We start from the raw sequence: 57,074 nt of genomic DNA, 5'->3' as shown, positions 1-57,074 counted from the left end.
GATCGCTTCAGCCTGACCCTGCGGGGCGATTATGGCGACAACAAGCCGATGCAATACTTCGGGACGCCGCTGATCGACGGCCGCCTGGACCCACGCACCAAGCGCCGCAACTACAACGTCCGCGATGCACAGATGCATTATCGCGACGATCGCCTGACGCTGACGGCACAATGGGCGATCAGCGACGCGGTGTCCTTCACCAACACCGCTTATCGGCTGAGCAGCAAACGCCGCTGGTACAATCTTGAGAACTACTGCTGGATCGGCGCCACGGGAGAATGCCCCAGTGGCAACGGTTCCGGCATACCCGGCCTGATCCGTCGCCTCGACAACCTGGGCATCGTCCATGATAACAGGCAGTTGGGCGATCAGGCCAACCTTACCATCCGCTCGCAACTGGGCAGCGGGCTGGCCAACGATCTGGTGCTGGGCTTCGATGTCAACGCGATCAAGCTGACCTATTCGAACAACTTCGCGTTTGCGGATCAGTCGGACGAAGTCGACCCCTTCCGCTTCGATCCCGGCACGTTCGACGGCAAGGCCAACCGCATCCCCCGCTATCTGACACGCACCAGCGAATGGAGCGTCTTTGCCGAAGACCGGTTGAAGATCGGCCAGCAAATCTCGCTCATCGGCGGCTTCCGCTATGAAGAAGACCGGGTGAAGCGGCGCAACTTCATCTATGACGCGGGCGGCAACATCACCGGGCAAGTCAACGCGTTCCCCAATGGCGCGCGGCAGCGCAAGTTCGAAAACTTCACCTGGCGGGTGGGCGCCGTCTATCAGCCGACACCGAACCTGTCGTTCTACGGCCAATACTCCACCGGCGTCGATCCGCTGGGGACATTGACCACTTTCACTACCAACGCCACGCAGTTCAGCTTCACCAATGCCAAGGGCGATCAGGTGGAAGCGGGAGTCAAGGCCAGCTTCTTGGACGGCAAAGGCTCTGCCACGCTGGCAGCCTATCGCATCGTCAAGAAAGGGCTCGTGGCGCAGCGGACGCCGACCAGCCCGATCGAGCAGATCGGCCAGCAATCCTCCAAGGGCATAGAGGCCGCCCTCGCCTTCTCGCTTCCCGGCGGCTTTGCGCTGGATGCGAACGGCACGATCCTGAAGGCGCGCTTTGACGACTATATCACGGGCGGTAAGGACTTTGCGGGCAATACGCCGTCCGACGTGCCGGAGACGGCCGCAAACCTCTGGCTGACCTGGCAAGGCTTGGGCGGGCTGCGCGCGCAAGCCGGACTTCGCTATGTCGGCCGGCGCTTTTCGGATAACGGCAACCGGTTCCGCGTGCCCGGTTACGCCGTGGTCGACGCCGGGCTGTCCTATGCCTTCACGCCTGATCTGGCGGTCGACTTGCGGGTCTACAACCTCCTCGACAAGGACTACGCGGCCACCACGTATTCGGATCAGCAATGGCTGCTGGGCCGCCCGCGCTCCGTCGACGTTGCGCTCAGAGCCCAGATCTGATGAAGACGGCGCCCGGGCTGCTGCATAAAGGCAAGCGATGGCTCTATCTGGTCCATCGCTGGATCGGCATTGCCACATGCCTGCTGCTGGCGATGTGGTTCGTTTCGGGCGCGGTCATGATGTACGTGCCGTTCCCCTCGCTCACCGAGGAGGAACGGCTGGCAGGGTTGCGGCCGGTCGACTGGGCCAATGTCCATGGCCCTGCTGCGCCCGGTACTTGGCTGCAACAGGGCCCCGACGGGCCGCTGTGGCTGGGCGAACAAACGCGATCGGCCACGCAAGGGCTGCCCCTCCCCCCCACCGATGCCGCCGCAGCCAAGCGCGAGGCGGCGGCTTTCGGACACGCAAACGTCCGGTCAGCCAGTCTGATAGAGCGGGATCAGTGGACCGTCGCAGGCAGCTACGATCGCTATCGCCCCTTGTGGAAGGTCACGCTCGATCGGCCCGACGGGCTCGTCCTCTATGTCAGTGGCAAAACCGGCGGCGTGGTGCTCGACACCCATCGGACAGAGCGCTTCTGGAACTGGCTGGGCGCGGTCCCGCACTGGATTTACCTGACGGTGCTGCGACAGGACCAGCCCCTGTGGCGGCAGGTCATCCTGTGGACTTCGGGCGCGGGTATCGTCGGCGTGGTCAGCGGCATGTGGATCGGCGTGCTACGCGTCCGCCTGCGCCGCCGCCGCTACAAGGGCGGCCGCGTCTCACCGTATCGGGGCTGGCAGTGGTGGCACCACGTCTTCGGGCTGCTCGGTGGTACGGCCATGACGCTATGGATCGTCAGCGGGTGGCTTTCGGTCGATCCCAACCGATGGTTCGCCGACAAAGGCCCGGGCGACGCCGCCCTCGCCCGCTACGCCGCCCAAGGTTCTGCCCCACCGATCGACTGGCGCGCGATCGGTCAGCTTCCCGAGGCTGACACCGTAAAACGCGCGCGCTTGATCTGGACGGACGGCATGCCGCTGCTGGTCCTGGCCCGGACGAGTAGGACGGCGTCGGTCCTGAACGCGCGAACGCTGCAAACGATAGCACTCGATCCCGCCCATCTCGTGCAGGCGGCGCGCCGAATATTGCCTCACGCCGGCGTCATCCGCACGGACTGGCTGACACAGCCCGACACCTATTGGTACAAAGCCAAAGGCACGGTGGAACTGCCGGTCCTGCGCATCCACTTCGACGATCCGGCGCAAACATGGATCACGATCAGCCCCCGCACCGGGGAGATACTAGAGACGCCAAGCGCACGTCGCCGATTATACCGCTGGCTGTTCGACGGCATCCACCGGTGGGACTTCGACGGCCTGATCACCCGCCGCCCCTTGTGGGACGCCTGGATGGCCTTGTGGCTGGCAATGGGCACGATCGGCGCGATCAGCGGCATCGTCATCGGGGTCCGGCGCCTGCGGAAGTAGGGCCAGGCGTCCAACATTATAATACAGCGCGAAGCATTTGCAGAACGCGGCCTGCTTATCCTCGTCCGCCTCCGGCACGGCGGATATTCATGGAACGATTGGGTCTACTCTATACAAAAAAGCAGGTCCGAAACTCAGGATCATTTCCGAGTTTCAGACCTACCTTCATCAGATCAATTATATGTCAGAACTTGATCGAGGCACTGCCACCAAAGGTGCGGGGCGCTCCATAAACGGCAGTCGCATACCCGAAGGCCTGGAACTGAGCCTGCCGCGCGGTGATGTAGTTTTTGTCAAACAGGTTCCGGACCCAGAATTGAGCACTGATCGGCGATCCTGCAACGTTCTCCCAATTCAAAGAGGCGCTGGCGGTGAAGTAACTATTGATTTCATTGTATTGAGGGCCAAAGCTGGCGTTGTAACCCACGAACAGATTGTTTTGCTTGATCTTGCTCGAGTAATATCCAGAAATAGTCGTTGTGATCTTACCGGAGCTCGGATCGATCGGCAATTCGTACGTGGCGGCCACGTTGAATTGATGCTTCGGCGTCTGCGCCGGCACCGCGCCGCTCAAGTCGCTCCTGGGAACGAGTGTTGCGCCAGTCAGGCCATCCGCGTTGCCGCCAAGACCAGGAATGATGAAGCTCTTGAACTCGGAATGGATGTAATTGTAGCTGCCGTCGAAGGTCAGACCTTGAACGGGTGAGTACCGCATCTCAAAGTCCGCGCCATAGACCTCTTGCTTGGCGGCATTGATAACGCCGAAGCCGGAGAACTGATCGTCATAATTAACATTGACGAAGATCTGCTTGTTGCTGGTTTTGCCACGATACAACGCCACGTTGGTACGAAGTGGACGCCCACCGAGCGACCAGTCCGCCTTTACGCCGGCCTCGATCATCGTGGTCTTCTCAGGCTCGTAGAAGGGAACTTCGCGAATTGTAAAGTTGGCGCCCCCAGCAAGATAGCCATGGCTGATCTTGGCGTAACCCAGAACGCGCGAGCTGAACTTGTTGGAAAGCGCGACGGTCCAGCTTGGAGCGCGGAAGCTCTTGCTACGTCGGCCGACGCAAGCATTCAGATCCCGGTCCGTGTAAGCCAGGAACGCGGCGGTGTTGCACGGCGTCCGCGCATCGGGTCGGAAAAATTTGCCGAACCGCGGCAGCACACCGTCCGCCTGAGCGACCGTACCTTCTGACTTCACATGATCCCAGTTGTAACGGACACCGCCCGAAATATTCAGGGTATCGGTAATGTCGAACTCAGAGTTGAAATAAGCTGCCTTCGATGTGAATTGCTTCTTCTCAAAGTTCAGCGCATTGCTCACCAATGGTGCGTTGAAGAACGTCAGATAGATGCTTTGCGCCACGGTGGCATTTTGGCCCTGCCTTTTGTCGTTCAGGAGGAAATATCCACCCAGGCTCGTCCGCAGGCGCCCATCGAGGGCTTTGTGCCGCAGCGTGATGTCGTCGGTCCACTGCGAGGTCTTCACGTCGTTCAGGACATTCACCAGAGCGAAGGACGTGCCGGAGCTCTCTTCCGATGTTTCCGTTTTGTCATGGCGATAGCCCAGAACGTTGCGGATGGAAAAGGCATCGGAAAGCTCGATCGTCGCGCGATGCTCCAGCCCGAACAGCTTCGCCTTGCCGTAAAGGTCCTTCGCCACGCCTGAAGGATCGGCACCAACGAAGATGGATTTGCGCGAGCCCGTTAGCGCACCCAAGTTGGCAAGATTGATACCCTGGCCGGCATTCGGTCGGAATGCGACGGGGATGAACGCGGTGGGGGATTCATCGCGCTGGAAATAGTCCAGGATCAGCGCCGTTTCGATCGGTCCGCTGTTGAGCGACATCGTTCCACGCAGCGAGTAACGGTTCTCGTCCGAGAAATCCTTTGGGGCACCACCCGCCGCGATCCGGTTCTTCACGTATCCATCACGCTTGATGTAGTTTCCGGCAAAACGAAAAGCTAAAACGTCGTTGACGGGCAAGTTGATCATGCCCTCGAAATCACGGCGATTGTAGTTGCCGTAGCCCGCCTTCGCGAAGGCCTCGACCTTGTCGGTTGGAAGATTGGTACGGACCGTGATCGTACCACCCGTTGTATTGGTGCCGAACTGCGTACCCTGCGGGCCCTTGAGCACTTCAACGGTGCTGATATCGTAGAACTGCGTCGTGATACCGACCGCTGACATCAACGGCACGTCATTCAGATAAAGAGCGACGCCGCCATCAATGCCCAGCTCGGTTGCCGTGCCGCGGATGGCGAATACCGGGACGCCACCGGTCGCGTTGTTCGAAATCGTCAGACCGGGAGTAATCGTCTGAAGATCCTGAACGGTAAGGATCGCACGGTCTTGAATTTCCTTGCCGCCGAATGCAGCCACGGTGATCGGAAGCGACTGCGCGGCTTCACCGGTCTTGCGGGCGGTGACGATGATGTCGCCAAAACCTGTGCCATCGGCCGGCTGCTGATCCTCCGCCGCGATTACCGGGCTCGCCATCAGGGCCACGGCCGTAGCGAAAACAGAAGCGCCGATTACGCGGCACGATGAAACTTTCATGTAATTCCTCCCAAGTCAGGCAACTACCAGAGCCCGCTTTCGCAGCGCTCATATCGGCAAGTTCAGCCGGACTGCATGGGATTTTGCCCGTCTCCAAAAGCAATCAGACATAGGATTGAAAGTGTAGTTGGTGGCAGTCCCGATAGATTTTATGACACCTGTTGCCCAATTCACACGGCACTGACACAACGAATGATCGTTTGGTCTGACGCTTATCAGAATAACCCGCGCTCCCCTTCGGGGGCTCTACGCACCCGCAGTCGAGAATTGGCGGATACTAGGGAAGGCGGTGCCGACTACACCTTTCACACCAATTGGCGGCTCGCGAAGCGGGACATCAACTGCATCGCTGCGATGCTGTCCGCATGCAAAACGGCAAGAGTTTGAAACGGATGGATCAGCCCATCCATCCGCAGCGCCTCGACCGTGTTGCCGGCCTCCAACAACTTTTGCGCGTAAAGCTCGCCCTCGTCCCGCAGCGGATCATACTGCGCGGTGATGATCAACGCAGGGGGCAATCCACCCAAGTCTCTGGCGCGCAAGGGGCTGAGATATTGTTGGTCACGATCGGCGTCATCGGCGTACTGATCCCAGAACCATTGCATCAGTTCGCGTGTGAGTAACTTCCCCTGAGCGTTTTCGATATACGAAGGGCGATCGAAATCGTGATCGCAGATGGGGTAAAGCAAGACTTGGCACGACAAGGCCGGCCCACCCTCATCGCGGGCTTTCAAAGCCACAGCTGCGGCAAGATTGCCGCCCGCACTGTCGCCCATCACGCCCATTCGCGCGGCATCGAAACCCAGTACCTGAGCTTGGTCAGCCACCCACTCGGTCACATCATAGCAATCCTCGAGCGCCGCCGGATATCGATGATCGGGAGCAAGCCGATAGTCCACCGACACCACGGCGCACCCGGCTTCGTGCGCAATGAAGTGTGATCGAAATTCGTCACCATCCAACGAACCACGCACCCAACCGCCACCATGCATGCTGATGAGCACGGGATGCGGCTGCTCTGTCTTTGGTCGATAGATGCGGATCGGGATCAGATGGCCGCCCCCTCCCTTGACCTTGCGAACCTCTACCGAAACCGGGTTGGGAAGCGGCGGGATGTTGACCGGGGCTGCGCGCATTTCCGCCGCAAGCTCGGCAGGCGGGCGCGAGAAGTCAGTTGGCGGCAAGGCATTCACCCGGTCGAGGATGGCCTGAAAATCCGGGTTCACAGCCATACGGTCATCCTCTTATATCTTGATGCGCCCGGTCGATAGACGCCGGCTGCGCAGTAATCGGTGCTAGCTCAATCCACATCGATAGTTGCTGGATCCACACCGACGGCCGCCGCCTGGCGCTTCGCCCAGTCCGCTTTCAACATGAACGTAGGATCGGCGCGGACAAGGGCCTCGGTCTGCGCCATCAAAACCTCTTCCGATTCGTCCAGATCGAGCGGTTCTGCGCAGGGCTGCGCGATATACCAGGGAGAACCGGCGTAGAGCTCAAGCCGGTTCTCCTCGGGATCGTAGCAATAGATGCTCCAGGCGTTGCCATGGTTCATCGTGCGATCGACGCGGACACCTTCAGTTTTGAAGATCTCGTTAAAAGTTTGGAGATCTTTCAAAGACGACAATCGGAAGGATAGCTGATTGATCAGGCCGACGCCCATGGCATCGTCACGACCCTCTACCAGCACCAGCTGATGATGCTCCAGAGGGCTGCGGCTGAGAAAGACGATCCGCCCACCACGCTGCGTCGGACCCTGATCGGTCACGACCATGCCCAGCACGCTCTTATAGAACGCGACCATGGCATCAAGGTCACGGACATAGAGCCCAACATGGCGAAACTGTGCGTCGGGAGGTGAGATCGTCATCGGGACAGTCTTTCTCAGTTCGTCGGGTATCGTGCTGTCATTCGCACCTGCAGGCTCGGCGGTCTTACGAGGCGCGGACCAAGCCGCCATCGACATAGAAAGTCTGCGCGGTGATCAGGTCCGCATCGGAACTGACCAGGTACGACAGCGTGCCGGCCATGTCCTCGGGCGTAGGCGGGCGCGGAATGGCCTGGCGTTCCGCCAGAATGCCATACAGTTGCTCTGACGTGAGGCCACGAAAGTTTGGTTCGCGCGCAAGCGTACCCTCGGTACGGGTGAAGCCAGGCGCGATGGCGTTGACCGTGATTCCTTCAGGACCGAGCTCGCTAGCCAGGGCGCGAGTAAAGCCGATCACACCGCCCTTTGCCGCGATATAGTGGGTCAAACCCGGAGCGACTTGGCCGAAGCTGTTCGAAGCCATGTTGACGACGCGACCCCACTTGCGCTCCCGCATGCCCGGAACAAACCGCTTTGACATCAGAAACACGGAATCGAGGTTGATCGACAGCATCCGCCGCCAGTCTTCCAACTCGATATCCGCGAACGGACGGCTGGGAAAAACGCCAGCGTTGTTGATCAGCATGTCGCAGCGGCCAAATGCGGCCTCTACATCGTCACCCAGTCGCAGGATGTCGTCGGGCACAGCAACGTCGCACCGGAATGCAGCTGCCTTTGCGCCAGTAGCCTTGACCTCATTGAGGGTGTGGCCAGCGTCATTAATGTCCACGATCGCGACATCGGCCCCTTCCTTGGCGAGCCGTACCGCAAAGGCACGACCGATTCCGGCGGCAGCTCCACTGATTACCGCAACTTTTCCAGCATGGCGCTTTTCCATGACCTGCTCCTAAAACCTGAATAGACTGGGTGATGCGGCCGCACTTCAGAGGATGGCGAAATCCGGCGCTTCCTTGGCGATGCTGTTGCGCAGAATCCCGATACCCGAAATCTCCACCTCGACGGTGTCGCCCTCTTTCATCCAGAGCGGCGGTTTATGAAACGCGCCGACGCCGCCGGTCGTACCGCAGATGATCACGTCACCCGGCTGCAATGTGATGAAGGACGAGCAATAGGATACCAGTGCCGGGACGTCGAAGATCAGGTCGTCGAGGGTCGCGGCCTGAACTTCCTGACCGTTGAGGCGGGTCTTCATCGAAAGCGCCGATACATCAGCGATCTCGTCCCGCGTCACCATCCAGGGGCCGAAGGCGCCGGTTTCAACGAAGTTCTTGCCTGGCGAAAACTGCTGCGTATGCCGCTGCCAATCACGAACGCTGCCATCGTTGTAGCAGGAGTAGCCCGCCACGTAATCCAGCGCCTCGTCCTCAGGCACATAGCGGCAACGCTTCCCGATGATCACCGCAAGTTCGCCTTCATAATCGAACTGATCGGACACCTTCGGGCAAAGCATCGGCTGATTGGCGCCGACCTGACTTTCTGCAAAGCGCAGGAAGATCATCGGCTTGGCGGGCATTTCACGGCCCGTCTCCTTGACGTGACTTGCGAAATTCACGCCCACACAGAAAATCTTGCTGGGATCAGGAATGACGGGCAGCAGCCGAGCGTCGGCGAACGAGACATTGGCCTCGCCGTGTGCCTGAGAGCGTGCGAAGGCCAAGCCTTCCGGATCGGCCAGCAGTTCACGCAACGAACGAAAGCGCTCGCCAAGGTCGATGATGCCCTCGGGTTGATCGACGCTTCCCGTCACGATGCCGCAGCTCTCGCGTCCGTCCGATGCGATATAACTGGTCAGTTTCATGGGTTAGACCTTCTAGTTCGGGTGAATCTGGCGCTCATGCGCCGCCAAGGATGGTGACAGCTGTTGCCGCTTCTTCGTAGCCAAGAAAACCCCCGCCGTTCTCGGCAATCGCCCAGCGCGCCTCAGCTACTTGCCGGGACCCGGCCTCCCCGCGAAGTTGCGTCACCAATTCGTGAAGCTGAATGATCCCCGTCGCTCCGACCGGGTGCCCCTTCGAAAGCAAGCCGCCCGAAGGGTTCACGGGAATGCGCCCACCCAGAGCCGTGGCCCCGGATGTCGCCATTTCCCCACCGTCACCCCTGGCGCAAAAGCCAAGGTTTTCCACCTGCAGGATTTCCGCAAAAGCAGTGGCGTCATGCACTTCGGCTACCGACATGGCATCGGGCCCGACACCCGCCTGTTCGTACGCCTTGAGCGCGGCGCGGCGGCCGACGTGATTGTCCAGGTCATCCGGGCTGCGATCCGTGGCGGAGACGAGCGCGCAGCCCGCCACGCGCACGGCGCGATCGGCGTTGAACCGCTTTAGGGCAGCCCCCGTACACAGCACCATGGCGGCAGCTCCGTCGCTGATGGGCGCGCACATCGCACGGGTGAAAGGCCAAGACACCGGCTTATCGGCCAGGACCTGCTCAACCGACATGTCGAACTGATATTGCGCATCCGGATTCATCGTCGAGTGATGATGGTTCTTCGCAGCGACGGCGGCGATCTGGTGTGGCGTCGTGCCGTAACGCGCCATGTGATAACGCGCGAAGGCGGCGTAGATATCCATGAATACGCTGCGCTCAGCAGCTGGTTCAATGCCATCGGGGATCGGCATACCGTCCGCCAGTGAGAGCAGAGCGGCGATCTGGCTGTCAAATTCCAGCACGTCGGTACTGCCGCGAAAGGCCCGGAACATGCCGTCCCGATTGTCCGGAAAGAACATCTTTTCCGCGCCAACCACCAGTGCGACATCGCCCATGCCCGCGTTCAAGTACGCGAGTGCATTGGCAAAACCGGTGCTGCCACTGGCGCAGGCGTTCTCAACATTGGTGATCGGGATGCCCGTGATCCCGCTGTGACGCAGCGCCACTTCGCCCCGGATCCCGTTCTGCCCTTCCAGAAGAGCCTGGCGCGTGTTGCTGAACCAAGCCGCCTCTATCATGGATGGATTGTCCAGCCCGGAATCGGCCAGGGCCTTGTCAACCGCCATAGCGGTCATGGCGCGTAGCGGACGATCCGGAAACTTTCCGAGTGCCGTCATCCCCGAGCCGACAATGTAGACTTCCGAGTCCGACCGCACGTTAACACCTTAATTTGAAGCAAGGCATAACCGGGTTAAGGCGATGCCAGCCAACATCCGATCGAGCCCCGCGAGCTCCAGTGGAGCGTGGAACTACACAAGTGCCGGGCGTCGGAGCAAGGGTCGTCGCGCGCAGAAGCCACTTGTCGGGACCCCAATCAAGATGGTGATAGCGTGGCGGGCCAGCGAATAAGGCGCTTTAGAATTGTAGGCCAATGGGATTGTCGCGGCTGCTGCTTTTCAAGGCATCGCGCATCTCTTTTGGCCGCTCATCGCATCAGGCAGGGCCGGGACTTTCCTGTGGTGGCCCCACGTTTATCAGAATGCTGATGGGAATAGGCCGTCGAGCGCCTAGGGTTCCCATCGACTAGGAACAAATCTAAAATCCCGTAAGCCTTGTGGAGCACTGCTGCCGCGCCTCTAGCTTGTAAGGGTACACCGGTTGCGTCTTGTCGTTCGATTGTTCGGCATCGCTAAGCTTTGAAGGCAGCCAGTTCAATAAGCGGCCCCAGAGATGGGCCGAATGATAGGGTGAATGGATTTCCATGACGCAGGCGCAGCTTCAACATAGCGATATTCCGGCCGGGGTTCCGATGCATGATGCGGGTGAGCGATTTCATCCTTTCGAACACGAAGGCATGCATCAGCTCCTGGCTGAATTTCGCCAGGACGTACCAATCTTTTATTCGCCGCTGATCGACTACTGGGTCGTAACGCGGCGCGCGGACGTCATTTCGGTTCTGCGCGATCATGAGCGTTTCTCCGCCGTCGTCGCGACGCAGCCGGTTGTGCCATGGCCGCCAGAATTGCTGCAGTATCTGGTGGATCAAGGCTTCACGAACGAGAGTGTACAGGTGGCTTGCGATCCGCCCCGGCATACTCGCATCCGCAGCCATGTGCAGGGCTTCCTGAATCCGAAGAAGCTGCAATCGTTCGAAGCGGAAGTCCGTGCCTTGGTCCAGAGCTACGTCGCGGCCATCAACGGCAAGGACACCGTCGATCTGGTCGACGCGATCACTTACGAACTGCCGGCGCTGATCGCCTTTTTGCTGCTGGGCGTAAAGGACATCGATCCCCGCCGGATCAAATCTTGGACTGAACTGCGCGTCAAGTTGATGCATGGCCATCCCACGCGGGAAGAACAGATGGCCGCGGCGGACGACCTGCTGGATTTCTGGCGCTTTTCCTGCGACTTGGTTGAGCAGCGCAAGGTCAACCCAGGCGATGATTATCCCAGCTGGCTGCTCGCATCCCGTGGCGGCGACGATACGCGGCTGACGGAAAATGAAATCAAGAGCCTGACGTTCGCGTTGCTGCTGGCCGCCCATGAGACGACTTCGAACGCTTCTGCTAACGTTTTGCTCGAATTGCTGCGTCGCCCTGAAGACTGGCAGGCCCTGGTGGAGGACCCTTCCCTGATCCCGAACACGGTGGAGGAAGGGCTACGTTATGTTTCCTCGGTCGTGGCTTGGCGACGCATGGCGAAAGAGGACTTCGAACTTGCCGGCGTGAGCCTTCCGAAAGGCACGAAGCTGCTGCTTTCGCTGGCGTCGGCAAGTCGCGATGAAGGCACGTATGAGAACGGTGACAACTTCGACATTCGGCGCAAGAACGCGCGGTCACACGTGGCTTTCGGCAACGGCATTCATTTTTGCATGGGTGCACCGATCGCGCGGATGCAAATCCGCATGATGATCGAAGAACTGACATCGGCTTTTCCCAACATGACGCTCATCCCGGACGAAGAGATCGAGATTGCCGGCGTGTTGACGTTCCGCGGCCCGACCCGCTTGCCCGTCCGGCTGAACGGCTGAACGGCTGAAATTGCTACATTGCGGGCTGGCTTTGAAAAAGCTTGGCCCATTAAAGAGAGATCATCATGGAAAAGCAGAAAGTCCGGTTTGAATTCGTTACTTTCACCGGGGAGCGCCAGGAAGTGGAAGGCATGACGGGGGACACCGTCATGCAGGTCGCTTATGATAACGGTGTCGAAGGCGTCGCTGCCGAATGCGGCGGGTCGATGTCCTGCGGCACGTGCCATGTCTTTTTGGACGAAGCTTCGTTCGACCGGATCGACGCTCCATCAGAGGGCGAAGTTGACATGCTCGATATCGTAGCCAGCGAGCGACGCCCTACCAGCCGCCTCAGTTGCCAGATCAAGCTTGAGGAAAACTTCACTGGTGCGAAAGTCATGATACCGGAAATGCAATACTAAAAAAGCGGCGAAAAGCGCATCCGATTTGCGCGGGAGATACCCTGATGACCAACCAAAATTCCGTCGCCGAGATAGAAACCCTCCTGCGCGATTATATCGACTTGTTCAGCGCGGGCGACTTCGAGACCGCCGTGGCATCTTACCATCTGCCGTTCTCGTGGATTATCGGTCCGACGATCGCCACAGCCTTTACCGCTGACGAATTCATCGACAAGATGAACGCTATGCGCAACGGCCTGCTGGAACAGGATTTTTTGCGAAGCGAGCTTGTTTCGTGCACCGTCAGGATGCTCGGCGAGCATGCGGCACTGGCTGGCGTCGAAGTGGCGCGTCACTATGCTGGCGGACGAGAAAAAGAAATCACCGGGGGAACGTACATCGTCCATGGCGATGGAACGAACTGGCGGCTGGCTAGCATCATCGGGCATCCGCTGTCCGAGATCGTCTCTGCCTGAAAGCAGGGATAGCGGCCCCGCCTCGAGACAGCGCAATTCTGATGCACGGGATAGGCAAGGCCTATCTCGTGCATCAGTGCATCACACCCCCATTACCCCTTCGGAAATTTGATTACGTCGCGCTGTTAACGCTGCTGCTCTTTCTCCTGAGGGAGAAAAGCCCTACGCGCGTCCCTCAAATATCAAGATTTGTGTTTTCGAGTGGCGATTTCGCAATTCGATGAACGGCTGATACTCCTCCGAATTCAAAAATTGCATGATGGCATCGCACGATGGGAAATTGAACGTGCCAACGCCTGAGGGGACAGGCAGGTCACCCTCGGCTACTGTAACGGCACCAGCCGACGTGAAAGCATATTCGCCGCCGTACTTTGCAACGATTTTTGGTACATTAGCGGAATACTCAGCGATCCAGCTGAAATCATCGGTATATATCATCGCGACCATGTGTGCAGTCATCGTAACCTCCGTCTACATATCAGGCCATCGGGCCAATTATTCGGTTCCTGAGCAATGCCCGATTTGCCGCTTGGGCCCATCGTCACACGACAGTGAGGGCGAATGCGCGCACATCGTCAGCGAAAAGGTCGGGCTGCTCCATCGCGGCGAAATGGCCGCCGCGGGGCATGTCTGTCCAACGCACGATGTTATAGCTTCTTTCCGGCAGGCTGCGGGGCGGCGGCTTGAACAGAGGATCGGGAAATGATGCCATCGCCGTAGGTACAGTGATCGGATGTTCCAGCTGGAACGCCTTCTCTTTCGAATTGCCGAGATATATCCAGGCCGATGTGGTTATCGTACCGGTAGCGACATACAGCATCACATTGGTCAGCAGATGGTCGATCGAATAGCCCGCCAGGAGATCGGGCGCACCATCTTTCCAAGGCACGTCCGACCACATCGCAAACTTTTCCAGTATCCAAGCGGCCGTTCCCACCGGACTATCTTGCAACGCAAATCCCAGCGTTTGCGGGCGGGTCCTCTGGATGTGTGAATAGCCGCCGTCCGCTTCGCGCCACTTCATCTGCAGCTTTTGGTACTGCCGCTCCTCATCAGTTTCAGCAGTCACACCGGCATGGCCCATGATCATCATGTTGACATGAAGCGCCACGCAAGCATCCGGATAGTCGTGTGCCAGCCATGATGCCGTGGTGCTACCCCAATCCCCGCCCTGGGCAATGTAACGTTCATAGCCAAGCACCCGGGTCATCAAATCGTGTAAAGTTCGCGCCACCGTCCGGGTGCCGATGGGGCCTGCCGGCTTACCCGAAAACCCGAACCCTGGCAGCGAGGGGATCACCAGATCCAGTGCGTCGGCGGCATCGCCGCCAAACCGCTCAGGATAGGCCAGGCGGAGGGCCGAGTCGCGAAACTCGGCGAATGACCCAGGCCATCCATGCAGCAACAAGACCGGCGGGCGCGATGCGCCACCCGGCGTTTGGATATGGATGAAGTGCAAAGTCCCTTTGTCCATCTCGCACCGAAACTGCGGCAACTCATTCAAAACAGCCTCTTCGGCGCGCCAGTCGTAACCGCCGATCCAGCGGTCCGTGATCGTGCGCAGGGCCTGTTTGGCAATACCCGCGGACCAACCACCAGCGTCAGGGAAGCTGTCCCAATCGAAACAACGAACGCGGTCCCCGATCCAGGACAGGCGATCATCGGAGATGGCGATCTTGAATGGCGTGACGGCCGTCATCAAAAAACCTTCTTCAACAGTAGGATACGCAAAATCATAGTGTTCGGACTTATTGGGTTTAGCCTGCAATGTCAGAAAGACCGGCCCCTGAGTGCGGTCGTCCGGTTCACTGATGATAGTAAGCAAGCATCTGGTCACCCAGCCCGTCGGCTTGCCACAATCTACGCAAACAAAAGGACCTTCAGCCATCCGCACCGCGACGGCAAGCGGCCACAATCACATCTTTGATGCCTTGTGAAACGACATATCGTTCGCGATGAGCGCCTGCACGGGCCGTCGCCGCAACGAGACGCTGCGCGACATTCGATGCAAGCCTTTACTAAGTCTTTGAGTCAAACCTGAAAGCGCCTCGCCCTTGTGGCAGATCGGCACACTCGTAAACATCACCAACCGGCCGTATCCTCAGAGACAGTGCTCGTTGACACTGGGGAACAACGCACATTACCTAATGGCCGAGCGGCTCTTGCCCTTACGCAAACAGTCATCGTTGAAAGCCTGAATTATGAACATCCTGATTGTGTCGGCCCACCCCGAGCCGGCGTCGTTGACTAACGCCTTGCGCGACATCGCGATTGATCAGCTCAAGGCCGATGGTCACGAAGTGCAACTCAGCGATCTTTATGCGATGAATTTCAAGACCGTGGTCGACCGTGACGATTTTCCAGCCGTCGATCCCGCTGAACCGCTGCGCCCTACCGTCGCCTCCATGAAGGCGGCCGCTGCCAGAGAATTCTCGCAAGACGTCCTGGACGAGCAGGAAAAGGTGTTCTGGGCGGATGCGGTCATTTTCGCATTCCCGCTCTGGTGGTTCTCCGTGCCCGCCATCATGAAGGGGTGGATTGATCGCGTCTGGACGGCAGGCGTTGGTTATCAATTGACGGGCGAGCGTTATGGCGCGGGCCGGATGGCGGGCAAGCGCGCCATGTTGATGGTCATGGTGGGCGGTCAAGAGTCTTATTTTAGCGAACGGGGAGTCAATGGCCCCATCAACGACCTGCTGTTCCCGATCACTCATGGAATGCTGTATTATCCTGGGTTTGATGTACTCCCTTCGCTGCTGGTCCACGGTACCCATCATCTGGGAGAGAAATATCCTGCAGTGGTCGAGGGCGTGCGGGAACGGATGCGGACGCTCTTTACTATTCCGCCCATTCCTTTCCGACCCCAGGGTGGCGGCGACTACACGGAAAAAGCCTTTGAACTCAGAGAGGAAGTAGCGGCAAGCGCCCCAGCGGGCTTTGCTGCTCACATTCATACGGACGCCGAATAAATTTTATCTGGACGCAAGCGGACATTTTACCTTTTCTTGGGCCGTCAGCTTCATAATAGGCTGACGGCTATTGTTTTTAGCGACTGGTGCTTATCGACGCCTTGCGCCGCTGCTTTACCCGCCCGATGTGTATCTTGCCCCTTTGGGCAATGTCTTCGAGCCGAGGCGTATCTACCGGTTTTGCGCCTTGGCAGTGCGCCCGCAATTTCCGGCAAAATTGGCGGAAAACCGGGCTTTCGCGGATGAACTATCCGCCATGTAATGCAAAGCATCCGTTCGTTGACACTTAGGCCCTCCAGATTTCAAAATAGAACCATAGTCCAAGGCTTAGTCGCGTTGTCTTGATTCCATCGCGCTCCCCACCATTTCATTCGAAAGCATATGTTCGGCATGGCATTACTAGAAGATCTTTTTGGCCTGAAAGGCAAAACTGCTCTGGTCACCGGCGGCGGCAGCGGTCTTGGTCGAGTTATCGCCGAAGGATATGCGGCGGTCGGCGCTCGCGTGATTTGCGCGGACATTGATCTAAGCAGGGCTGACGAGGTGGCAAACGCCATCGTCGCTTCGGGCGGCCAAGCTGACCCTTGCCGGCTCGACGTCTGGAACGAGGACTCGGTTTCCGCTTCTGTAGAGAGCCTGGGTAACGCAAACTTGGACGTGCTGGTTAATTTTGCCGGTGTGGCTACGCCGCCGACGATGACACATGAGCTATCCACCGATGATTGGACGCGTGGCGTGGGCATCAGCCTGACTGGCACGTTTTTCATGACCCGTGCGATGCTGCCCAAGATGCGTACGAACGGTGGCTCGATCATCAATGTGGCGTCGATCCTTGGTCTGGGCGGTTATTTTCCCGATTTTCCGGCGTCCAGCGTTGATTATGCTGCAGCGAAGGCCGGCGTAATCGGCTTCACTCGCCAGGTAGCGGTCGAATATGCGGCGGAAAAAGTCCGCGCAAACGTGATCGCTCCCGGTTGGCACGGCGGCACTCGTCTGGGTGACGGCCGCCGCCGTGAGCGGACTGCCGAGGAAGAGGAGCGCTTCTACACCGAGATGAACCGTCGCATCCCGATGAAGCGGCGCGGCGATGCCAGCGAAATTCTGGGCCTGGCCTTGTATCTTGCTTCTCCTGCGTCGGCCTACCTCACCGGGCAGGTCATCACGCAGGACGGAGGCTGGACTGCGTGCTAAGACATATTCAGGTCTCTTGCAGTAATAAGGTCCATCTGTTCTCATTTTGAGGATATTCAGTTATGATCCACAATACGGACTTGCTTAGCAATCATGCGGAATGGCCGTTGTTGGTCGAAGCGAAACGTCTGGCTCCATTCTTGGCCAGCAAGGCGGAAGCGAACGAAGCCGCTGGCCAGGTTAGCCAGGAATCAATCTCGGCTATGCGCGACGCAGGCTTCTTCAGCTTGATGGTGCCCAGCGAAGTCGGCGGGATGGATTCAAACCCGGTCGAAGTGTTGTCGATCGTGGAAGCGATGTGCAACATCGATGCCGCTACCGGGTGGGTGATGATGGCCGCCAACGTCGCAACTGCATCGGCCGCCGGCTTCTTGCCGGATGAGGGTTTCCAGGCTTTGTTCGGTAATGGTCGCCCGGTGGTTGCCGGTGCCGGCGCGCCGACTGGAAAGGCCGTAGTCGAGGGTGATGGATACCGCCTTTCCGGACGTTGGTCATACGGCAGCGGCTGCCTGAACAGTGATTTCATCCACGCTGGTGCGATAGTCTATGAGGACGGCGCGCCGCGTGTGTTACCCGGAACGAATACGCCCGAAGCCCGCATCTTCATCTTTCCTACGAAGGATGCTGAAATGCTCGGCAATTGGGACGTCTTAGGCCTGCGCGCCACAGGTAGCGTCGACTACGCGGTGACCGATCTGTTCGTCCCGGGCGAGTTTACCCATTTGCCTTCGGAGATTGTCGGAAAGCGCGGTGGTGAGGGCTTCCGCATCGGTGTTGTTGGCCTCAGCGCATTGGGTCACACTGGTTTTGCCTTGGGTCACGGCCGTCACGTTCTAGACGAACTAGCCAAGCTGGCACAGTCGTCAGGTGGGCGCGATCTGGCTGGATCGGACGCTTTTAAGCAGGAGTTCGCGGCGGCCGAGGGCAAACTGCGGGCAGCTCGTGCATTTTGCTACGAAGTCTGGAACGATGTACTTGAAACCATCAGCCAGGGCGAAGCTGTCGCTCTGCGCCAGTTCACCTTGATCCGGCTCGCGCTCAGCCACGCTACGACTGTGATGATGGAGAATTCGATATTCGCCCATCGCGTCAGCGGCGGCGCGGGGCTTCGTGCCGGTTGGCTTCAGCGAGCGTTCCGCGATAGCCTCTCCGCCACGCAGCATTTGGTGGTTTCGGATAAGGCGCTCCGCGATTGTGGCCACGATCTGCTAGGCTTTGCCACGGATATGAAGTGGACGCCGCGCGGGTTGGTAAACGTCAGCTAACAGACCGGTACATCCGCGAATTAATCGCGAATGGGGAATGCGATCGAAGCAGATGCGTCACCACGGCGCTTTCTGGGACGATGGCCTGTGGGGTTTTGCGGATTTATGCTTCCGATTCATATGCTTTATCGGGGACTGCGCCTTAACCCGAATGGTGAGGCTCTCATCGATGGGCCTATCAGGATGAGTTATCGAGATCTCGTTGGCCAGATCGAAGCGGTCGCGAGTTACTTACAGGAGCAGTTGCCACAGCCGCAGTCCCGTGTCGGCGCGTGTGGGCACAATAACTGGCAGCATGTCGTCAGCATGCTGGCCATCTTCGCGTCAGGTCACACCTGGGTTCCTCTCAATCCGCGCAATTCCGCCGCCGAGTTGGCTGGAATTGCCGAGGCGTCGGATTTATCCCTGATCTTCGCGGACGATGATTTTGCGGCTCTATTTGAAAAGGCAGGTTGCCCCATCGTAACGATGGCGGGACCGTCCGACGATCGTCTTTCAATCCAGGATATCATTCAGGGTCATTTCGGCAAACGCCCGGCGGATATCGCCCGCCTGCAGGACGGGATATCCGCCATCAAGTTCACGGGCGGAACGACCGGCAACCCCAAAGGCGTCCTCCAGCCGTACCGCGCATTTATGAGCTGCATCGCCAGCATGCTGGCGACGTTTGGGTTTGACGAGCAGGAACGGATGTTGCTCGTCGCGCCACTCACGCATGGAGCCGGTACGTTCCTGTTGCCCGTGATGGCGGCGGGGGGCTGCAATATCCTAATGGACGGAGCCAAGGCCCCCGCGATCTCTGAAACCATCGTTGCGGAACGCATAACGGCCAGCTTCATGCCGCCGACCCTGATATATTCGTTGATCGATCATGCTCAGGCCACCGGAACGCGTTATTCTGGTATCAAGCACCTGATATACGGTGCGGCGCCCATGTCGCCCACGCGGATGCGGCAGGCGCACGAGGTTTTCGGCCCTCATCTTGCCGCGATTTATGGCCAGACCGAGGCACCTACCATGATCACCGCAATCACGGCATCGGAACTGGCCGATGAAGCTAACTTGCTGTCGGTCGGCCGGCCTTGCCCCTTCAATGAAGTACAAATCATGGCCCCGGACGGAACCTTCCTGCCCCCGGGTGAAACCGGCGAAGTTGTCGTACGTGGCGACCTGGTTATGCGGGGCTACCTCAACCGTCCGGACCTGACTGCACAAACCATCGTCAACGGCTGGCTGCACACCGGAGACCTGGGGTCGTTTGACGAACGCGGCTACCTGTTCCTTAAAGATCGATTGCGCGATGTTATCATCACGGGCGGATTCAACGTTTATCCCACGGATGTGGAAGCCGTCTTGGGAACACACCCCGATATCGTCGACGTTACCGTGATTGCTCGTCCAGATGACTACTGGGGTCAACGTGTCGAAGCCGCTGTCGTCCTTTCTGCCGATGCTTCGGTTTCGCCGGACGAACTCATCAGTTTTGCGAAGGCCGAACTGGGTTCGGTGCGGGCGCCGAAATCTGTGCATATCTTGCCCAGCATGCCAGTGAACGCAGTAGGCAAGGTGACGCGGAACAATGTGTTGCGTGCAGTGGAAGAATTGGAAGCACAGTAACTTGTCTCCCGGTATACGATCACATTAGCGACCAAGTCCTTTTGCAAAACACCAGCGTCGCTGCCGACCGTTATGCCCGAGCACTGTCCACACGATGTCCGCTCAGCAAAATCACGCGGCTGATGGTGACACTGCGCCACTGGCGGATTTCGCGGATGCCGCGCAATGGTGAACACCTGTGAATTCGTCTTACAAGGAACATTCTGCGATGGCCCTTCCGCCCCCAGAGTCATTCACGCTGCAGCCGGAATACGATTTCGTGATCGTGGGCAGCGGCGGCGGGTCTATGGTCGCCGCTATCTACGCCAAACTCGCTGGCCTGAACCCCGTCATATTGGAAAAGCGGGATAAGATTGGCGGCTCGACCGGCTTTTCGGGTGGCGTGTGGTGGGTGCCAAACAACCACGTCATCAAGCGACATGGCGTCCACGACACGAAGGAACTAGGCCGTCGGTATCTAGCGGCAACTGTGGACTTCGTCGGCAAGGGCACAACGGAAGCCCGCCGCGAGGCGTTCCTGGACGAAGCTCCGGAGATGATCCAGTTCCTGGAAGATCAGGGCATGGAGTTTGAGTATCCCGACGGCTGGTCGGACTACTACGACGATCGCGATGGCGGCCAGCCACGGGGCCGATCGCTGGTTGCCATGCCTTACGACCTGCGCAATCTCGGCCCCTGGGAAGAAAAGCTTTCGCGCTACGCTCCTTTCATCGGCATCCCGTTTCCCTCGTTGCCGCTGATCAAGATGTTGATGGTGAAACGCTCTTTCGCCGCCAAGAAAATCATGGCCCGTCTCGCTTTGGCTGTTGCGAAGAACAAGATCCTCGGGCGTCACATCGCTGCCCACGGCGCAGCGATTCAGGGGCGGATGTTGGAAATGACGCTAAAGCGGGGAATACCCATCATCTCCGGATTTGCGAGTGACCAACTCATCGAAGAGGACGGCAGGATCGTCGCGGTAAGCGGGGTTCACGAAGGGCAGCGCAAGACCGTGCGCAGCCGCTACGGCCTGCTGATGAACGTCGGCGGCTTTGCGCGCAATGATGAAATGCGCCAAAGGTACCAGCGCAAGCCCATCAGCAATCAGTGGACTAACGCCAATCCGGGCGACACCGGCGAAATGATCGAGGAAATGATCCGCCACGGCGCGGATACCGAGAACCTGGACATGGCCGTCTGGGTGCCGACCTCGCTCAACGCCGATGGATCGTTGCCTGCCGGCGCGCACGGAAAGGACGGCACGCCCTACCCGTTCATGCATGTCGGCGAAATCGCTGTCCCGCATTACATCTGGGTTACCAAGCGCGGCAATCGCTTCGTCAACGAGGCCAACTCGTACATGGAGCTTGGTGAAGCCTTGTATGAGAACGATGCCGTCCCCGCATTCGCGGTCTTCGATGACAGGGCGATGCGCAATTATGCCTACGCGTCGCTGATGCCGGGCATGAAGCCAATCAAGCAGTGGCTGGAATCCGGTTTCCTGATCAAGGCGGACACCATCGCCGAGCTTGCTGCGAAGGCCGGAATTGATCCCGATGGGCTCGCCGCCCAGATCGAACGCTATAATCGCTATGCCGAAACCGGCGTGGACGAGGAATTCCACAAGGGTGAGCGCCAATACGATCGTCTCCGCGGCGATCCGACGCACAAGCCCAACCCGTGTGTTGGCTCTATCGCCAAGGGCCCCTTCTACGCCACGCGGATCTTCCCGGGTGACGTAGGCACGTTTGGCGGTGTGGTAACGGACGAGCATGCGCGCGTGCTGCGCTCCGACGGCTCGATCATCGAGGGGCTGTATGCCACCGGCAATTGTACTTCATCGGTAATGGGGCGCTCTTATCCCGGCCCCGGCGCCAGTATCTCTCCGGCGTTTGCCTTTGGTTACATCGCGGCGAAGGATGCGGTGGGCAAACGGCACAATCAGGCTTGATCCGGAAGAGAGCCCGGCCCCCCGTGGCATCCAATTGAAGGGGGGCGGGGCTCTCTAACTTTCGTTGCACTGGTCGGCCCAGTGCATCTCATCAGTTGACAGAGCGGCACTGCCCCCCGTCGACGCGGTAGTTACCGCCTGTCATGTAGCTGGCCTGCGGGCTGGAAAGAAACACCACCATGCGAGCGATATCCACGGGGCGGCCAAAGTGCTTGGTCGGCTGAGGGATAACTTCGCTTGTGAAGCGGCGCTCGATCTCGGCCCAATCGTCGGTCTCCCAACCCAGCTGCTTGGCCCAAAGGACGAACCCGTTACGAACGCCTTCGGTGGCAATTGTCCCGGGCGTGACCGTGTTGACCGTCACCCCGGTGCCACCAAGCGATTTGGCAAGACCCGTCGTCATGTTGGTGATGGCAGCCTTGGCCGGCTGATAATCGGCCAGATCGGGCTCGGTCTGCGTGGCAGAGGCGCTGGAGATATTGATGATGCGCCCCCAGCCCTGCGTGATCATGCCTGGCGCGAACGCCTGGATCAGACGGACCGATGATCCAACATTCTGCTCGTACGTCCAGCGCCAATCATCCCACGGTGTTTCCAGCCACGGTCGATTGAAGCTCTCCGCGGTCGAGTCCGGCCGGTTTGCGGCGGCCATACCGCCGGCGTTGTTCACCAGAATATCCAGGCCACCAAAGCACTCCGCCGCCTGCTTGGCCACGGCAGCGCAGACGTCTTCGCTGCTGAGTTCCCCTATCACGAAACGCGCGTCGCCACCCGCATCCGTCAGACGCTGCACCACCGCCTGCGTTTTCGCTTCGTCGCGACCGTGAACGACGACCTTGGCTCCTTCCTGGCAAAAGGCCTCGGCAATAGCGGCGCCAATACCTGAACTGCTGCCGGTGACCAGCACCCGTTTGCCGCTCAATTCCATGTCCATAGGCATCTCTCCATCAACGATTATGCTGTGCACCATACGTCAGCTGCGCGCTTACTTCACTCAAACCTATCACACATGTGGATACCCGGCAGTCAGCATTGATAAAATCTGATTAGCATTTGTCTTCGAGAAGGTCTTGTATATTTTAAAGTTATACCACAAAGACCTTTTCGCACAATTCTTGTAGTTATTTAAAAAAGTTTATAAGAACTGAAATAAATAAAAAGGCAGTTGAAGAGCGGCGAGTGGAAGGACAGGATCTTGCAAGGAAAAGCATTCCTAGCCATGTTCCGCCCAAGTTTGTACATGATTTCAATAACGGGTTTATGCCCAACCTACCTAGTCTGCAGTTTGATCCCGCATAACCCCCGTCGGATGGTCCGAGGCATGATTAGGCGCAGACCCGCCGCCATTCACATCCTTTGAAATTGACAGGTTCGTAACCCCGACCATAGCCGGCGACGAGATATAAGATTGGAAGTCAGGTACGACGAAGAGACTGTACGCCTCATCATCAGGCTGGCTATCACCGGAATTTATCCATTATAGGAGAGGTTTATGAGTACCCACGGCGGAGAATTGAGCGGCAAGGTCGCAATTGTAACTGGCGCCGCCAATCCTGGTAACATTGGGTCAGAAACTGCGGAGATCATGGCTCGTGAAGGAGCCAGCGTTGTACTGGCCGATGTCGCCGAGGATATATTGCTCGAAACAACACAAGCGTTGGCCGACAAGGGTTACAATGTGGCCGCTTGCGTGACCGATGTTTCCAGCGAAGACGCCATCAAGAACCTTATCGCCTTCACCGTCGAAAAGTTTGGTAGGCTCGACGTTATCGACAACAATGCGGCGCGGACATCTGTCGGCGCTGACTTGCTAGTCACCGACATGGAAGCCGAACTGTGGGACCAGACCTTCGCTATCAATGCGCGGGGTATCATGCTGATGTGCAAGCACGGCATTCCGGAAATGATAAAGAGCGGCCGGGGCGGCTCGATCATCAACATCAGTTCCGGCACCGCGACCGGCGGCAGTTTCTACACGACGGCCTACGCCAGTTCAAAAGGCGCGGTGGAAGTCCTCACCAAGTATATCGCAACCCAATATGGACCCCAGAAAATCCGGTGTAACGCCGTCGCACCGGGCCCGATCCTCACATCCTCCTTGCAGCGCGGACTGCCGCATGAATTACGAGAAATTTATCGCCGCCACACGGTACTTGGCGAGTTCGGCAAGCCATCTGAGATCGGGGAAGTTGTCGCCTTCCTCGCCTCGGATCGGGCCAGTTACGTCACCGGACAGACCATCCAGGTCGACGGCGGATGTGCATCGCACTTGTCCACGTCCGTCGAGCTTGCCGAGTTGATGGCCCGTGGGAACATGCCGACGGTCTGATATCTTGGTTCGGCAAACTAACATTGGCGAAGCATAGTCTGCATCCTTACACGATGCGGACTATGCTGAAATATATGTCAAAACCAATGACTCAGTTACACGATCAATAAAGCGATGTGACACGTCTCGCTCTGGCAACGTCGTGAATGCCGCTGAGTGCAAAGGGCCAAATGCAGTGGCTCGAACTGCTTAGTCCAGCGCTGATCATACAGCTGCGTTATTTGCGTCTGGGCCAGGGCAGAAATGTATTTTGTTTATGTGCGGCTATCAAATTCGGGCACCCGGTCGAAGTCCTTTCTGCCGAAGGGCAAGTCATTGAACAGATACCCATAATAGAACGTGCGCAAACGCTTGTGGAAGGCACGGATGCGGTCCTGATAGCGCAACTGGGCCGAAAGGTCGGTATTTGCCATTTGGGTTAGCAGCATCTGAGCCCCCACGGATGGAAGCAATATTCCCACCGTGCGCGCTGCCGCCTCGCGAGATTCCAGGCCAGCCCGATAAGCATGCACCTGCGGAGCGACGCTTTCATCGCCGTTCTGATGAAAGGCGAGGTACCACTTGTAGTGGAAGTCAGGCCCCAGAGGCGCTGATCCGCTCCATTCAGGATGATGGGCGTAGAAGCGCCGCATCGTGTCCTCGCGCGGAATATCCCACGCGCGGTTCACCTCTTCGCGGTGCGCCAGCGCGATCTCCGCCCCTTGATGAACAGGCACCGTCGCGTTAATCGCAACATTTGCCAGAGTTGGCAGAACCAGAACGAGTAGCAACCAAGCAGCGGCCAGAATTGCCGCATTAGCGACCGAACTCCGCCTGAACCGGCTGACCAGAGCCGCCAGACCGACCCAAAACAGAAGATAAGCGGCAATTAGAGCGCCTATCGCCAGGATCGGCCCGACCGAAACGCCTTCCAGCCCTGCAGCAACGACAAAAGGAAGAGCAAGACCCGCCCACAACAGGATGAGACGCAATGCGCCACGCCTTTGCCATAAGGCCGTGCCCCCGTGCGGAAGAGCCTCCAACATGCGCTGGCGTCCAGCCTCCCGCTCGCCCGACACGATATCGTGAAAAAGCGCGATCACGAACAGAGGCGCGAGGAACACCAGCACAAACGCAAAGTCCAGGTGACCCGTCAAAGCCAATTCCGGATTGAACGTATCACCGTCATAGATTTGCGCTTCCAGTCCCAGGGCCCTGACGCGCAGGATGTACGGCGAAACATCACGCATCCCTAGCGCCGCAAACGCCAGCGGCGAGGGTGAATCCCAGGTCGGATGGTAACTGTAGTATGCCGCGCTACCGGCATCCTTCGTGCTGTCGATATAATCGGCCACAGCGGCGATGTCCTGGCTCTGGGCTGCGGGGATGGCCGAGATCGCATCGCGCTGCCGACTGACTTCGGCAATGCCCAAAGCAAGCGACGCGACAGTGAGAATCGTCAGCAAGGCCAATGCGGCCATAGGCAGGCGCTGTCGCATCAGGAGACGGAATTCGTGAGCCCACAAGTTCATCGGCGCAGTCCGAGCTTGCGGGTCACCAAAGCCAACATGGCGAGCGCCACGGCCAGCCAAGCCAACACCATGATAAGGCTCGGCAGCGCCGCAGCCGTCAGCGTGGCCCCATCCGGAGCGGCAAAGCGAAAATCGGGTATCTCTTGCCAGTTCGCAGCCGACACACGCTTTCGTCGATCCGCGCCCGGATCGGTCGCCATGTCATCCAAATAGCTGACATCCTGCGCCTGCATTGAATTAAGGCGCTGCACCAGGGCGTAGCGATATGCCTCTGCTTGCTCGAGAAACCGACGATGCCCATCCAGATCCGTCCCGGCGGCAGCCATGGACATGGCGCGAAGGGCAATCGCGGGGCTCAGTAGACCGGCCAGATCGACCATGGCATTTTGCCGTGCCTGCGCCGCGAAGCTCTTGGCTGCGTAGTGATCGAATAACGACGACGTCAGTCGCTCACCTTCGAGTGCGACGACGCCTTTATAATTGATCGGCAGGTCCTCGATACGTGAAACCCCATAGCGATCCAGCACTGACCGCTTGAATGCAGCGAAGTGGGGATCGTCAGGATTGTGGCTGTCTCCTATCGCGCGAAGATCGCGACCAATTGCGACATCGGTTTGCAATCGGTTCGCCAGGGGAATCTCGGCATCGGCAAGGCCTGCGGCGGCACGGGGCAGGAGAATGGTGGATACGGCCCAGATCGCTACCAGCACCAGCAGCGCATCGCGGCTGCGGCGAACCCAAGCCGAAATCAGAACGATCAGCACCGCCCATAACGCTAGATAGGCGGCATACCCGGCGGCAATCGTCAGCACTGGCAGAGCGGGGGTATCCTGCCGCACGGCGATGGCGGCAAGACCGATCATTGCCGGCATTCCTGCGATCAGCGCCACCAGACCTAGCGCCAGCAGCTTGCCCGTCACGATCTTTCCCCGCGCGACACCTTGCAATATGAGCATGCGCAAAGTGCCTCGTTCGGTTTCACGCGCAAGACTGCCGTAGCCAAGAAAGACCAACAGCAGCGGTGCGACCGCTTGCAGTATAAATGCCGGGGTCAGCTGGCCAAAGCGGATCAGCGGCGAACTTTGACGGACATCGCCGAAATTCGCGGTGTTCTGGCGATGTCCCTCCAGAAACATGCTGCTCCCGGTGAACGCGTCGACACCGGGATCGAAGGCGGCAAGCGGTCCGAGCGGGCGGAAGATAAAGCTTCCGTAGTGGACCATCCGATGTGGGTGGCGATCCGGCTGTGCGTCAAAAGTGGACTCGGCTGCATGGGCATGACGGGCACGCAGTTCGCTGACGCCGCGTTGATACATCCAGGCGCTCAGCACCGCGGTCAGCGTCAACAGCATCAGCAACGCCAGTCCAATCATAGCGACGCGGTTCCGGACCATCATCCGCAATTCGTCGCGGGCCACCAGCGTGACGACGCTCATGCCGCCAGTCGCTCGGCGGTGAGCTGGAAACGTGCATGAAGACCGCGCACGTCAAACCGCTCCGCGCCCGAGGCTGCCACCTCGTAAGCGACGCGCCCCGCTTCCAGGAAGGCGATCCGGTCGGCGATATCGGCAGCCGAGAGCAGATCGTGAGTGACCATCAGCACGGCGGCGCCTCGCGCGCGCACCTCGATGAGCAACTGATTGAAATCGGCGGTTGCGCGCGGGTCGAGGCCGGACGTCGGCTCATCCAGCAGCAGCACCGGCACCTCGCGCAACAACGCCACGGCGATCGCCACTTTTTGGCGCATACCCTTGGAAAATCCACCGAGCCGCTGATGCCAGGCGCGCTTCTGCAAGGCCGCCGCCGCCAGCGCGTCCTCGATGCCGGCGACGGGCACGCGTTCACCTGACAGCGCCAGTAGATATTCGGCATTTTCCATTGCCGTAAGATGTTCGTAGAGCGCCACGTTTTCAGGTAGATAGGCCATGCGTCGTCGCGCCAGGTCTGGGTCCATGACGGGATCAATACCGCAGACTGTGATGGCACCCGAGCGCGGGCGCGCGAAACCCAGCAGCGCCGCCAGTGTCGTCGACTTGCCGGCGCCATTGCCGCCTAGGAGGGCGGTTATGCTGCCAGCAGGCACCGCCAGCGATAAGCCATCAAGCACCAAGTCACCGCCGCCATAGTCGAGCGTCAAGTCGCTGATCAGGATGGGATCGATATTCGGCATGGGCTCCTCGCGTTGCGATTTCAGGCAGGTCGAGGACACCCTCATGCCGCATCGCAACCGATGTAACAAGATATCATTGACGATGTTATATCATTACTCGATAGGCACTTCTCTCACTCACCTTACCCGCCCCTGCAAAGGAATGACCTTGTTCTCCTCGCTTCGCGCCCGCTCGATGCCGACCGCTTCCCCCCTGCTCCTGGCGCTGGCCTGCTCGCCCATGCCAGCAGAGGCGGCGGAAACAGCGGAGGTGGAACGGGATGAGATCGTCGTCAGCGGCGTACGGCAGCCCTATCGTGGCGATTTCGCCCTGCGCGAGATACCGCAGGCCATCGCCACCATCGATGGAACCGTCCTTGAACAAAACGCGATCCTGCGGCTGACCGATGCGCTTGACCTGAATGCTTCCGTGGTGCGGCAAAACACCCTTGGCGGATTGTGGGACAGCTTCGCCGTCAGGGGCTTTGCCGGCGATGAAAATCTCCCTAGCGGCTATCTGGTGAACGGCTTCAATGCCGGTCGGGGGTTCAGCGGCCAGCGCGATGTTGCCGGTATTGAGCGGGTGGAGGTGTTGAAGGGCCCGGCGGCGGCAGTCCTGGGCCGCGGTGAGCCGGGCGGCTCAATCAATTTGGTGACCAAGCAATCGCAGTTGGACCGAACCTTCGGCACCGCCGCGATCCAGTACCGCAGCTTCGATACTGTTCGCGCGGAAGCCGACGCGAATTTGGCGCTGTCGAATAAGCTGAGTGCCCGGATCATTGGCTATGCCGAAGCGGGAGACACGTTCCGTGACACTATCCAGCAGCGACGTTGGGGCTTCCTGCCCTCGATCGGGATGGCCTTGGGCGCTGCCACCCGACTAACTTACGATTTAGAATGGACGCGCGTGGAGGTACCCTTCGATCGGGGCATCGTCGTGCTGAATGATAATTTCCGAACGGTGCCCCGAACCCGGTTCCTGGGCGAACCGAGCGATGGCGATACCATCGCGCGTGCGACCGGCCACCAATTGCGCTTACAGCATGAATTCAACGATCATTGGAGTTTGCTCGTCGGTGCCAGCCATCGCGATACGCTGCTGACCGGCGCTTCCTCAGATGCCGAGACGGCGCGGGCGCGCCAGAAGTTATATGTCGATGGCCATTCGCTGTCCCGGCAACGGCGGACGCGGCGCTACACTTCGGAACACAGTGTCGTTCGGGCGGAACTCGCAGGAGAATTCGCAACCGGCACCATGCGGCATCGCGTTCTGATCGGTGCAGATTTCGACACGTTTGATACCGATCAGTTCTTCACTCGCTATCGCGGGCCAGCGGTATCCCCCACCACCTCCGATCAGGCGGGCTACGTGCTTGATCTGCGAAACCCGGTTTACGGGCGCTATACGCCTCCGACCACCATACCAACCACCAACCGACGCGACGTGCAGCGTGCCATCGGTGTCTACCTGCAGGACCAGATCACGCTGACCGATCGACTTCAGATTCGCATTGGCGGACGCTACGACGACTTCCTACTTGAAGTGGAGGATCGCCTGGCCAAGGTAACTGGTCGTCGCAAGCGCGGCCGTTTCAGCCCACAGGCCGGGATCGTCTATCAGCTTAGCGGGCCATTATCGCTCTACGCCGCGTACGGCGAAGGCTTTCGTGCCAACATTGGGGCGGATGTGGCTGGCAAAGTTTTTGATCCCGAAACGACCAAGTCGATCGAAGCAGGCCTCAAGGTGTCGGCGATGGGAGGCCGCCTGACCGGCACACTGGCAGTGTTTCAACTCGCCAAGTCCAACGTGCTGGCCACGGACACGCTCAACCCCGGCTTCTCCGTTGCGATCGGCAAGGCCCGCAGTCGAGGGGTAGAACTTGATGTGAACGGCACGCTGCCCGGCGGCATCGATGTGCTGTTAAGCTATGCTTACACCGATGCCGAAGCTCGGTCGCGCGTGCTGGACCCAAGTTTCTCATTCCAGATCAAACCCGGAGATCCCCTCATCAACATTCCAAATCACAATTTGAATGTGCAGGCGGCCAAGCATTTCACGTTAGGCGGTCGCCGCGCCATGATGGGAACGGGCATCCAGCATGTCGGAGCGCGCAGCGGCGAGACCGGGACTGATTTCAAATTGCCTCCCCACACACTCTTTCGCGTGTTCGGCCAGGTCGAACTGATCGAACATCTCGAATTGTTTGGGTCGGTAAGTAACCTCTTTGATGCGCACTGGTATGCGAACAGCTATTCGCCGGTTTGGGTGCAACCCGGCGCCCCGCGCACAGCCACAGTCGGCCTGCGCGCGAGCTTTTGACATTAGTTGAACCCGCAAGGCCGCTCCTCTAGCGGCTGACGGAAATCAACGGCGGGGGCCGCCACGCCAGCCGGATCGACCGCCACCGTTCGCCCTGCCTTCAAAGCCGCCAGCGCGGGGGATGCCGCCTACTTCGGCGCCGCCCCGGCCCCGCCAGCCGTTGAAGGAGGGACTTGCGGGCCGGTCCACTCCGGCCGCGCCGCGATTTTCGCGCCATTGCCCACGCCAGGCACTACCCGGTGTCGCTGGCGTACCGGGGGTGACGCCACCAGGCCGCGCACCATCGGGACGGCCCTGCCAACGCTGGCCCTGCCAGCCTTGGCCCCGCCAGCCCTGACCCTGCTGGTTCTGACCCTGACGATCCTGCCCCTGCCAGTTCCGACCCCGCCAATCGCGGCCACGCCACTGTTGACCCTGACCATTTTGACCGCGCCAATTCTGGCCCCGCCAGTTCTGGCCTTGGCGATACTGACCCTGCCAGCCGCGCCCATCGCGATCACCGCGACGGCCTTCCCAATAGCGGCGCTGGCCGTCGTTCCAATGGGTACGGCGACCGCCCCGATCGAAGACGTAAACGCCATATCCAGGGTAGTAGAAGTCATTGTACCAGCCACCATACGGCGAGCCGCCATATGCGAGGTTCGGCCCATAGCCGTAGCCATAATCGTTGTAGTAGCCCGAGTTATAACCCAGACCGCCATAACCGTACGTGCTTGAGCAGCCACCCAGCGCGACCGCAAATCCCGCCGCGGCAGTCGCTGCAACGAAGCGTTTCGTGAAGAACGCCATGTTCATATCCTCGTCGTCGCGCGTCGCATCGGCGCGCCATGCAAAAGACTGAACGTTAATCAGGCGATAAGAGTTTCACGCGGGCTACGGGTTTGCCGAAGCGTGAGGGACGAAGAGGACCGTACCACGTCCTCCCCTGTCCCAAAGCGAGATTCAATCGTGCTCGCGATCGCCCGCACCGACGTACAGTTCGCGGCCACCTTCTTCATACTTCTGGCTCATCGCCTTCATCCCGGCTTCGGCTTCTTCTTCCGAGGCGATGAAGGTCTGCACCGGTTGGTTCTGCTTGGCGGCGAAGTCTCGCACTTCCTGGCTGATCTTCATCGAGCAGAACTTGGGACCACACATCGAGCAGAAGTGCGCGGACTTCGCGCCCTCTGCCGGCAATGTCTGATCGTGATACTTTTCCGCCGTATCCGGATCGAGCGACAGGTTGAACTGGTCACGCCAGCGGAACTCGAAGCGCGCCTTGCTGAGCGCATCGTCGCGGACCTGCGCGGCGGGGTGGCCCTTGGCGAGATCGGCGGCGTGCGCGGCCAGCTTGTAGGTGACCACGCCGACCTTCACGTCGTCACGGTCGGGCAGGCCCAGATGCTCCTTGGGCGTGACGTAGCAGAGCATCGCGGTGCCATACCAGCCGATCTGGGCGGCGCCGATGCCGCTGGTGATGTGGTCGTAACCGGGCGCGATGTCGGTAGTGAGCGGCCCGAGCGTGTAGAACGGCGCTTCGCCGCACGCTTCCAGCTGCTTTTCCATGTTCTCCTTGATCTTGTGCATCGGCACGTGGCCGGGTCCCTCGATCATCACCTGCACGTCCTGCGCCCAAGCGCGCTTGGTCAGCTCGCCCAGAGTGTAGAGCTCGGCGAACTGGGCCTCGTCGTTGGCGTCGTAGATCGAGCCGGGGCGCAGGCCGTCACCCAGCGAATAGGCGACGTCATAGGCCTTCATGATCTCGGTGATCTCGTCGAAGCGCTCGTAGAGGAAGCTCTCCTTGTGATGCGCCAGGCACCACTTGGCCATGATCGAGCCGCCGCGGCTGACGATGCCGGTCATCCGCTTGGCGGCGAGCGGCACATAAGGCAGGCGCACGCCGGCGTGGATGGTGAAGTAGTCCACGCCCTGTTCAGCCTGCTCGATCAGGGTGTCGGCAAAGATCTCCCAAGTGAGGTCTTCCGCTACGCCGCCGACCTTTTCCAGCGCCTGGTAGATCGGCACGGTGCCGATCGGCACGGGGCTGTTGCGGATGATCCACTCGCGCGTGTCGTGGATGTTGCGGCCCGTGCTGAGGTCCATGACGGTGTCGGCGCCCCAGCGGATCGACCAGACCATCTTGTCGACTTCGCTCGCCACGTCACTGGCAACGGCGGAGTTGCCGATGTTGGCGTTGATCTTGACCAGGAAGTTGCGGCCGATCGCCATCGGCTCGGCTTCGGGGTGGTTCACGTTGCTGGGGATGATCGCACGGCCCCGAGCAACCTCATCGCGCACGAATTCGGGCGTCACATAGTCAGGGATCGAGGCGCCGAAGCTTTCGCCGTCACGCTTGTATTCGGCCAGACGGGCGCGGCCCAGGTTCTCACGTTCGGCGACGTATTCCATCTCCGGAGTGATGATGCCCTTGCGCGCGTAGTGCATCTGGCTGAGGTTGTGCCCTGCCTTGGCGCGCAAGGGACGGCGCAGCGCGGTGGGGAAAGGCGGCACGCCGCCGGAGCGATCGGGGCCGAGCTGACCATTGTCTTCTGGCTTCACTTCGCGTGGGGCATATTCCTCGACATCGCCGCGAGCCAGTTGCCAAGTGCGGCGCAAGGGGGCCAGGCCGGCGGCGATGTCGATCACGGCGTTGGGATCGGTGTAGGGCCCGCTGGTGTCATAGACGCGGACAGGCTCTTCGCCGCTGCCCGGCTCCAGATGTATTTCGCGCATGGCGACGTTCAACGGACCGACGTGGATTTTCTTCGATCCCCGAATCGGGCCGGTCGTGACGCCGATCTCCAGCTTGGAATTGATGTCCGCCATGCGCAGCGCTCCTCTTTGGGCGCGGGAGCGGATCACGGAGCTTAAGTCCGGCCAACTCCCTCCGCCCGTGCTAACGGGTTCAGGTTCGACGGGTCGTGCGGAGCATACCCGCACCTCTCAGCCGCTTGCTGGCTCCCCGGTGGTGGTGCGTTGATAGACGCCTGCCGCGCCGCCGTCTAGGCGGCTTGGCATGACCATGCTCTATCGTCTTGACGCAAACGCGCGGCAGATCGGCGCTATGCTGGATGTAGAGGCGGGGGAGGATCCCTGGGCTGGTGGACACGTGGCGCCGGGCAACTTTGCGCCGGTGATCACCGCCGGGCGTGAGTTCGTGGCGGGGCCGCGTCCCTTGCAACACGCGCCTAGACGGATGGTGCCGCGCCTGTGGGGTGTCCCGCCGCCACCTTCGGCGATGGAGGCGCGGCCGGTGCTGTCCGTACGTAACATCGAAAGCCCGTTCTGGATCGGCAACTTGCGCAATAGCGAGTTTCGCTGCCTGGTGCCCGCGACGGCGTTCATGGAATGGGGCAAGGGCGTGGACCGCGCGGGAAAACGTGTGCGCCACTGGTTTGCCTGCACCGATCAACCGGTATTTTCGCTCGCAGCGGTGTGGAAGGACAGCGAGGTACCCAGCTTCGCGCTGCTTACGTGCGAACCCAATGCGGCGCTGCGATCGGCCGGGAAGGATGCGATGCCGGTAATCGTCCCGGCAGATCGCACGGTCCAGGACGTGTGGCTTCGCGGGAGTTGGAAGCGCGCAAAGGAATTGCTGCTGCCCTATTCGTCTTCGCTGATGGCCATCAGCTAAGGGCTACGGGCTTTCGAAAAAGGATGATGCGATAAAGGGTTGCGCCTCACGTCGGACAATCACATTTCGACGGCGTGACCGTAAGCCTCGATGAACTCCTCCAGCAAATCCGGGCGTGCCGGGTTTGCGAACAAGCCCTGGGGTTCGAGCCCCGGCCCTTCGTCGCCGCATCGCCAACGGCGCGGCTACTGATCATCGGGCAGGCACCTGGCAGCCGCGTTCATGCCACCGGTATCGGCTGGCAGGACGCCAGCGGCGATCGCCTGCGTGACTGGCTGGGCATCGACAACGCGACCTTCTACGACACCGCCCGCATCGCCCAGATGCCCACTGGTTTCTGCTATCCGGGCAAGGGCCAGGGCGGAGACCTGCCACCCCGCCCGGAATGCGCACCGCTGTGGCACAAGCCGCTGTTGGCGCGATTGCCAAAGGTGCGGCTGACGCTGCTGGTGGGGTTGCACGCGCAGAAGCTGTATCTGCCAAAAAGGTTCGCCCCGAACATGACCGAGGCGGTGCGCCGCTGGCAGGAGGCGCCAGACGGGCTGTTTCCCCTGCCCCACCCGGCTTGGCGCAGTCGGTTGTGGATGGCGAACAACCCCTGGTTCGAAGCTGACGTGCTACCCCGCCTGCGCCAGCAGGTTCAGGCGGTGATCGCCTGAACCTGCCGTTCGAAAAAGACAGGATTAGAAGGTGTAAGCTACGCCAACGCCGCCCAGCCACTGGTTATCGTCACCACGCAAGCTGGTGTAAGGCGTGTCCTTCGCGTCGTTCAGCATCTTGGTATAGGCCACCCCGGCAAACACCGAGAACCCACCGTTCAGCAAATTGCCGTCCAGGTCGTAAGCGCCGGCCAGGCCCGCCGTTATGCTCTCCCAGCCCTTGCGGGCGTTGTAGGTGGGCAAACCGCTGGCGAAGCTCTGCCCCGGAGTGACCGAGTAGTAATAACGCGCGTATTTGCCATCGACATGACGGGCGCCGACGTTCAGCGCCACGAACGATCCCTTGCTGAGCGGAGTGGTATACGTGAGGTTGGGTGTCCAGATCATGCCCTTGTAGGCCTTGGCCACATCCCAGCGGACATCGGCCGAAAGGGTAAGCGAGTCGTAAGGATTGAGCAGCTTGTAGCCGGTGATCCCCGCGGTCGCGCCCACTTCCACGGCTTCGTTCAGCTTACCGGCTGCGCGCACCACGCGATCCTTGATGCCGCGCGCACGATTGGCCGAGTACGTCACCGTGGGTCCGAAAGAGAAGCCGATCTTGGCATCGTCGGCATCGGGGATCAGGTCCAGCGCGATACCGCCGGCACGCGGGTTGATGCCGATGCCGCCCAGTTCGCCCTTCACGATCGGAAAAGGCGTGATCGTATAGTCGTCCGAGCCGCGATAGCTGGGCATGTAGACCCCGCCCACGCCGACGATCAGATAATCGCCATCCAGCTTGGAGCCTTCCATCATATCCTGCGCCAAGCCAGGCGTGGCGGACAGCGCGACGCCAAGGCCGGCGGCAAGAGCAAGTTTACGCATCGGTATAGATCCCCATGTAATCGACCGGGAAACGCCGAATCCGATATTGCGTTGCAGCGCCACGCAGTCCGAAGGCGGATTGCAACATCACCGTGTCATTCTGGCAACGTTTCGTTTCCTGAACCCAGCTTGCGCTGCATCATGAAGATGTCCGCCCACTGCCCCTGCTTCCAGCCGACTCCGGTCAGCGTGCCGCAGGGCAGGTATCCGGCGCGCGCATGCAGCACCACCGACGTCGGCTCCGTCCCGGCGATCATGGCGAAGGCCTGGCGAAATCCCCGCGCCTCGCAAGCGGCGATCAGGGCATTGATCAGCGCCTTGCCGATCCCCCTCCCCACCGCATCCTTGTGGACATAGATGTGCGTTTCGCAACTGAAGCGATAGGCCTCCCGATCCCCGAAACGCTCAGCATAGGCATAGCCGAGCACCGCCCCTGCGCCGTCACGAACCACCAGGAACGGATAGCCTTCGCCCAGCACCCGCACGATCCGCTGCGCGATATCCTGCGTGGTCGGCGGATCGGTTTCGAAACTGGCGGCGCTGTTCGTCACATAGTGCGCGTAGATACCGGCAATCGCGGTGGCATCCTGTTCGCAGGCGTCGGAAACGGTCAGCTCATCGTTCATCGAATTGAAACATGCCCCAAAGCCTTCGCTGCGCCAAGTTGCAGTGAACGGTCCCCATCCCTACACGGGACGAACATGAGCGCCCCGTCAACAGATATTGCGATCCTGGGCGGTGGTCTGGCTGGAGGTTTGATCGCCCTGGCACTGGCCGCGCGCCGTCCGGACGTGTCCGTAACCGTGATCGAAGCGGGCGATCGGTGTGGCGGCGATCACGTCTGGTCTTATTTCGCGACGGACGTGAAAGACGGCGCGGACCTGCTGGAGCCGCTGGTGGCCGCACGGTGGGATGGCTATTTCGTGCGCTTCCCCAAGCGCAGCCGCGCGCTTCGCACCCCCTATCGCAGCATCACCAGCGAGCGGCTGGATGCCGTGATGCGATCCGTCCTTCCGCCTGAGCGCCTGCTGACGGGCGCTGTGGTGACGCAGGCCCTGGCCGATCGCGTTGTCCTCGCCGATGGCCGCACGATCACCGCAGGCGCGGTGATCGATGCGCGCGGAGCGGCGGGCTTGCCGCACATGGCGGGGGGCTGGCAGAAGTTCGTGGGCCAGATGCTACGGCTCAAGGTACCGCACGGCCTGACCCATCCCATCGTCATGGACGGATCGGTCAGCCAGACGGACGGCTACCGCTTCGTCTACGCCCTGCCCTTCGCCTCCGACGCGATCTTCGTCGAGGATACCTATTATGCGGACGGGCCCGAGATCGACCTGCCCGCGCTGCGCGAACGGATCGCCGCCTACGCCGCCGCGCAGGACTGGCGGGTGGAGGCTATCGAATATGAGGAAAAAGGCGCCCTGCCGGTAATCGCCGCGGGTGATTTCGACGCATTTTGGCAGGCGACAGCCACGCCCGGCGTGGCCCAAGTGGGCGCGCGGGCAGCGCTGATCCACCCGTTGACCAGCTACTCGCTGCCGATCGCGCTGCGCTTGGCGCTGCATCTTTGCACGCTCGACTCGCTCTCTGGAGAGGCGATAGAGAAGGCCTGTCACACGTGGGCGCGCCGGCACTGGCGCCATGGACGGTTCTATCGGATGCTGACGCGGATGTTGTTCGGAGCCGCCATGCCAGATCAGCGCTACAAGGTTCTGGAGCGATTCTACGGCTTGTCCGAAAGACTGATCGAACGTTTTTACGCAGGGCAGTCGAACCAGATGGACATGCTGCGCATTCTGGCGGGCAGGCCGCCCGTGCCGATCGGCGCGGCGGTGGCCAGCCTCAGGGGCAAAGGGCGGCCGTTGGCGCCGCTAGGAGATTTGAAATGAAGCGCGCGTGTGTGATCGGAGCAGGGTTTGGCGGCCTGGCTCTGGCGATCCGCCTCCAGTCCGCCGGTATCGCCACCACGCTGATCGAGGCGCGAGACAAGGTGGGCGGGCGCGGCTACGTCTGGGAAAAGGAAGGCTTCACGTTTGATGCGGGCCCCACCGTCGTCACCGACCCCGATTGCTTGAAAGAGCTATGGGCGCTGTCGGGCAACAACATGGCCGACGATGTCGAACTGATGCCGGTCATGCCGTTCTACCGGCTGAACTGGCCGGACGGCACCAACTTCGATTATTCGAACGACAACGCCTCCATGCGCCGCGAATTCATGCGCGTGGCACCCGATGATATTGCCGGGTACGAGGATTTCCTGGCCTACTCTGAAGGCGTCTATCAGGAAGGCTACGTCAAGCTGGGGCATGTGCCGTTCCTGGACATCGCCAGCATGGTGAAGGCAGCCCCGGCGCTGGCCCGCTATCAGGCATGGCGCTCGGTCTATTCGATGGTCTCGCACTTTGTGAAGAGCGAGTATCTGCGCCAGGCCCTGTCGTTCCACACGCTTCTCGTCGGCGGTAATCCGATGACCACCAGCGCGATCTATGCCCTGATCCACAAGCTGGAGAAGGACGGCGGTGTCTGGTGGACCAAGGGCGGCACCAACAAGCTGGCCCAGGGCATGGCCCGCTTGTTCGAGCGGCTGGGCGGCACCGTGCGCCTGGCCGACAAGGTGGTGCAGATCCACACCATCGGCGATCGGGCGACCGAGGTGGAGACGGCCAGCGGCTGGCGTGAACGGTTCGACGCGGTCGCCTCCAACGGCGATATCGTGCACACCTATCGCGATCTGCTTTCGGGCAACCGGCGCGGGCCGGAGATGGCCAAATCGCTGGCGAAGAAGAAATTCTCGCCCAGCCTGTTCGTCGTCCACTTCGGGCTGGAGGGCACCTGGCCCGGCATTCCACATCACATGATCCTGTTCGGTCCGCGCTATAAAGGCCTGCTGACGGACATCTACGAACATGGCGTGCTGCCGCAGGATTTCTCGATCTACCTGCACCACCCCACCGTCACCGATCCGGGCATGGCGCCTGCCGGCAAGAGCACGTTCTACGCGCTTGTCCCGGTGGCGCACATGGGCAAGCTGCCGGTCGACTGGGACGAAGTCGGCCCGATCCTGGCCAAGCGCATCCTGGACGAAGTGGGCCGCCGCCTGATCCCGGACATACACGACCGGATCGTCACCCAGTTCCACTATGCCCCGACCGACTTTGCGAACGACTTGTCCGCCCACTTGGGCAGCGCGTTCAGCCTGGAGCCGATCCTGACGCAAAGCGCTTGGTTCCGCGGCCACAACCGGGACGACAAGCTAAAGAACGTCTACTTGGCCGGCGCGGGCACCCATCCCGGCGCAGGCATCCCCGGCGTCGTCGGCAGCGCCAAGGCGACGGCAAAGCTGATGCTGGAGGACTTGCGGTGAGCTTGGCAGCTGCTCCCCAAGTGCCATTTTTCTGCGCGCGCCCACTCCTTCTTTCTCCCTCGCAACATCGCATGAGCTATCAGGAATGCCCGTCATGAAACGCCTTGCCGTCTATTGCGGCTCTGCCACGCCCGCCGATCCACGCTACATGGAGCTTGCGCGCGAAGTCGGCAGCACATTGGCGCAGCAGGGCATCGGCGTCGTCTATGGCGGCGGAAGGCTGGGCCTGATGGGTGCGATCGCATCCTCCGCGCTGGAGGCGGGCGGCGAAGTGATCGGCGTGATTCCCGAAGCCTTGGTGCGGGGCGAGGTCGCCAATCACGATTGCCAGCTGACGGTCGTAAAGACCATGCACGAGCGCAAGGCCGCCTTCACCGACCTGTCGGACGGGTTCCTGGTCCTGCCCGGCGGGGTCGGCACCATGGACGAGTTGTGGGAGGCGGTCAGCTGGGCGCAGCTGGGCTATCATGCCAAGCCCGTCGGCATTCTCAACGCGCTCGGCTTCTATGACGGGCTGCTGGCGTTCAACCGGCACATGGCAGAGGTCGGCTTCGTGCGTCCCGCCCACCAGGGTATCATCCTGGCAGAAGCGGAGCTCAGCCTGCTGCTCGATCGGATGCGCGCGCATGAGCCGCCCCGCACCATCGTCGCCATGGACCCGACCACGCTTTGACCTTCCACCGGGCCACGCCGCAGCGCCTGTCGCGCGAAGAACTGGTCGAGGCGGCCCGCGTATCGATCCGCAAGGGCTCGGCCAGTTTCCGCGCCGCCAGCCGCCTGTTCGATCGCACGACGCGCGAACGCGTTTGGATGCTCTACGCCTGGTGCCGCGCTTGTGACGATCTGGCCGACGATCAGGATCACGGCGGTGCGCTGGGCCCCGGGCTTGATCCCGAATCGCGCCTCGCCACGATCCGCACGCTGACCGAGATGGCCTTTGCCGGGGAGCAGACCGGAGAGCCCGCGTTCGACGCGCTGGGGCAGCTTGCCCGCGAAGTGCCGATCACGCACGCCATGGCAGAGGATGTGATCGCCGGCTTCGCGCTTGATGCAGCGGAGTGGCGTCCGCGTTCCGAAACCGACATGCTGCGCTATTGCTACCACGTGGCAGGTGCGGTGGGCGTGATGATGGCCGCCGTCATGGGTGTGCCGGAAGGCGATGAGGATACCTTGGATCGCGCCTGCGACCTGGGGATAGCCTTCCAGCTGAACAATATCGTGCGCGACGTGGCCGAGGACGATGCGGCGGACCGGCGCTACCTGCCGGTCGAGTGGACGGTGGAGGAGGACATTCCCCCCGGCGAACTCACCAAGCCGCACTACCGCGCTGGGCTGGTCCGTATCGTCGCGCGGGCCTGCCATCTGGCGAGCGGGTACGAGGCATCGGCCCGTGTCGGCGCGGCGCGGTTGCAGTTTCGCCAGCGCTGGGCGATCCTGTCCGCCGCCAACATCTACGGCGCGATCGGGCGCAAGGTGGTGGCGCGCGGCGACCATGCCTGGGACCATCGCGTGCGTACCAGCAAGGCCGAAAAGCTGCGCCTGGTGGCGGCGGCGGCACTGGCAGCGATGCGGCGCTCACCCACCCCGGCGATCGCTCCCGGCCCCTCACGCAGGCAACTGGCGGCGCTCGCCCGGGCATGATCGCTGACGGCATGGCCGCATGCGATTGTCATGAAGGTGCAGCAAAACACCACGTCCCGCGTTTCTTCAAATAGGGAAACTAGGAGGACATCATGCTTTATACGATTGCCGCGATCCTGTTGGTACTTTGGCTACTGGGCGTCGTCGTTTTTAAGGTCACGGCAGGCGTCATCCACCTGCTGCTGGTGATCGCCCTGATCGTCGGCCTGGTCCAGTTGTTCCGCGGCCGCAGGGTTTAACCGCGACGCCCCTCAACCCGCTTTCACCTTGAGTGGCGGCGGGTTGAGGCGGCGGAACAGCACGCCTTTTTCCGAGTACAGAACCAGCGCCAGCGTCAGGCTGCCGCCTATCGCCATGGCAATGAACAGCGGGATGGCGGTTCCATCATAGACCTGCCCAATTACGGTACCCAGCAGCGCGCCTATCAATAACCGGGAAAACGCCATGATCGACGAGGCAGCCCCAGCGGTGCGTGAAAACGGCTGGAGCGCGATCGAGGCGAAATTCGATCCGATAAACGTCACCAGGCACATGCTGGCGGTAATGAATGGCACGAAAACCCACAGCCCTTCACCGCGCATCAGGCTGATCAGGTGAGCCACGGCGATCAGGATGTAAACGATCACCGCCGTCTGCGAAACACGGCGCGCGCCCAATCGCTCGACAATGCTGGCGTTGATGAAATTCATGCCCGCCATAACCAGCGCGATTCCGCCGAAAATGAGCGGAAACATCTCTCCCGCACCGAAATGCTCACCCAGAAGCTGCTGTGAAGAATTGAGCCAGCCGAACAGCACGCCCTGCATCACTGCAGCGCCCAGCAGATATCCGGTCGATGCGCGGCAGCGAATGACCTGCGCCATATTGCCGACGATCACTCGCGGCATGATCGGCTGCCGATTGTCAGGATCAAGCGTTTCGGGCAATCGCAGCCAGACCCACAGCAGCAACGCGCTTGCCAGCATGGCCATCACCGCGAAGATCCAGCGCCAGCCGGCCACCAGCATCACGCCCTGCCCCACCGTGGGGGCGAACATCGGGACGACCATGAATGTCATCGTCACCAAGGATTGGACCTTCGCCATGCGATCGCCGCTGAACCGATCGCGAATGATCGCCATGGGCATGACCATCAGGCCCGAGACGAACAGCCCCATCAAGCCGCGCATGACCAAAAGAGCCGTAAAGTCGGAAACCAGCGAGCATCCCAACGACAGCGCGACGTAGATCGTCAGACACGTCAGCACGACGGGGCGACGGCCAAAGCGGTCTGCGATCGATCCTGGGAACAGCGATCCCAGCCCACTACAGATCAGGAAAACGCCGATCGCCAGTTGCCGATGGTTGGGGTTCGTTACCCCCAGATCGTGCGAGATGTTTCCCAGCGCAGGGAGCATGACGTCGATCGCCAGGGCCTGCAAGGCCTGAATGGCCGCCATCAGGCAGACGAACTCGGTTTCTCGGAGGGGTGCTTTGGGACCGGCGGGGAATCGCATGTGGGGGCCATGGCGGATGCGCCGTGGGCTTGCCAGCGATGATCTTGGTATTACGGGCAAATCACCCGGGGCCCATCGCGAAAACCGGATGCGTTTGCTAGGATCAGGCGATGGCCGACGCCTACGATCCTGACGACTCCGACACCGAAGTCGGCCTGCGCAAGATCATCCACGTTGACATGGATGCCTTCTATGCCAGCGTCGAGCAGCGAGACGATCCCAGCCTGCGCGGCAAGCCGCTGGCGGTGGGTGGATCGTCCGGCCGAGGCGTAGTGGCGGCAGCCAGTTACGAGGCGCGCAAGTTCGGCGTGCGTTCGGCAATGCCATCGTCTCGCGCGGTGCGGTTGTGCCCGCAGCTGCTGTTCCGCAAGCCCCGGTTCGAAGTGTACAAGCAGGTGTCCGATCAGATCCGGGCGATCTTCCTGGACTACACGCCCCACGTAGAACCGCTTTCGCTGGACGAGGCCTATCTTGATGTCACCGACGACATCCGGGGCATCGGCTCTGCCACCCGCATCGCGCAGGACATCCGCCGTCGCATTCGCGAAGATACGCAGCTGACCGCCAGCGCGGGCGTATCGTACAACAAGTTCCTGGCCAAGCTCGCCAGCGACCAGAACAAGCCCGATGGCCTGTGCGTGATCCGCCCGGGCGACGGCGCGACTTTCGTGGCCGGGTTGCCGGTCAGCCGCTTCCACGGCGTCGGTCCACGCGGGGCGGAGAAGATGGCGGCGTTGGGGATCGAAACCGGCGCGGACCTGGCGGCGCGCGATCTGCCGTTCCTGCGCGCGCATTTCGGCAGCTTTGCGGAATACCTCTTCCGTGCCGCCCGAGGCATCGATCTGCGCCAGGTGCGCGCGAACCGGACCCGCAAGTCGGTGGGCGGAGAACGCACCTTTAACGAAAACATCGTCGATCCCGACATGCTGCGCGAGACGATGGACCACATCGTCGACATCGTCTGGGAACGGATCGAGCGTTCAGGCGCGCAAGGCCGAACGGTGACGCTGAAGCTGCGCTATGCCGACTTTCGCACCCTTACCCGCGCCCGCTCGGTCAGCCCGCGTGTACCTGACAAGCCGACATTCGCGCGGCTCGGCCATGCCTTGCTGGAAGAACTGATGCCCCTGCCACAACCGGTGCGCCTGATGGGGCTGACGTTGTCCTCCCTGGATGCCAAGCCGCGAGAGCCGGGCAACGTGGCCAAGGACGGTCAGCTGACGCTGTTGTAGGCGTTGTAAGTCGCGATCCAGCCCGCCAGTCCCTGACGCACGGCAGGCATGATATCGTCAGGCAGCGCTTGGGTATCGCACCAGCGCACCGCATCCACCTCACGCCCATCCGGCCGGGGCGCTCCCTGCACCCCACCGACCACGACGTGAACCACGTTGTAGGCGCCCATCGGCCGCTCCAGCAATTGCGCCACTTTGCGAGCGTCATCCAAGCGGCACCCGGTTTCCTCCCGCAGTTCGCGGCAAGCCGTGTCGACCGGGTCCTCGCCTCTTGATATGCTGCCGCCGGGCAAGGTCCAGTGGCTTGCGCCGTAGGACTGGCGGATCATCAAGACCCGCCCTTGCGCGTCCAGCGCAACGATCCGGCAACCGGAAATCGTGGGGCGCAACGTGCGCCACCACAGCGATCGGGCCCAATACGCGAGGCGATAGAGCCTGCGGTGCAACGTCGGCGGTATCAGGCGAAGCATGTCACGGTCTTTAAAGTGGCGATTGGCGTGCCATGCGAACCTTCGGCATTAGAGGCCCCTGAGGCACTCTCACCGCTCGCTCAGGCGAGCGGCGAGAGCACGGATCATCAGGCCAGGATTTCGCGCAGGAACCAGGCGCGGGTTTCGGCCTGGTCGGTCCAATCGTCGACCAAGCTGTCTGTCGCATTGTCTCCGGCTTCGCTGGCGGCGGCCTTCACTTCGCGCAGCTTCGCGATGTAAGTGTCGTTATCGTCAGCCAGTTCCTTCACCATCTTCATCGGATCGAGCTTGGTGTTGTCTTGATCCTTGATCTGGGTCTTTTCGGCGATCGAGCCGGGGCTGGTCAGGGTATAGCCGTTCCGCTTGCGCACGCGCTCCGCGATGGCGTCGGTGATGCCGAAAATCTCGGTCGCCTGGCTATCGAACAGCAGGTGCAGATCGTGGAAGTGCGGGCCGCGCACGTGCCAGTGGAAGTTCTTCGTCTTGATGTAGAGCGCGAAGGTATCGGCGAGCAGGCCGTTCAAGCTGTCAATCAGCGCGGCCTCTGCGTTGGTGGTCATCGGATTTAGGCTCCATGCTTTGTGAAAATCATGACCGGCACAACGGACAAATCCGGGAACCGTTTCGTGGCGCACCCGCAATTACACATTGCCCCTTGAGGCGAGAAACATGGTCACCGCGACGAGCAGAAGCAAGCCACCAACGACGCGGCGCGCGATGCGGATCGCCAAGGTGTTGAACGCAGCGGGGAAAGCGTTTGCCGATCCGACGAGAACCAGCGCCGCAAGCCCTCCACCCAACCCGGCCGCCAGCGGGGCACTCATTCCCACTGCCAATCCGAACAACGTAAAGCGCGCGGCATCGGTGATCTGGTGCGCAACCAGCACCAGCGCCAGGGCGCCTAGCGAATGCGTCGGCTCGCGAAAGGTCTCGCGCGGCGAAAGGATCAGCGATTCCAAACCCGCCAGCCCCAGCGCGATCGCCATCAGGATCGGACGCGCCGGCACCGGCAGCGTCACCAGCACCACCGAAGCGGCATAGGCAGCCAGGGCTGAAGAAATCGCTGCGAGCATCAGCGAGGTGACAAGCACGCCGAAACGCGGCCCCTGGACGCGGACAAGCCCGGCGATCGTCATCTGATCGCGCGCGGCGATGCCGGAAAACAGCACCGCCAGGAAAGTGAGATAGAATGCCCCCATCGCAAGGGGCAGCATGGCGGCTATGCGCCGTCAATTCAACCACACGGCGGAACCCACTCGCGCCCGAGCCGTTCGGAAGCGAAATGTCCACGAGCTTTGCTGCTTGGGCAAACCGGACGCCGCCGCGCGATCGGGCTCGATACGGAAAAAAGAAGGCTTCATGACCATCGCGATCTCATCCCGCTCACCGGAGCGCGAAGAAGCCGGAGCCTTGCCGGGCTTCGCACCGCTGCGCGCCCCCTTGCCGCTGGGGCAGGGCAGCGACGACATCGCGCTGTTTCTCGATTTCGATGGAACGCTGGTCGAGATCGCCGACCATCCTGAGGATGTGATCGTGCCCACCGGTTTGCCAAAGCTGCTTCTGGCACTGAACGAGGAGCTGGAAGGCCGCCTTGCCCTCGTCAGCGGGCGCGCCCTGAAGACGCTGGACCGCTTGCTTGACGGCGTGGATGTGGCGATGGCCGGCTCGCACGGCGGTGAGTTTCGACCTGCCGGCACGAAGGAAACGCAGGCGCTGGCCGCCCCTTTGCCGCAGCCGATCTGCCAGGCGCTCCAGGACTTTGCCCAAGAACAGGGCGGACTGGTGTTCGAAGCCAAGCCGTTCAGCGCCGCGATCCACTATCGCGATCGGCCCGCGCTTGGCGATACGATCTACGCTTTCGCCACCGCGCTGGCTGCGGACAATGGCCTGATCGTGAAGCACGGCAAGATGGTGGTGGAACTGACGATGCCGGGATCGGACAAGGGCCATGCCGTCACCCGGTTCATGCAGCAGGCCCCATTCCTTGGCAGCCGCCCGCTGTTCTTGGGTGACGATGTGACCGACGAAGACGCATTCGCGGCGCTGGCGCCTTTCGGTGGAAGCGGCATACTAGTCGGCCCACCGCGAGACACTTGCGCTACGTGGCGGCTTGAGGATGTTGGCGCGGTGCATCGCTGGCTGGAGGACGCAATTTGAACATGCCGATTTCGCAGGCCGAAACGCCCTCCTCCTCCCTGGAGCTATGGCCGATCGGAAACTGTCAGGTGTCCGGCCTGATCGACCAGAGTGGCGCCTTGGTATGGGGCTGCATCCCGCGGGTCGATGGCGACCCGACCTTCTGCGCGTTGCTACGCGGCGACGCGGGGCAGGACCTTGGCACCTGGCGCTTCACCCTGGAGAACCAGACGAAGGTCACCCAGGAATACGTGCGCAACACGCCGATCCTACGCACCCGGCTGGAGGATGCCAGCGGCGGCGCGGTCGACATCTTTGATTTCTGCCCCCGGTTCGAACGGCAAGGCCGCATGTACCGCCCGGTCGCCTACGCCCGGATCGTTCGCCCGGTTTCAGGCTCTCCGCGCATTCAGGTAACGCTGACGCCGATGAACGGCTATGGCGCGAGCATGGCGCCGATCACCCACGGCTCCAACCACATCCGCTACCTCAACGATCGCCACGCGCTGCGCCTTACCACCAACGCGGCGGTGGGGTACGTGCTGGACGAGCGCTACTTCCGCATCGAGCGTGAGCTGGCCTTCTTCCTCGGCCCCGACGAGCCCTTCGACGGCAACATCAGCCATGAGCTGGACGCGATGCTGCGGCACACCGAAAGCTACTGGCAATTGTGGGTACGCGGCCTGGCCACGCCGATCGACTGGCAGGAGGCCGTCATCCGCGCCGCCATCACCCTGAAGCTGTGCCAGCATGAGGAAACCGGCGCGATCGTGGCCGCACTGACCACGTCCATCCCCGAAGCACCCAACTCCCAACGCAACTGGGACTATCGCTACTGCTGGATCAGGGATTCGTATTACACCGTCCAGGCGCTCAATCGCCTGGGTGCGCTGGACGTGCTGGAAAAGTACCTCTCGTACTTGCGCAATCTGGTGGACGATTCCCACGCCGGCGTGATCCAGCCGTTGTACTCGGTGAGCGGCGCGAAGGAGGTCATCGAGTGGGAAGCGGATGCCCTTCCCGGCTATCGCGGCATGGGTCCGGTTCGCATCGGCAACGCGGCGTACTATCAGATCCAGAACGACGTCTACGGCCAGATCATCATCCCCAACATCCAGGCTTTTTCAGACCACCGCCTGCTGCGCATGGCCAACAAGGACGATTTCACCAGCTTGGAAAAGGTGGGCGAACTCGCCTGGAAGATGCACGATCAGCCCGACGCCGGCTTGTGGGAGCTGCGCACCCGTACCGCCGTCCATACCTATTCCTCGGTCATGAGCTGGGCGGCTTGCGATCGCCTGGCCAATGCCGCTGAAGTGCTGGGCCTGCGTGATCGCCACAAGGTCTGGAAAGAGCGCGCCGATACCGTGCGCAAGAACATCGATGCGGGTGCCTGGTACGAGGACGGCGGCCACTACGCCGCCAGCTTCGGTGGCAAGGAGCTGGACGCCAGCCTGCTGCAGCTGGTTGAGCTGAACTACGTCACGGCCGACGATCCACGCTTTCAGGCGACGCTGAAGGCGGTGGAAACCAACTTGCGCCGGGGCGAGCATATGCTGCGCTATGCGAACGAGGATGATTTCGGGCTACCCGAGACGGCCTTCAACATCTGCACGTTCTGGCTGATCGAGGCGCTGCACATGGACGGGCGCGACGAGGAAGCGCGCCATATTTTCGAAGCGATGCTGGCGCACCGTACCCGGTCCGGCCTGCTGTCCGAGGACATGGACTTCGAGACGAGCGAGCTTTGGGGGAACTTTCCGCAAACTTATTCGCTAGTTGGGATAATTAACTGCGCCGGGCTATTATCCAGGTCCTGGCGCGATTGGCGTTAGGCTGCAAACCCGACGCCACAATGCACCCGTGATCGCCGCCGTGGTCACGGGGCGCACGCCCCGGTCAAGGGGCGCATAAGGGGCTGGGAATGAGCAGGCTGATCGTCGTGTCGAACCGGGTTTCGGTTCCGCAAGCCATGGGGGCCGCAGGAGCCCAGGGCGGGCTTGCGGTTGCTTTGGGCGCGGCCCTGCGGGAGAATCGCGGCATCTGGTTCGGCTGGTCCGGCAAGGAGACTGACAGCTTTACCGGCCACCTGGATATGCAGCGCAATTTCGGTGTGACTACCGCCACGATCGACCTCGAACCGCAGGATGTGGACGAGTATTACAACGGCTATGCCAACCGCACCTTGTGGCCGCTGTTCCACTATCGCATCGATCTGACCGAGTACGATCGCAGCTTTGGCGAGAGCTATGTCCGCGTAAATCAGCGCTTCGCCGAATCCGTGATCCCGCTGATCGAGCCGGAAGACCTGGTCTGGGTTCACGATTATCACCTGCTGCCGTTGGGATCGATGTTGCGCGAAAAGGGCGTGACCAACCGGATCGGCCTGTTCTTGCACATCCCCTGGCCGCCGACGCGGCTGTTCGTCTCCCTCCCCAATCACGAACAGCTGGTGGCCTCGATGCTCCATTATGATCTCATCGGCTTCCAGACCGAAGAGTGGCTCGACAGCTTCATTCACTACATCAAGAAGGAAATGGGGCTTAAGGTCGCCAAGGACGGGACGATCGAGTACCAGAGCCGCCGCATCGTCGCCCGCGCCTTTCCCATCGGCATCGATTACGACGAGTTTCTCGAAGCATCGCGCAGCGCGGACGCGATCGGCGCTTACGATCGGCTGAAGAACAGTCTGGGCGGCAACCGCAAGATGCTGATCGGGGTAGACCGACTGGACTACTCAAAGGGCTTGGGCGAACGGTTCGACAGCTTCGACCGCTTCCTGACCGACAATCCGGACATGGCGAAGGATGTGGTGCTGCTGCAGATCGCGCCACCATCACGGGGCGACGTTTCCAGCTATCAGCTGATCCGCCACGATCTGGAACGCAAGGCGGGGCATATCAACGGCGCCCATGCCGATGTTGCCTGGGTGCCGATCCGCTATGTCAACCGCGGCTACCCGCGCTCGGAACTGGCAGGCTTCTACCGGGCGGCGGACATCGGCCTCGTCACGCCGTTACGTGATGGCATGAACCTGGTCGCGAAAGAGTACGTCGCGGCGCAGGACGAGGAAGACCCAGGCGTGCTCATCCTGTCCCGCTTTGCCGGTGCCGCCCCGCAAATGCAGGACGCCGTGCTGGTGAACCCCCACAGCCCCGAGGAGGTGAGCGACGCGATCAAGCAGGCCTTGGCCATGCCTCTGGAAGAACGTCGCCGACGCCATCAGGCCCTGCTCGCCTCGGTTCGCGACGAGGACGTGGTGCGTTGGCGCGAGCACTTCGTGGAAGCGTTGCAAGGAAAGGGGGCGGACGATCATTCGACGGCAGGAAACGCTTCGCCGCAAAAAGTTCCTGTAAAAACTCAATGAAGTGCAACCGTTTCGACACACAGGACGTTCACTGGTCGCTTCGTCCCATCCGTTAAGGTCGAACACTCCGGAAAGGGTGTTCCGCTTCATCGCTTGGGACATTCAGGTAACCGGGAGTGGCCCGTTGCGGGCCGGTATGATCGATGACCATCTACGGCGAATGTATCGGTGCGCGTGATCGCCTTCCCGTCACCATCTCTCTTCTGGACGGGCACGAATGCCAGTTGGAAGTCCCGGTCGAGGCCTGCGAAATCGAAGGCGTGATGGACTTGTGGATCGGCGCGATCGGACCCCTTCCGGTCATGGCCGAAACCAGCGGTGAACGTCGGTATCGCGCCCGTTTCCGCGAGCCGCTGGATGATCGGATCATCGCCCACTTTGCCCATGCTTGATCGGGTGCGATAGGGCTTCTTGCCCCTGCGCTAGTCAAATTCTCTTGCGTAATGCTTGACTATCGGCATGGTCTTTCATGTGCCGAAGGCGGTGTTTAGCCGGCTTGAAGCGTAACATTATTTCTCACGACGGGCTGTTCTGCCATGTCGCCGGGGCTTACGATAAGATTGACGCTGACGCCGTGACATTTGACAAATCTTCCCGCGGCGCCGCGCCAACGTCGGCACGCCTGCGTTCATGACCGAAATCTATTACTCGCTGGCCGGGGCGCTCGTCGGCTTCCTGGTGGGGCTGACCGGCGTCGGCGGTGGCTCGCTGATGGCACCGATTTTGGTGCTGGGCTTCGGTTTCGCCCCGTCACTGGCCGTGGGAACCGACCTCTGGTTCGCCACGCTGACCAAATGCGTTGGCGGCGCGGTGCACCGCCGGGTCGGCTCTCCGGACTGGAAGGTCATCGGGCGGCTGGCGATGGGCAGCGTACCGGCCGCGATCCTGACCCTGCTGTTCCTGGCGAATGTCGAGGGCGGAAAGCTGAACTCCGCCGTGCTCATGAAGCTGCTGGGTGTGATGCTGGTTATTACCGCCGTGCTGGTGCCGGTGAAGCATATCATCCATGCCCCCGTCACCAAACTGCGTGGACTGCTGGGGGAGCGGCTGGCCATCACCCAACTGGTCATGACGATCGCGGCTGGTGCCATTGTCGGCGTGCTGGTCACGCTCACGTCGATCGGAGCAGGCGCACTGGTCGCGGTGGCGCTGATGTTCCTTTATCCGCTACGGCTCAGCGCCAAATCGCTGGTGGGAACGGATATCGTCCATGCCATTCCCCTCGCTCTCATCGCTGCCATCGGCCATTCGTGGTTGGGCAACGTCAATTGGGAACTGCTGGGCATGCTGCTGATCGGCTCGATCCCCGGCGTCATCGTCGGCTCGCTCGCCGCAGGTAAAGTCAGCGAAACCGGGGTGCGTCTGGCATTGGCCGGGATGCTCGCATTTTCCGGCATCAAGATGCTGGCGGCCTGACCCCCGATCCGGATCGATCGCGCCGCGCACCCTGTTGCCAATCGCACTGCGGCGCAACATAAGCAGCGACGGCGCATGGGGACGCCGGGCTTACAGGCGGATTGAGCGATGACCGAGGCGAACAGACCAACCGTTCTGGTGACCGGCGGCGCGGGTTATATCGGCAGCCATGCGGTGCTGGCGCTGGTCGATCGGGGCTGGCCGGTCTGTGTTGTCGACAATCTCACCACCGGGTTTCGATTTGCCATCCCCGAAGGCGTTACGCTGTACGAAGGCGATATCGAAGACGCAGCCCTTCTGGCCCGCATCTTCGCCGAACAGAAAGTCGGCGCGGTGATGCACTTCGCCGGGTCGATCATCGTGCCGGAATCGGTAGAGAATCCGCTAAAATACTATCATAACAACACCGCCAAGACCCGCGCGCTGATCGCGGCGGCAGTAGAGGCGGGCGTCGGCCACTTCATCTTCAGTTCCACTGCGGCAGCTTATGGCATTCCGGAAGTTTCGCCCGTTACCGAGGACAGCCCGAAGCTGCCGATCAATCCCTACGGCATGTCCAAGCTGATGACGGAGTTCATGCTGGCCGATACCGCGCGCGCCCATGCGATGAACTACTGCGCCCTACGATACTTCAACGTCGCCGGAGCGGACCCTCAGGCCCGCACCGGGCAATCGACTGCCGGGGCCACGCATCTGATCAAGGTCGCGGTCGAGGCGGCACTGGGGAAACGCGAGCATGTCGGCGTGTTCGGCACGGACTTCGCCACGCCTGACGGCACCGGCGTACGAGATTACATCCATGTTTCGGACCTGGCTGAGGCACACGTCCTCGCCCTTGAAGCCCTGATCGCCCAACCTGCCCGATCGCTGACGATGAACTGCGGCTATGGCCGCGGTTTTTCGGTGCTGGAAGTGCTGGACGCCGTGGACCGCGTCACCAACCGCACTATCGATCGCCGCCTCCAGGGCCGTCGCGCTGGTGATCCCGACTCGCTGATCTCGGACAACAGCCGCATCAAGGCAACTTTGCCCTGGGTCCCTCGTTACGCCGAGCTGGACACCATCGTCGCGCATGCGCTGGCCTGGGAACGCAAGCTGACCGAGATCCGCGGCGAAGTCTAAGGACGCGGCCGTGGCCAAGCTGTATTTCTATTACGCCAGCATGAATGCCGGGAAATCGACATATCTGCTGCAGGCGGACTTCAACTATCGCGAACGGGGCATGGCAACGATGCTGTGGACCGCTGCGATCGATGGCCGTGGCGCGCTTCATGCCATAGAAAGCCGAATTGGCCTTGGCGCGGACGCGCATCGTTTCGATGCCGATACGGACGTGTGGACTGCCGCCCAGGCACGACATTCCGAAACGCCGCTGTCCTGCATTCTGGTGGACGAAGCCCAATTCCTGAGCTCCGAGCAAGTCTGGCAATGCGCCCGGCTGGCGGACTTTGCCGACATCCCGGTGCTATGCTTCGGCTTGCGCACCGACTTTCGTGGCGAATTGTTTCCAGGCGCGGCGGCGCTGCTCGGAATCGCCGATACCTTGGTGGAACTCAAGGCTGTGTGCCACTGCGGCCGGAAAGCCACCATGAACCTGCGCGTCGATGCGGATGGGGCGTCGGTGCAACACGGCGAGCAGACCCTGATCGGGGGCAACGATCGTTACATTCCCCTGTGCCGTCGGCACTTCTCGGAGCAAATCCATGACCGACCGGGGATGATCGCCTAGGGTAAGGTCGCGCGCGATCGGCGCGGGCATCTTTTTTAGCTTGCCGCCTCATGAGCGAGCCGAAGCGCCTCGACACACGCTGCAACTTTTCAGCGCGACTTCACCGCCCACGCATCAAACGCCAGCTAGTCCAAGCCATCGCTGGGCCTGCGTCAATCCACTATCGCGTCACTGCCCCGTGTAGCTCCGATACCACTCGACGAAGCGCGGTATGCCCACCTCGATGGGCGTGGTCGGCGCGTAGCCAGTATCGCGCGCGATCGCCGTGATATCCGCGTACGTGGCCGGCACGTCCCCAGATTGCATCGGCAGCATGCTCAGCTCCGCCTTGCGCCCGCATGCCTCTTCCAGCACCTCGATCATGCGCATCAGCTTTTCGGATCGGTTATTGCCGATGTTGTAGACCGCGTGCGGCTTCGTGCTGCCGCCCGGCTTGGCGGCACCGTCATCCGCGGGGGGGCGATCGAGGCAGGCGATCACGCCAGCGATGATGTCGTCGATATAGGTAAAGTCCCGCTGCATCTGGCCATTGTTGAACACCTCGATCGGCCGCCCCGCGAGCAGCCGCTCAGTGAACTTCCAGAGCGCCATATCCGGCCGACCCCATGGCCCATAGACGGTGAAGAAACGCAGCCCCGTTTGCGGCAAACGGAAGAGGTGCGCATACGTCTCGCTCATCAATTCATCCGCCCGCTTCGTCGCGGCGTAGAGCGACACGGGATGATCGGTGCGGTCTTCCACCGCGAACGGCAGTTTCTCGTTCCCGCCATAGACGGAGCTGGAACTGGCATAGACCAGATGCGGCGTCTGGCGAGCGCGTCCCAGTTCCAACATGTTGACATGGCCCGACAAGTTGGAGCGAACGTAGGCATGAGGATTCTGCAGCGAGTAACGCACGCCCGCCTGCGCGCCCAGATGCACGATGGCATCGAACTCGTGCCCTGAAAGGTCCTGATCCAGCGCAGCCGTGTCCGCGAAATCCAGTTCCAGGAAGGTAAAGCGATCACCGTGCCGCGCCGCCAGCTGGCTCAGCCGATCACGCTTTAGCTGAACGGCATAATAGTCGTTGAGGTTGTCGATCCCGATCACCGACTGGCCCCGCGCCATCAACGCGTCAGCCAAGGCGGCCCCGATGAAGCCGGCCGCCCCCGTCACCAGAACTTTCGGATATCGCGATGCCATGTATCCTCCAAAGCCCCTTCAACGCCCTGTCGCATAAGCTTCGCCCGCTTGTACGACAAGCGCGTCGCCCTCGCATTCGGTAGGGTATTGTCGCCTTTGCCACCACTTCGCATCCAGTAACGGGTTGACAGCCCCGATGCGCGCCACTTGCCCGCTTTCCCAAGCCTTGGCATGGAGGGCGGATGGACGTTGAAGGAATGATCGACCGGCCCGAGCCGACCCGGTTGCGGTCTTTCGGGCGCATGGTGAACCTGGCGTGTTTCGTCGTCCTACTGATCATCATGGGGACGGTGATCTACGGGCTGATCCTGCGCGCCGTGTGGGAGCGCAATTACTATGTCGCGGTGGCCATCGCGATCCTGGGCGCCGTCGTGCTGCTGATCGGCCTGGCGCAACAGGAAATCGCAGCGCGCGACAAGGCGACGTGGCGCGCCATGGCCGAGTGGCAGATCCGCGCTACCTATCGCAAGCTGGCAACGCGCTGGGCTGAGCAAGAAAAGCAGGGCAAGCCCGCCCCCACGATCGATTCCGAAGGCTATTACGAGGAACTGCTCGAAGTCCTTATCGAAGATATGCAGCGGGTAACCGAAAGCGCGGAGCGTTCATGAGCGGGATCGGAGCATGAACAAAACGTCGCAACTGGAACTGGGCGAAACCTGGCCGCGCTTTGCCGCCCACTGGATCGCCGCCTGCTTCGGTCACTTCCTCAAAGTGGTTCTGCCGCTGATCAATGATTGGCCCTTCCCGCTGACTTCTCACGATTTTCCAAGGTGGTGGTCGGTGCTGATCTTCGCGGCGGTCACCTCGCTGCTGGCCGCGATCATCAACGCCAACCTGCCTGTCACCGCGCGCGAATTGCTGAAGAGCGCGGCCTTCGGCTTTGCTTTGAACGCCACGGGCGAAGCCTTGCGGATCGCCTGAAATCCCAAGCCTCAGCGCTTGGAGGCAGGCCTTTCCGGTTCCGGTCGGGGCGTATCGCAGGTGAACTGCTCCTTGAAAGCCAGCACGATCACCGATGCGGCCTCGCCTGCCCCTGACGTCGGATTTGCCTTAAGATAGCTTAGGAATGCGCGGCGCATATCGGCCTGTGAGCTGGTGACGGGCGGACAGAATTCGCGGATGCGCAGCCATGTCTCATAGGCCCGGACGGTGTCGTGGACGCCGGTGATATAGGCGAAGCAGTACGACACGAGGCTGGCTGCGCTCGATTCGCAACGCTCCGCCAGATTTGTCGCGGAGATGAAACCGATGCTGGGGCGGGCGCTGGTCGGCATCGGCTGTGTGGATCCGGTCGGCAAAGGCCCGCGTCCGCGAGGTTTCGTCACAGGGCTGATGGGGGCCGCCGGGCTGACGGAGCCCGACATAACCTCTGCACCAGGCTGCAATGCGCTTTGCGCCGCGACCGGCATAGCCAGGAAAGCTGCTATGATCGCCAGGAACTGCAAGACTTTCATGCCACCTCCGCTACCCTTCCGCTTGGCCGCTGCCCCGGAACGGGGCGGCGCGATACCATGAATTGAGCTGGCAACGAAGCCGCTGGGCATATAAGGGCCTTTCCTGAGGGATTTAGCGATAGGGACATCCACGCGGATCATGGCATCCACCCCCAATATCCTTGATGAACTGCCGTGGCTTACGTCCACGCCGCGCAAGACGATCAAGACCCAATGGCAACGGCATGGCCGGTCTGCCTTGTTGCTGGGTGCGCTTTCGGCCCCGCTTGTCTACTCGCTGGTTATGCCCGACACGCCCGGTGACGCAACGAGGGGAGCCGGCACGGCTGTAGGTGCGCCGCAAGTGATCGATTCGCCGTTCGCGCCTAAAGCGCTGCGTCCGCTATCGGCCCTGGAAGCCGAGGCGTGGAACAGCAAAGTGCCCGAGGCGAAAACGGCTATCGCTTCTGCTACGCCCTTCTCGGTCACGGCGGCTGGAGGGCAGTCGCTGCCCCGATCGCTGCAATGCATGACTGCCGCGATCTATTACGAGGCCGGGAACGAGCCGGTGGATGGACAGAGAGCGGTGGCGCAAGTGATCCTCAACCGCATGCGCAGCCCCGTCTACCCTCATTCCGTTTGTGGAGTTGTGTACCAGGGCTCCGAGCGTAAGACCGGATGCCAGTTCAGCTTCACGTGCGACGGCTCCTTGGCGCGGGTACCCTCCGCCTCAAGCTGGGCGCGGGCCAGCGCGGTCGCTGCGGCAGCTCTGGGCGGGTACGTCTATGCGCCCGTCGGCTGGGCGACGCACTATCATGCCGATTACGTCGTACCCTACTGGGCGCAGAGCTTGTCCAAGCTGACGACGATCGGTCGCCATATCTTCTACAGCTGGCGGGGCAGCAACGGCACTGGCGCGGGCTTTACCAGTCGCTATGCCGGCATCGAGCCGGACGTGGCGACCGCCGCGCTGGTGGCAGCGGCCAGCCCGATCGCGCCGATTGATGGCGCCGGTGTGGGGATCACCCGTGTGACCAGCGCTGAGCGGCCCATGATCGGCTTTGGCGGCGCGCTTGGTGAGCTACCCACTGCTGATGCGAAGGCTGAGGGCAAAGTCACAGCGAAAGCCACCGAAGCAGCACATCCCACCGTGGCGCGTGGCGCGCGATGGGTTATCGGCGGCGGCGTGGGCGGCAGCGGCATTCGCCCTTATGCCTCACGCAGCTTGATCCCGATGCCGGATGATAGCGCCAAGATCGCCGTTCACGACGAAGCGGCGGCTGCAGCCAAGCAGGCCCCAGGCCCCGCCAAGGAATAAGTCCTGCCACCGACCTTCTGATTTGTCGGCACCTGAGACAGACAAACCAGTGACGGTTGTCTCAGCTTTCCTTGGTGTAGCTGTAATTGTAGTAGTCGCTGTCCTCGGTGTAGCCGACTTTGCGCGCGTTGTACTTCGTCACGACGCAGCCAATCAGATTTCCCCGACCGCGAAGCAGACGGGATACCGCGGTGCGGGCTTGGCCAAAGTGGGCGGTGCCCGCCTCCACCACGAAGATCGACGCGGCAGCGGCGGAGGACAGCTCTACTGCGTCGGCCAGCGCCATGACCGGCGGGGCATCGACGACGACGATGTCATATTCTCCGGAGAGTTCAGCCAACAAATCCTTGACTGCAGTGCCCGCGAACAGGTTGGCCGGATCAGGCGGCAACGGGCCGCTGGACAAGAACGCGGGGCTTCCGTCAACCGCGGGGCGGATTGCCTCTGACGCAGGTATCAGCCGGGCCAGAACGCTGGAAAGTCCGGGTGAACCCACTGACATGTCAAAGTAGCGGTGCAGTGACGGCCGGCGTAAGTCCGCGTCGATCAGCAAGACCTTACGCCCCAGCCTCGCCATGTCACGCGCCAAGACGTAGGACGTGGTCGACTTACCCTCGCCCTTGTTGCTGCTGGTAACTAGAAGCGAAGGCGGCAACCCCTGGTTTGACGAAAGCTCTACCGAGGAGCGAACGGCGTAATAGGCCTCCGCCACGTCCGAATAAGGCGCATCCAGAGCCTCGTACAGATTGGTGCCGGAGAACTCAGGGATCACGCCCAGCAGCGGCAGATGCAGCTTTGCTTCGACATCGCGGGGATCGCGGATCGCATCATCCAGCTTCTCGCG

At 61.1% G+C, this 57,074-nt stretch carries 53 protein-coding genes and 1 pseudogene (2 of these 54 cut by a window edge); 31 read left to right on the top strand and 23 right to left on the bottom strand.

What is annotated here, in order from left to right; translation table 11 throughout:
* Positions 1-1,476: the 3' portion of a TonB-dependent receptor gene (locus GGR39_RS11195; RefSeq protein ID WP_183617214.1), read on the top strand. 705 nt of this gene lie to the left of the window's left edge; 1,476 of the gene's 2,181 nt are visible here — the last part of the coding sequence; its start codon lies off the left edge, out of view; its stop codon occupies positions 1,474-1,476.
* Positions 1,476-2,885, top strand: a complete 1,410-nt coding sequence (locus GGR39_RS11190; protein WP_183617213.1) for a hypothetical protein — start codon at positions 1,476-1,478, stop codon at positions 2,883-2,885. Before GGR39_RS11195 ends, GGR39_RS11190 begins: the two co-directional genes overlap by 1 nt.
* 184 nt (positions 2,886-3,069) lie before the next feature.
* Here the strand turns inward: GGR39_RS11190 and GGR39_RS11185 are convergent, their stop codons facing one another.
* The 6 genes from GGR39_RS11185 to GGR39_RS11160 form a co-directional block, all read right to left on the bottom strand.
* A complete protein-coding gene (locus GGR39_RS11185; RefSeq protein WP_058737084.1) occupies positions 3,070-5,388 on the bottom strand; it encodes a TonB-dependent receptor in 2,319 nt (772 codons plus the stop codon).
* Positions 5,389-5,753: 365 nt separating this feature from the next.
* Positions 5,754-6,680, bottom strand: a complete 927-nt coding sequence (locus tag GGR39_RS11180) for an alpha/beta hydrolase (RefSeq protein ID WP_183617211.1) — start codon at positions 6,678-6,680, stop codon at positions 5,754-5,756.
* Between the two features lie 68 nt (positions 6,681-6,748).
* On the bottom strand, positions 6,749-7,414 hold the full coding sequence (locus GGR39_RS11175; RefSeq protein WP_221226099.1) for a VOC family protein: 666 nt from the start codon (positions 7,412-7,414) through the stop codon (positions 6,749-6,751).
* Positions 7,383-8,153, bottom strand: coding sequence for an SDR family NAD(P)-dependent oxidoreductase (locus GGR39_RS11170; RefSeq protein WP_183617210.1), 771 nt, complete (start codon positions 8,151-8,153; stop codon positions 7,383-7,385). Before GGR39_RS11170 ends, GGR39_RS11175 begins: the two co-directional genes overlap by 32 nt.
* Before the next feature lie 45 nt (positions 8,154-8,198).
* Positions 8,199-9,074 carry a fumarylacetoacetate hydrolase family protein gene (locus GGR39_RS11165; RefSeq protein WP_183617209.1) on the bottom strand — a complete coding sequence of 292 codons (876 nt, stop codon included), beginning with the start codon at positions 9,072-9,074 and terminating at the stop codon, positions 8,199-8,201.
* A gap of 34 nt (positions 9,075-9,108) precedes the next feature.
* On the bottom strand, positions 9,109-10,359 hold the full coding sequence (locus GGR39_RS11160; RefSeq protein ID WP_343055864.1) for a thiolase family protein: 1,251 nt from the start codon (positions 10,357-10,359) through the stop codon (positions 9,109-9,111).
* A 545-nt stretch (positions 10,360-10,904) separates the two neighbouring features.
* On the opposite strand from GGR39_RS11160, the gene GGR39_RS11150 reads away from it, so the two are divergent.
* From GGR39_RS11150 to GGR39_RS11140, 3 genes are all read left to right on the top strand, one after another.
* Positions 10,905-12,173: a cytochrome P450 gene (locus tag GGR39_RS11150; protein WP_221226098.1), complete on the top strand. Its 1,269-nt coding sequence runs from the start codon at positions 10,905-10,907 to the stop codon at positions 12,171-12,173.
* Between the two features lie 65 nt (positions 12,174-12,238).
* Positions 12,239-12,574, top strand: a complete 336-nt coding sequence (locus GGR39_RS11145; RefSeq protein ID WP_183617205.1) for a 2Fe-2S iron-sulfur cluster-binding protein — start codon at positions 12,239-12,241, stop codon at positions 12,572-12,574.
* A gap of 44 nt (positions 12,575-12,618) precedes the next feature.
* Positions 12,619-13,029 (top strand): DUF6841 family protein, encoded by a 411-nt coding sequence (locus GGR39_RS11140; RefSeq protein WP_183617204.1) that lies wholly within the window; start codon positions 12,619-12,621, stop codon positions 13,027-13,029.
* Between the two features lie 162 nt (positions 13,030-13,191).
* Here the strand turns inward: GGR39_RS11140 and GGR39_RS11135 are convergent, their stop codons facing one another.
* Positions 13,192-13,488 carry a DUF1330 domain-containing protein gene (locus GGR39_RS11135; protein WP_183617203.1) on the bottom strand — a complete coding sequence of 99 codons (297 nt, stop codon included), beginning with the start codon at positions 13,486-13,488 and terminating at the stop codon, positions 13,192-13,194.
* An 82-nt stretch (positions 13,489-13,570) separates the two neighbouring features.
* Positions 13,571-14,854 carry an epoxide hydrolase family protein gene (locus tag GGR39_RS11130; protein ID WP_246388645.1) on the bottom strand — a complete coding sequence of 428 codons (1,284 nt, stop codon included), beginning with the start codon at positions 14,852-14,854 and terminating at the stop codon, positions 13,571-13,573.
* Between the two features lie 376 nt (positions 14,855-15,230).
* On the opposite strand from GGR39_RS11130, the gene GGR39_RS11125 reads away from it, so the two are divergent.
* The 6 genes and pseudogenes from GGR39_RS11125 (at position 15,231) to GGR39_RS11105 (ending at position 22,001) form a co-directional block, all read left to right on the top strand.
* Positions 15,231-15,998: an NAD(P)H-dependent oxidoreductase gene (locus GGR39_RS11125; RefSeq protein WP_183617202.1), complete on the top strand. Its 768-nt coding sequence runs from the start codon at positions 15,231-15,233 to the stop codon at positions 15,996-15,998.
* A gap of 390 nt (positions 15,999-16,388) precedes the next feature.
* The gene (locus GGR39_RS11120; protein ID WP_183617201.1) at positions 16,389-17,189 is read left to right on the top strand and encodes an SDR family NAD(P)-dependent oxidoreductase; all 801 of its coding nucleotides are present in this window, start codon (positions 16,389-16,391) and stop codon (positions 17,187-17,189) included.
* Between the two features lie 62 nt (positions 17,190-17,251).
* Positions 17,252-17,479: pseudogene (locus GGR39_RS17550) on the top strand (acyl-CoA dehydrogenase family protein); the annotation flags it as partial.
* Positions 17,480-17,521: 42 nt separating this feature from the next.
* Positions 17,522-18,454, top strand: a complete 933-nt coding sequence (locus GGR39_RS11115) for an acyl-CoA dehydrogenase family protein (RefSeq protein WP_246388643.1) — start codon at positions 17,522-17,524, stop codon at positions 18,452-18,454.
* Between the two features lie 30 nt (positions 18,455-18,484).
* A complete protein-coding gene (locus tag GGR39_RS11110) occupies positions 18,485-20,071 on the top strand; it encodes a class I adenylate-forming enzyme family protein (RefSeq protein WP_343055863.1) in 1,587 nt (528 codons plus the stop codon).
* A gap of 208 nt (positions 20,072-20,279) precedes the next feature.
* A complete protein-coding gene (locus tag GGR39_RS11105) occupies positions 20,280-22,001 on the top strand; it encodes an FAD-binding protein (RefSeq protein WP_058737231.1) in 1,722 nt (573 codons plus the stop codon).
* Between the two features lie 91 nt (positions 22,002-22,092).
* On the opposite strand, the gene GGR39_RS11100 is transcribed toward GGR39_RS11105, so the two are convergent.
* Positions 22,093-22,935, bottom strand: a complete 843-nt coding sequence (locus GGR39_RS11100; protein WP_058737232.1) for an SDR family NAD(P)-dependent oxidoreductase — start codon at positions 22,933-22,935, stop codon at positions 22,093-22,095.
* A gap of 558 nt (positions 22,936-23,493) precedes the next feature.
* On the opposite strand from GGR39_RS11100, the gene GGR39_RS11095 reads away from it, so the two are divergent.
* Complete coding sequence (locus GGR39_RS11095; protein ID WP_082668034.1) at positions 23,494-24,330, top strand: SDR family NAD(P)-dependent oxidoreductase; 837 nt, start codon at positions 23,494-23,496, stop codon at positions 24,328-24,330.
* Between the two features lie 254 nt (positions 24,331-24,584).
* On the opposite strand, the gene GGR39_RS11090 is transcribed toward GGR39_RS11095, so the two are convergent.
* From GGR39_RS11090 to GGR39_RS11080, 3 genes are read right to left on the bottom strand one after another with little or no spacing between them, the layout of a single operon-like run.
* Complete coding sequence (locus GGR39_RS11090; RefSeq protein ID WP_183617198.1) at positions 24,585-25,841, bottom strand: DUF3526 domain-containing protein; 1,257 nt, start codon at positions 25,839-25,841, stop codon at positions 24,585-24,587.
* Positions 25,838-27,277: an ABC transporter permease gene (locus GGR39_RS11085; RefSeq protein WP_183617197.1), complete on the bottom strand. Its 1,440-nt coding sequence runs from the start codon at positions 27,275-27,277 to the stop codon at positions 25,838-25,840. Before GGR39_RS11085 ends, GGR39_RS11090 begins: the two co-directional genes overlap by 4 nt.
* Positions 27,274-28,011, bottom strand: a complete 738-nt coding sequence (locus GGR39_RS11080) for an ABC transporter ATP-binding protein (RefSeq protein ID WP_183617196.1) — start codon at positions 28,009-28,011, stop codon at positions 27,274-27,276. The genes GGR39_RS11085 and GGR39_RS11080 overlap by 4 nt, the downstream gene beginning before the upstream one ends.
* 142 nt (positions 28,012-28,153) lie before the next feature.
* Between GGR39_RS11080 and GGR39_RS11075 the strand changes: the two genes are divergently transcribed.
* A complete protein-coding gene (locus GGR39_RS11075) occupies positions 28,154-30,310 on the top strand; it encodes a TonB-dependent siderophore receptor (RefSeq protein ID WP_183617368.1) in 2,157 nt (718 codons plus the stop codon).
* A gap of 45 nt (positions 30,311-30,355) precedes the next feature.
* Here GGR39_RS11075 and GGR39_RS11070 read toward each other — a convergent pair whose 3' ends face one another.
* Positions 30,356-31,099 carry a peptidase gene (locus GGR39_RS11070; protein WP_183617195.1) on the bottom strand — a complete coding sequence of 248 codons (744 nt, stop codon included), beginning with the start codon at positions 31,097-31,099 and terminating at the stop codon, positions 30,356-30,358.
* Between the two features lie 153 nt (positions 31,100-31,252).
* Positions 31,253-33,115, bottom strand: coding sequence for a phosphomethylpyrimidine synthase ThiC (gene thiC / locus GGR39_RS11065; protein WP_183617194.1), 1,863 nt, complete (start codon positions 33,113-33,115; stop codon positions 31,253-31,255).
* A gap of 190 nt (positions 33,116-33,305) precedes the next feature.
* Here thiC and GGR39_RS11060 point away from each other — a divergent pair, with 190 nt between their 5' ends.
* A complete protein-coding gene (locus GGR39_RS11060; RefSeq protein ID WP_246388642.1) occupies positions 33,306-33,923 on the top strand; it encodes an SOS response-associated peptidase family protein in 618 nt (205 codons plus the stop codon).
* Positions 33,924-33,997: 74 nt separating this feature from the next.
* The gene (locus tag GGR39_RS11055) at positions 33,998-34,582 is read left to right on the top strand and encodes a uracil-DNA glycosylase family protein (RefSeq protein ID WP_183617193.1); all 585 of its coding nucleotides are present in this window, start codon (positions 33,998-34,000) and stop codon (positions 34,580-34,582) included.
* 24 nt (positions 34,583-34,606) lie between these two features.
* On the opposite strand, the gene GGR39_RS11050 is transcribed toward GGR39_RS11055, so the two are convergent.
* Together GGR39_RS11050 and GGR39_RS11045 are read right to left on the bottom strand one after the other, a co-directional pair.
* A complete protein-coding gene (locus tag GGR39_RS11050) occupies positions 34,607-35,446 on the bottom strand; it encodes a MipA/OmpV family protein (protein ID WP_183617192.1) in 840 nt (279 codons plus the stop codon).
* 95 nt (positions 35,447-35,541) lie between these two features.
* Positions 35,542-36,072 carry a GNAT family N-acetyltransferase gene (locus tag GGR39_RS11045; protein ID WP_183617191.1) on the bottom strand — a complete coding sequence of 177 codons (531 nt, stop codon included), beginning with the start codon at positions 36,070-36,072 and terminating at the stop codon, positions 35,542-35,544.
* Between the two features lie 75 nt (positions 36,073-36,147).
* Between GGR39_RS11045 and crtY the strand changes: the two genes are divergently transcribed.
* The 5 genes from crtY (at position 36,148) to GGR39_RS11020 (ending at position 40,690) form a co-directional block, all read left to right on the top strand.
* Positions 36,148-37,335 carry a lycopene beta-cyclase CrtY gene (crtY, locus tag GGR39_RS11040; protein ID WP_183617190.1) on the top strand — a complete coding sequence of 396 codons (1,188 nt, stop codon included), beginning with the start codon at positions 36,148-36,150 and terminating at the stop codon, positions 37,333-37,335.
* The gene (locus tag GGR39_RS11035) at positions 37,332-38,810 is read left to right on the top strand and encodes a phytoene desaturase (protein ID WP_058737111.1); all 1,479 of its coding nucleotides are present in this window, start codon (positions 37,332-37,334) and stop codon (positions 38,808-38,810) included. The genes crtY and GGR39_RS11035 overlap by 4 nt, the downstream gene beginning before the upstream one ends.
* Positions 38,811-38,904: 94 nt before the next feature.
* On the top strand, positions 38,905-39,483 hold the full coding sequence (locus GGR39_RS11030; RefSeq protein ID WP_183617189.1) for an LOG family protein: 579 nt from the start codon (positions 38,905-38,907) through the stop codon (positions 39,481-39,483).
* A complete protein-coding gene (locus tag GGR39_RS11025) occupies positions 39,480-40,451 on the top strand; it encodes a phytoene/squalene synthase family protein (RefSeq protein WP_246388641.1) in 972 nt (323 codons plus the stop codon). The genes GGR39_RS11030 and GGR39_RS11025 overlap by 4 nt, the downstream gene beginning before the upstream one ends.
* Before the next feature lie 92 nt (positions 40,452-40,543).
* A complete protein-coding gene (locus GGR39_RS11020) occupies positions 40,544-40,690 on the top strand; it encodes a lmo0937 family membrane protein (RefSeq protein WP_153000944.1) in 147 nt (48 codons plus the stop codon).
* A 12-nt stretch (positions 40,691-40,702) separates the two neighbouring features.
* On the opposite strand, the gene GGR39_RS11015 is transcribed toward GGR39_RS11020, so the two are convergent.
* On the bottom strand, positions 40,703-41,947 hold the full coding sequence (locus GGR39_RS11015; protein WP_183617188.1) for a multidrug effflux MFS transporter: 1,245 nt from the start codon (positions 41,945-41,947) through the stop codon (positions 40,703-40,705).
* A 110-nt stretch (positions 41,948-42,057) separates the two neighbouring features.
* Here GGR39_RS11015 and dinB point away from each other — a divergent pair, with 110 nt between their 5' ends.
* On the top strand, positions 42,058-43,179 hold the full coding sequence (gene dinB, locus GGR39_RS11010; RefSeq protein WP_183617187.1) for a DNA polymerase IV: 1,122 nt from the start codon (positions 42,058-42,060) through the stop codon (positions 43,177-43,179).
* Here dinB and GGR39_RS11005 read toward each other — a convergent pair.
* The 3 genes from GGR39_RS11005 to GGR39_RS10995 form a co-directional block, all read right to left on the bottom strand.
* Complete coding sequence (locus GGR39_RS11005) at positions 43,161-43,649, bottom strand: NUDIX hydrolase (protein WP_183617186.1); 489 nt, start codon at positions 43,647-43,649, stop codon at positions 43,161-43,163. The genes dinB and GGR39_RS11005 overlap by 19 nt on opposite strands.
* Positions 43,650-43,756: 107 nt before the next feature.
* A complete protein-coding gene (locus GGR39_RS11000) occupies positions 43,757-44,209 on the bottom strand; it encodes a Dps family protein (RefSeq protein WP_183617185.1) in 453 nt (150 codons plus the stop codon).
* A gap of 81 nt (positions 44,210-44,290) precedes the next feature.
* Positions 44,291-44,863 (bottom strand): hypothetical protein, encoded by a 573-nt coding sequence (locus GGR39_RS10995; protein ID WP_246388639.1) that lies wholly within the window; start codon positions 44,861-44,863, stop codon positions 44,291-44,293.
* Positions 44,864-45,008: 145 nt separating this feature from the next.
* Here GGR39_RS10995 and otsB point away from each other — a divergent pair, with 145 nt between their 5' ends.
* From otsB to GGR39_RS10960, 7 genes are all read left to right on the top strand, one after another.
* The gene (otsB, locus tag GGR39_RS10990) at positions 45,009-45,806 is read left to right on the top strand and encodes a trehalose-phosphatase (protein ID WP_183617184.1); all 798 of its coding nucleotides are present in this window, start codon (positions 45,009-45,011) and stop codon (positions 45,804-45,806) included.
* A gap of 2 nt (positions 45,807-45,808) precedes the next feature.
* Positions 45,809-47,620 carry a glycoside hydrolase family 15 protein gene (locus GGR39_RS10985; protein ID WP_183617183.1) on the top strand — a complete coding sequence of 604 codons (1,812 nt, stop codon included), beginning with the start codon at positions 45,809-45,811 and terminating at the stop codon, positions 47,618-47,620.
* 89 nt (positions 47,621-47,709) lie between these two features.
* Positions 47,710-49,152 (top strand): alpha,alpha-trehalose-phosphate synthase (UDP-forming), encoded by a 1,443-nt coding sequence (gene otsA / locus GGR39_RS10980; protein ID WP_183617182.1) that lies wholly within the window; start codon positions 47,710-47,712, stop codon positions 49,150-49,152.
* A 143-nt stretch (positions 49,153-49,295) separates the two neighbouring features.
* Positions 49,296-49,544, top strand: coding sequence for a hypothetical protein (locus tag GGR39_RS10975; RefSeq protein ID WP_183617181.1), 249 nt, complete (start codon positions 49,296-49,298; stop codon positions 49,542-49,544).
* A 238-nt stretch (positions 49,545-49,782) separates the two neighbouring features.
* On the top strand, positions 49,783-50,568 hold the full coding sequence (locus tag GGR39_RS10970) for a sulfite exporter TauE/SafE family protein (protein ID WP_183617180.1): 786 nt from the start codon (positions 49,783-49,785) through the stop codon (positions 50,566-50,568).
* Positions 50,569-50,676: 108 nt separating this feature from the next.
* The gene (gene galE / locus GGR39_RS10965) at positions 50,677-51,690 is read left to right on the top strand and encodes a UDP-glucose 4-epimerase GalE (RefSeq protein ID WP_183617179.1); all 1,014 of its coding nucleotides are present in this window, start codon (positions 50,677-50,679) and stop codon (positions 51,688-51,690) included.
* 10 nt (positions 51,691-51,700) lie between these two features.
* Entirely contained in the window at positions 51,701-52,297 is a 597-nt protein-coding gene (locus tag GGR39_RS10960) for a thymidine kinase (protein ID WP_183617178.1), read from the top strand.
* Between the two features lie 168 nt (positions 52,298-52,465).
* On the opposite strand, the gene GGR39_RS10955 is transcribed toward GGR39_RS10960, so the two are convergent.
* Complete coding sequence (locus tag GGR39_RS10955; RefSeq protein ID WP_183617177.1) at positions 52,466-53,479, bottom strand: NAD-dependent epimerase/dehydratase family protein; 1,014 nt, start codon at positions 53,477-53,479, stop codon at positions 52,466-52,468.
* Between the two features lie 182 nt (positions 53,480-53,661).
* Between GGR39_RS10955 and GGR39_RS10950 the strand changes: the two genes are divergently transcribed.
* Both GGR39_RS10950 and GGR39_RS10945 read left to right on the top strand, forming a co-directional pair.
* A complete protein-coding gene (locus GGR39_RS10950; RefSeq protein ID WP_183617176.1) occupies positions 53,662-54,087 on the top strand; it encodes a hypothetical protein in 426 nt (141 codons plus the stop codon).
* A gap of 13 nt (positions 54,088-54,100) precedes the next feature.
* On the top strand, positions 54,101-54,400 hold the full coding sequence (locus GGR39_RS10945) for a hypothetical protein (RefSeq protein ID WP_183617175.1): 300 nt from the start codon (positions 54,101-54,103) through the stop codon (positions 54,398-54,400).
* Between the two features lie 11 nt (positions 54,401-54,411).
* Here GGR39_RS10945 and GGR39_RS10940 read toward each other — a convergent pair whose 3' ends face one another.
* Entirely contained in the window at positions 54,412-54,933 is a 522-nt protein-coding gene (locus GGR39_RS10940) for a Rap1a/Tai family immunity protein (RefSeq protein ID WP_183617174.1), read from the bottom strand.
* Positions 54,934-55,072: 139 nt separating this feature from the next.
* Here GGR39_RS10940 and GGR39_RS10935 point away from each other — a divergent pair, with 139 nt between their 5' ends.
* Entirely contained in the window at positions 55,073-56,230 is a 1,158-nt protein-coding gene (locus GGR39_RS10935) for a cell wall hydrolase (protein WP_246388638.1), read from the top strand.
* A gap of 61 nt (positions 56,231-56,291) precedes the next feature.
* On the opposite strand, the gene GGR39_RS10930 is transcribed toward GGR39_RS10935, so the two are convergent.
* Positions 56,292-57,074, bottom strand: partial view of a GumC family protein gene (locus tag GGR39_RS10930; RefSeq protein ID WP_183617173.1) — the 3' end only. Its footprint extends 1,419 nt past the window's final position; only the last 783 of its 2,202 coding nucleotides appear in the window; its start codon lies beyond the right edge, outside the window; its stop codon occupies positions 56,292-56,294.

The organism is Novosphingobium fluoreni, from assembly GCF_014196615.1.
Classification (GTDB): domain Bacteria; phylum Pseudomonadota; class Alphaproteobacteria; order Sphingomonadales; family Sphingomonadaceae; genus Novosphingobium; species Novosphingobium fluoreni.
This window is presented reverse-complemented; position numbering and strand designations above follow the sequence as displayed.

Excerpts from the sequence above, each read along its gene's own strand:
- otsA (WP_183617182.1), top strand. The coding sequence starts at position 47,710 with ATGAGCAGGCTGATCGTCGTGTCGAACCGGGTTTCGGTTCCGCAAGCC.
- GGR39_RS11165 (WP_183617209.1), bottom strand. The coding sequence starts at position 9,074 with ATGAAACTGACCAGTTATATCGCATCGGACGGACGCGAGAGCTGCGGC.
- GGR39_RS10995 (WP_246388639.1), bottom strand. The coding sequence starts at position 44,863 with ATGCTGCCCCTTGCGATGGGGGCATTCTATCTCACTTTCCTGGCGGTG.
- GGR39_RS11000 (WP_183617185.1), bottom strand. The coding sequence starts at position 44,209 with ATGACCACCAACGCAGAGGCCGCGCTGATTGACAGCTTGAACGGCCTG.
- GGR39_RS11115 (WP_246388643.1), top strand. The coding sequence starts at position 17,522 with ATGGCCGCCAACGTCGCAACTGCATCGGCCGCCGGCTTCTTGCCGGAT.
- GGR39_RS11105 (WP_058737231.1), top strand. The coding sequence starts at position 20,280 with ATGGCCCTTCCGCCCCCAGAGTCATTCACGCTGCAGCCGGAATACGAT.
- GGR39_RS11035 (WP_058737111.1), top strand. The coding sequence starts at position 37,332 with ATGAAGCGCGCGTGTGTGATCGGAGCAGGGTTTGGCGGCCTGGCTCTG.
- galE (WP_183617179.1), top strand. The coding sequence starts at position 50,677 with ATGACCGAGGCGAACAGACCAACCGTTCTGGTGACCGGCGGCGCGGGT.
- GGR39_RS11120 (WP_183617201.1), top strand. The coding sequence starts at position 16,389 with ATGGCATTACTAGAAGATCTTTTTGGCCTGAAAGGCAAAACTGCTCTG.
- otsB (WP_183617184.1), top strand. The coding sequence starts at position 45,009 with ATGACCATCGCGATCTCATCCCGCTCACCGGAGCGCGAAGAAGCCGGA.
- GGR39_RS11150 (WP_221226098.1), top strand. The coding sequence starts at position 10,905 with ATGACGCAGGCGCAGCTTCAACATAGCGATATTCCGGCCGGGGTTCCG.
- GGR39_RS11015 (WP_183617188.1), bottom strand. The coding sequence starts at position 41,947 with ATGCGATTCCCCGCCGGTCCCAAAGCACCCCTCCGAGAAACCGAGTTC.
- GGR39_RS11085 (WP_183617197.1), bottom strand. The coding sequence starts at position 27,277 with ATGAGCGTCGTCACGCTGGTGGCCCGCGACGAATTGCGGATGATGGTC.
- GGR39_RS11045 (WP_183617191.1), bottom strand. The coding sequence starts at position 36,072 with ATGAACGATGAGCTGACCGTTTCCGACGCCTGCGAACAGGATGCCACC.
- GGR39_RS11050 (WP_183617192.1), bottom strand. The coding sequence starts at position 35,446 with ATGCGTAAACTTGCTCTTGCCGCCGGCCTTGGCGTCGCGCTGTCCGCC.
- GGR39_RS11185 (WP_058737084.1), bottom strand. The coding sequence starts at position 5,388 with ATGGCGAGCCCGGTAATCGCGGCGGAGGATCAGCAGCCGGCCGATGGC.
- GGR39_RS10985 (WP_183617183.1), top strand. The coding sequence starts at position 45,809 with ATGCCGATTTCGCAGGCCGAAACGCCCTCCTCCTCCCTGGAGCTATGG.
- dinB (WP_183617187.1), top strand. The coding sequence starts at position 42,058 with ATGGCCGACGCCTACGATCCTGACGACTCCGACACCGAAGTCGGCCTG.
- GGR39_RS11145 (WP_183617205.1), top strand. The coding sequence starts at position 12,239 with ATGGAAAAGCAGAAAGTCCGGTTTGAATTCGTTACTTTCACCGGGGAG.
- crtY (WP_183617190.1), top strand. The coding sequence starts at position 36,148 with ATGAGCGCCCCGTCAACAGATATTGCGATCCTGGGCGGTGGTCTGGCT.
- GGR39_RS11070 (WP_183617195.1), bottom strand. The coding sequence starts at position 31,099 with ATGGCGTTCTTCACGAAACGCTTCGTTGCAGCGACTGCCGCGGCGGGA.
- GGR39_RS11090 (WP_183617198.1), bottom strand. The coding sequence starts at position 25,841 with ATGAACTTGTGGGCTCACGAATTCCGTCTCCTGATGCGACAGCGCCTG.
- GGR39_RS10935 (WP_246388638.1), top strand. The coding sequence starts at position 55,073 with ATGGCATCCACCCCCAATATCCTTGATGAACTGCCGTGGCTTACGTCC.
- GGR39_RS10975 (WP_183617181.1), top strand. The coding sequence starts at position 49,296 with ATGACCATCTACGGCGAATGTATCGGTGCGCGTGATCGCCTTCCCGTC.
- GGR39_RS11140 (WP_183617204.1), top strand. The coding sequence starts at position 12,619 with ATGACCAACCAAAATTCCGTCGCCGAGATAGAAACCCTCCTGCGCGAT.
- GGR39_RS11190 (WP_183617213.1), top strand. The coding sequence starts at position 1,476 with ATGAAGACGGCGCCCGGGCTGCTGCATAAAGGCAAGCGATGGCTCTAT.
- GGR39_RS11075 (WP_183617368.1), top strand. The coding sequence starts at position 28,154 with ATGACCTTGTTCTCCTCGCTTCGCGCCCGCTCGATGCCGACCGCTTCC.
- GGR39_RS11110 (WP_343055863.1), top strand. The coding sequence starts at position 18,485 with ATGGGGAATGCGATCGAAGCAGATGCGTCACCACGGCGCTTTCTGGGA.
- GGR39_RS11100 (WP_058737232.1), bottom strand. The coding sequence starts at position 22,935 with ATGGACATGGAATTGAGCGGCAAACGGGTGCTGGTCACCGGCAGCAGT.
- GGR39_RS10940 (WP_183617174.1), bottom strand. The coding sequence starts at position 54,933 with ATGAAAGTCTTGCAGTTCCTGGCGATCATAGCAGCTTTCCTGGCTATG.
- GGR39_RS11080 (WP_183617196.1), bottom strand. The coding sequence starts at position 28,011 with ATGCCGAATATCGATCCCATCCTGATCAGCGACTTGACGCTCGACTAT.
- GGR39_RS11020 (WP_153000944.1), top strand. The coding sequence starts at position 40,544 with ATGCTTTATACGATTGCCGCGATCCTGTTGGTACTTTGGCTACTGGGC.
- GGR39_RS11030 (WP_183617189.1), top strand. The coding sequence starts at position 38,905 with ATGAAACGCCTTGCCGTCTATTGCGGCTCTGCCACGCCCGCCGATCCA.
- GGR39_RS10955 (WP_183617177.1), bottom strand. The coding sequence starts at position 53,479 with ATGGCATCGCGATATCCGAAAGTTCTGGTGACGGGGGCGGCCGGCTTC.
- GGR39_RS10950 (WP_183617176.1), top strand. The coding sequence starts at position 53,662 with ATGGACGTTGAAGGAATGATCGACCGGCCCGAGCCGACCCGGTTGCGG.
- GGR39_RS11170 (WP_183617210.1), bottom strand. The coding sequence starts at position 8,153 with ATGGAAAAGCGCCATGCTGGAAAAGTTGCGGTAATCAGTGGAGCTGCC.
- GGR39_RS11180 (WP_183617211.1), bottom strand. The coding sequence starts at position 6,680 with ATGGCTGTGAACCCGGATTTTCAGGCCATCCTCGACCGGGTGAATGCC.
- GGR39_RS10945 (WP_183617175.1), top strand. The coding sequence starts at position 54,101 with ATGAACAAAACGTCGCAACTGGAACTGGGCGAAACCTGGCCGCGCTTT.
- GGR39_RS11175 (WP_221226099.1), bottom strand. The coding sequence starts at position 7,414 with ATGTCGATGGCGGCTTGGTCCGCGCCTCGTAAGACCGCCGAGCCTGCA.
- GGR39_RS11095 (WP_082668034.1), top strand. The coding sequence starts at position 23,494 with ATGAGTACCCACGGCGGAGAATTGAGCGGCAAGGTCGCAATTGTAACT.
- GGR39_RS11125 (WP_183617202.1), top strand. The coding sequence starts at position 15,231 with ATGAACATCCTGATTGTGTCGGCCCACCCCGAGCCGGCGTCGTTGACT.
- GGR39_RS10970 (WP_183617180.1), top strand. The coding sequence starts at position 49,783 with ATGACCGAAATCTATTACTCGCTGGCCGGGGCGCTCGTCGGCTTCCTG.
- GGR39_RS11005 (WP_183617186.1), bottom strand. The coding sequence starts at position 43,649 with ATGCTTCGCCTGATACCGCCGACGTTGCACCGCAGGCTCTATCGCCTC.
- GGR39_RS11135 (WP_183617203.1), bottom strand. The coding sequence starts at position 13,488 with ATGACTGCACACATGGTCGCGATGATATATACCGATGATTTCAGCTGG.
- GGR39_RS11060 (WP_246388642.1), top strand. The coding sequence starts at position 33,306 with ATGACCATGCTCTATCGTCTTGACGCAAACGCGCGGCAGATCGGCGCT.
- thiC (WP_183617194.1), bottom strand. The coding sequence starts at position 33,115 with ATGGCGGACATCAATTCCAAGCTGGAGATCGGCGTCACGACCGGCCCG.